The sequence below is a fragment of the Kitasatospora sp. NPDC059462 genome (assembly GCF_042749955.1).
Classification (GTDB): Bacteria; Actinomycetota; Actinomycetes; order Streptomycetales; family Streptomycetaceae; genus Kitasatospora.
Window position 1 is genome coordinate 1 of the sequence record NZ_JBHYUU010000052.1, and the last position, 44,249, is coordinate 44,249.

Annotated in this window: 41 protein-coding genes; 21 read left to right on the forward strand and 20 right to left on the reverse strand. The window is 76.5% G+C overall.

Annotated elements, in window-relative coordinates:
- Positions 1 to 363: 363 nt before the first annotated feature.
- From ACFXAM_RS16015 to ACFXAM_RS16030, 4 genes are all read right to left on the reverse strand, one after another.
- Positions 364 to 954 (reverse strand): TetR family transcriptional regulator, encoded by a 591-nt coding sequence (locus tag ACFXAM_RS16015; protein ID WP_380291522.1) that lies wholly within the window; start codon positions 952 to 954, stop codon positions 364 to 366.
- A gap of 104 nt (positions 955 to 1,058) precedes the next feature.
- Entirely contained in the window at positions 1,059 to 2,081 is a 1,023-nt protein-coding gene (locus ACFXAM_RS16020) for an aldo/keto reductase (RefSeq protein ID WP_380291524.1), read from the reverse strand.
- Between the two features lie 69 nt (positions 2,082 to 2,150).
- Complete coding sequence (locus ACFXAM_RS16025; RefSeq protein WP_380291526.1) at positions 2,151 to 2,453, reverse strand: GNAT family N-acetyltransferase; 303 nt, start codon at positions 2,451 to 2,453, stop codon at positions 2,151 to 2,153.
- Positions 2,454 to 2,521: 68 nt separating this feature from the next.
- Positions 2,522 to 3,397, reverse strand: a complete 876-nt coding sequence (locus ACFXAM_RS16030; protein WP_380291528.1) for a class I SAM-dependent methyltransferase — start codon at positions 3,395 to 3,397, stop codon at positions 2,522 to 2,524.
- Between the two features lie 317 nt (positions 3,398 to 3,714).
- Here ACFXAM_RS16030 and ACFXAM_RS16035 point away from each other — a divergent pair, with 317 nt between their 5' ends.
- From ACFXAM_RS16035 to ACFXAM_RS16045, 3 genes are all read left to right on the forward strand, one after another.
- On the forward strand, positions 3,715 to 5,166 hold the full coding sequence (locus tag ACFXAM_RS16035) for a sensor histidine kinase (protein ID WP_380291530.1): 1,452 nt from the start codon (positions 3,715 to 3,717) through the stop codon (positions 5,164 to 5,166).
- Entirely contained in the window at positions 5,163 to 5,822 is a 660-nt protein-coding gene (locus ACFXAM_RS16040; RefSeq protein ID WP_380291532.1) for a response regulator, read from the forward strand. The genes ACFXAM_RS16035 and ACFXAM_RS16040 overlap by 4 nt, the downstream gene beginning before the upstream one ends.
- Positions 5,823 to 6,462: 640 nt before the next feature.
- Positions 6,463 to 8,061, forward strand: coding sequence for a M20/M25/M40 family metallo-hydrolase (locus tag ACFXAM_RS16045; RefSeq protein ID WP_380291534.1), 1,599 nt, complete (start codon positions 6,463 to 6,465; stop codon positions 8,059 to 8,061).
- Positions 8,062 to 8,225: 164 nt separating this feature from the next.
- Here the strand turns inward: ACFXAM_RS16045 and ACFXAM_RS16050 are convergent, their stop codons facing one another.
- Positions 8,226 to 9,167, reverse strand: coding sequence for an aminoglycoside phosphotransferase family protein (locus ACFXAM_RS16050; RefSeq protein WP_380291536.1), 942 nt, complete (start codon positions 9,165 to 9,167; stop codon positions 8,226 to 8,228).
- Positions 9,168 to 9,398: 231 nt separating this feature from the next.
- Between ACFXAM_RS16050 and paaA the strand changes: the two genes are divergently transcribed.
- Genes paaA through paaE form a run of 5 tightly spaced genes read left to right on the forward strand, consistent with a single transcriptional unit; the run spans position 9,399 to position 13,340 of the window.
- A complete protein-coding gene (gene paaA / locus ACFXAM_RS16055) occupies positions 9,399 to 10,448 on the forward strand; it encodes a 1,2-phenylacetyl-CoA epoxidase subunit PaaA (protein ID WP_380291538.1) in 1,050 nt (349 codons plus the stop codon).
- Positions 10,445 to 10,738 carry a 1,2-phenylacetyl-CoA epoxidase subunit PaaB gene (paaB, locus tag ACFXAM_RS16060; protein ID WP_030391930.1) on the forward strand — a complete coding sequence of 98 codons (294 nt, stop codon included), beginning with the start codon at positions 10,445 to 10,447 and terminating at the stop codon, positions 10,736 to 10,738. The genes paaA and paaB overlap by 4 nt, the downstream gene beginning before the upstream one ends.
- A gap of 17 nt (positions 10,739 to 10,755) precedes the next feature.
- Positions 10,756 to 11,637 carry a 1,2-phenylacetyl-CoA epoxidase subunit PaaC gene (gene paaC / locus ACFXAM_RS16065; RefSeq protein ID WP_380291540.1) on the forward strand — a complete coding sequence of 294 codons (882 nt, stop codon included), beginning with the start codon at positions 10,756 to 10,758 and terminating at the stop codon, positions 11,635 to 11,637.
- Positions 11,631 to 12,200 (forward strand): 1,2-phenylacetyl-CoA epoxidase subunit PaaD, encoded by a 570-nt coding sequence (gene paaD, locus ACFXAM_RS16070; protein WP_380291542.1) that lies wholly within the window; start codon positions 11,631 to 11,633, stop codon positions 12,198 to 12,200. The genes paaC and paaD overlap by 7 nt, the downstream gene beginning before the upstream one ends.
- On the forward strand, positions 12,201 to 13,340 hold the full coding sequence (gene paaE / locus ACFXAM_RS16075) for a 1,2-phenylacetyl-CoA epoxidase subunit PaaE (protein ID WP_380291544.1): 1,140 nt from the start codon (positions 12,201 to 12,203) through the stop codon (positions 13,338 to 13,340).
- A 12-nt stretch (positions 13,341 to 13,352) separates the two neighbouring features.
- Here the strand turns inward: paaE and ACFXAM_RS16080 are convergent, their stop codons facing one another.
- Both ACFXAM_RS16080 and ACFXAM_RS16085 read right to left on the reverse strand, forming a co-directional pair.
- A complete protein-coding gene (locus tag ACFXAM_RS16080; protein WP_380291594.1) occupies positions 13,353 to 14,465 on the reverse strand; it encodes an NAD(P)-binding domain-containing protein in 1,113 nt (370 codons plus the stop codon).
- Positions 14,466 to 14,643: 178 nt separating this feature from the next.
- Positions 14,644 to 15,018, reverse strand: a complete 375-nt coding sequence (locus ACFXAM_RS16085; protein ID WP_380291546.1) for a YbjQ family protein — start codon at positions 15,016 to 15,018, stop codon at positions 14,644 to 14,646.
- A gap of 147 nt (positions 15,019 to 15,165) precedes the next feature.
- Here ACFXAM_RS16085 and ACFXAM_RS16090 point away from each other — a divergent pair, with 147 nt between their 5' ends.
- The gene (locus tag ACFXAM_RS16090) at positions 15,166 to 16,101 is read left to right on the forward strand and encodes a hypothetical protein (RefSeq protein ID WP_380291548.1); all 936 of its coding nucleotides are present in this window, start codon (positions 15,166 to 15,168) and stop codon (positions 16,099 to 16,101) included.
- Positions 16,102 to 16,132: 31 nt separating this feature from the next.
- Entirely contained in the window at positions 16,133 to 16,846 is a 714-nt protein-coding gene (locus tag ACFXAM_RS16095; protein WP_380291550.1) for an aminoacyl-tRNA hydrolase, read from the forward strand.
- A 47-nt stretch (positions 16,847 to 16,893) separates the two neighbouring features.
- On the opposite strand, the gene ACFXAM_RS16100 is transcribed toward ACFXAM_RS16095, so the two are convergent.
- The 4 genes from ACFXAM_RS16100 to modA all read right to left on the reverse strand — a co-directional run bounded on the left by ACFXAM_RS16100 (position 16,894) and on the right by modA (position 20,283).
- Positions 16,894 to 17,328, reverse strand: a complete 435-nt coding sequence (locus ACFXAM_RS16100; protein WP_380291552.1) for an SRPBCC domain-containing protein — start codon at positions 17,326 to 17,328, stop codon at positions 16,894 to 16,896.
- 111 nt (positions 17,329 to 17,439) lie between these two features.
- Complete coding sequence (locus ACFXAM_RS16105) at positions 17,440 to 18,543, reverse strand: ABC transporter ATP-binding protein (RefSeq protein ID WP_380291554.1); 1,104 nt, start codon at positions 18,541 to 18,543, stop codon at positions 17,440 to 17,442.
- A 58-nt stretch (positions 18,544 to 18,601) separates the two neighbouring features.
- Complete coding sequence (locus ACFXAM_RS16110; protein WP_380291596.1) at positions 18,602 to 19,468, reverse strand: ABC transporter permease; 867 nt, start codon at positions 19,466 to 19,468, stop codon at positions 18,602 to 18,604.
- Positions 19,468 to 20,283, reverse strand: coding sequence for a molybdate ABC transporter substrate-binding protein (gene modA / locus ACFXAM_RS16115; RefSeq protein ID WP_380291556.1), 816 nt, complete (start codon positions 20,281 to 20,283; stop codon positions 19,468 to 19,470). Before modA ends, ACFXAM_RS16110 begins: the two co-directional genes overlap by 1 nt.
- 310 nt (positions 20,284 to 20,593) lie before the next feature.
- On the opposite strand from modA, the gene ACFXAM_RS16120 reads away from it, so the two are divergent.
- From ACFXAM_RS16120 to ACFXAM_RS16135, 4 genes are all read left to right on the forward strand, one after another.
- Positions 20,594 to 21,661, forward strand: a complete 1,068-nt coding sequence (locus ACFXAM_RS16120; RefSeq protein WP_380291558.1) for an RNA ligase (ATP) — start codon at positions 20,594 to 20,596, stop codon at positions 21,659 to 21,661.
- Positions 21,662 to 21,800: 139 nt separating this feature from the next.
- A complete protein-coding gene (locus tag ACFXAM_RS16125) occupies positions 21,801 to 23,258 on the forward strand; it encodes a cytochrome P450 (protein WP_380291560.1) in 1,458 nt (485 codons plus the stop codon).
- A gap of 387 nt (positions 23,259 to 23,645) precedes the next feature.
- A complete protein-coding gene (locus tag ACFXAM_RS16130) occupies positions 23,646 to 24,176 on the forward strand; it encodes an RNA polymerase sigma factor (RefSeq protein ID WP_380291562.1) in 531 nt (176 codons plus the stop codon).
- A gap of 43 nt (positions 24,177 to 24,219) precedes the next feature.
- Positions 24,220 to 25,251 carry a hypothetical protein gene (locus ACFXAM_RS16135; RefSeq protein WP_380291564.1) on the forward strand — a complete coding sequence of 344 codons (1,032 nt, stop codon included), beginning with the start codon at positions 24,220 to 24,222 and terminating at the stop codon, positions 25,249 to 25,251.
- Between the two features lie 106 nt (positions 25,252 to 25,357).
- Here the strand turns inward: ACFXAM_RS16135 and ACFXAM_RS16140 are convergent, their stop codons facing one another.
- Positions 25,358 to 26,785, reverse strand: a complete 1,428-nt coding sequence (locus ACFXAM_RS16140; protein WP_380291566.1) for a cation:dicarboxylate symporter family transporter — start codon at positions 26,783 to 26,785, stop codon at positions 25,358 to 25,360.
- 224 nt (positions 26,786 to 27,009) lie between these two features.
- On the opposite strand from ACFXAM_RS16140, the gene ACFXAM_RS16145 reads away from it, so the two are divergent.
- From ACFXAM_RS16145 to ACFXAM_RS16155, 3 genes are read left to right on the forward strand one after another with little or no spacing between them, the layout of a single operon-like run.
- The gene (locus ACFXAM_RS16145) at positions 27,010 to 28,746 is read left to right on the forward strand and encodes an ATP-binding protein (protein WP_380291568.1); all 1,737 of its coding nucleotides are present in this window, start codon (positions 27,010 to 27,012) and stop codon (positions 28,744 to 28,746) included.
- The gene (locus tag ACFXAM_RS16150; RefSeq protein WP_380291570.1) at positions 28,743 to 29,519 is read left to right on the forward strand and encodes a response regulator; all 777 of its coding nucleotides are present in this window, start codon (positions 28,743 to 28,745) and stop codon (positions 29,517 to 29,519) included. Before ACFXAM_RS16145 ends, ACFXAM_RS16150 begins: the two co-directional genes overlap by 4 nt.
- A 53-nt stretch (positions 29,520 to 29,572) precedes the next feature.
- On the forward strand, positions 29,573 to 30,478 hold the full coding sequence (locus ACFXAM_RS16155; RefSeq protein ID WP_380291572.1) for an NADP-dependent oxidoreductase: 906 nt from the start codon (positions 29,573 to 29,575) through the stop codon (positions 30,476 to 30,478).
- A 41-nt stretch (positions 30,479 to 30,519) separates the two neighbouring features.
- Here ACFXAM_RS16155 and ACFXAM_RS16160 read toward each other — a convergent pair whose 3' ends face one another.
- Both ACFXAM_RS16160 and ACFXAM_RS16165 read right to left on the reverse strand, forming a co-directional pair.
- Positions 30,520 to 30,885, reverse strand: coding sequence for a PH domain-containing protein (locus tag ACFXAM_RS16160; RefSeq protein WP_380291574.1), 366 nt, complete (start codon positions 30,883 to 30,885; stop codon positions 30,520 to 30,522).
- A 64-nt stretch (positions 30,886 to 30,949) separates the two neighbouring features.
- On the reverse strand, positions 30,950 to 31,666 hold the full coding sequence (locus ACFXAM_RS16165; protein ID WP_380291576.1) for a class I SAM-dependent methyltransferase: 717 nt from the start codon (positions 31,664 to 31,666) through the stop codon (positions 30,950 to 30,952).
- A gap of 193 nt (positions 31,667 to 31,859) precedes the next feature.
- On the opposite strand from ACFXAM_RS16165, the gene ACFXAM_RS16170 reads away from it, so the two are divergent.
- From ACFXAM_RS16170 to ACFXAM_RS16185, 4 genes are read left to right on the forward strand one after another with little or no spacing between them, the layout of a single operon-like run.
- Entirely contained in the window at positions 31,860 to 33,266 is a 1,407-nt protein-coding gene (locus ACFXAM_RS16170; protein WP_380291578.1) for a diaminobutyrate--2-oxoglutarate transaminase family protein, read from the forward strand.
- A gap of 29 nt (positions 33,267 to 33,295) precedes the next feature.
- Entirely contained in the window at positions 33,296 to 34,792 is a 1,497-nt protein-coding gene (locus ACFXAM_RS16175; RefSeq protein WP_380291598.1) for a pyridoxal phosphate-dependent decarboxylase family protein, read from the forward strand.
- A 48-nt stretch (positions 34,793 to 34,840) separates the two neighbouring features.
- Complete coding sequence (locus ACFXAM_RS16180; protein WP_380291580.1) at positions 34,841 to 34,996, forward strand: hypothetical protein; 156 nt, start codon at positions 34,841 to 34,843, stop codon at positions 34,994 to 34,996.
- A gap of 54 nt (positions 34,997 to 35,050) precedes the next feature.
- A complete protein-coding gene (locus tag ACFXAM_RS16185; RefSeq protein ID WP_380291582.1) occupies positions 35,051 to 35,359 on the forward strand; it encodes a hypothetical protein in 309 nt (102 codons plus the stop codon).
- Between the two features lie 532 nt (positions 35,360 to 35,891).
- Here the strand turns inward: ACFXAM_RS16185 and ACFXAM_RS16190 are convergent.
- From ACFXAM_RS16190 to ACFXAM_RS16215, 6 genes are all read right to left on the reverse strand, one after another.
- On the reverse strand, positions 35,892 to 36,689 hold the full coding sequence (locus tag ACFXAM_RS16190; RefSeq protein WP_380291600.1) for an inositol monophosphatase family protein: 798 nt from the start codon (positions 36,687 to 36,689) through the stop codon (positions 35,892 to 35,894).
- A 143-nt stretch (positions 36,690 to 36,832) separates the two neighbouring features.
- Positions 36,833 to 38,137, reverse strand: a complete 1,305-nt coding sequence (locus tag ACFXAM_RS16195) for a type III PLP-dependent enzyme (RefSeq protein ID WP_380291584.1) — start codon at positions 38,135 to 38,137, stop codon at positions 36,833 to 36,835.
- On the reverse strand, positions 38,134 to 39,855 hold the full coding sequence (locus ACFXAM_RS16200) for an IucA/IucC family protein (RefSeq protein ID WP_380291586.1): 1,722 nt from the start codon (positions 39,853 to 39,855) through the stop codon (positions 38,134 to 38,136). The genes ACFXAM_RS16195 and ACFXAM_RS16200 overlap by 4 nt, the downstream gene beginning before the upstream one ends.
- Entirely contained in the window at positions 39,852 to 41,129 is a 1,278-nt protein-coding gene (locus ACFXAM_RS16205) for an MFS transporter (protein ID WP_380291588.1), read from the reverse strand. The genes ACFXAM_RS16200 and ACFXAM_RS16205 overlap by 4 nt, the downstream gene beginning before the upstream one ends.
- Entirely contained in the window at positions 41,126 to 42,925 is a 1,800-nt protein-coding gene (locus tag ACFXAM_RS16210; RefSeq protein WP_380291590.1) for an IucA/IucC family protein, read from the reverse strand. Before ACFXAM_RS16210 ends, ACFXAM_RS16205 begins: the two co-directional genes overlap by 4 nt.
- Positions 42,922 to 44,157: an acetyl-CoA carboxylase biotin carboxylase subunit family protein gene (locus ACFXAM_RS16215; protein WP_380291592.1), complete on the reverse strand. Its 1,236-nt coding sequence runs from the start codon at positions 44,155 to 44,157 to the stop codon at positions 42,922 to 42,924. Before ACFXAM_RS16215 ends, ACFXAM_RS16210 begins: the two co-directional genes overlap by 4 nt.
- Positions 44,158 to 44,249: the final 92 nt, after the last annotated feature.

Genomic DNA, 44,249 nt, shown 5'->3' on the forward strand with positions numbered 1-44,249 from the left:
GGCGGGCGGCGGCGGCGGGGGGGGGGGGGGCGGGGGGCCCGGCCCCCCCCCCCCCCCCCGGCTGCGTCCCCGGCGGTCGCGCCGCCCGCGGTGGTGGTGTCCAGGTCGTCCCAGCCCTCCCGGGTGTGCCGGAGGGCGTCCGGATGCCCGGCGGCGGACCACCGGGCGTCCGGCAGGGAGTCCGGCGCCCGTCCGGGTGGACGTGCGTGGTGCGGGCCTGGAGTTCGGCCTGACGGACGACGGCGTGGAGGTCGTCGGCGAACCAGCGGTCGCCGAACGCGTCGCCGAGGGCGAGGCCGTGCAGGCTGTCGAGGGCGGGCGCGGGTCGGCGGCTCCCGCCGCCCCGGGCGGGCCGGGTACCCGTCAGGCGTCGGCGGCCAGGCCGCGCAGGAGGAGTGCCCAGAGGGCCTCGAACCGGGAGCCGGCCGCCGGGTCGGACCAGCCGGACGCGTGGGCGGGGTCGTGGAAGTGCGCGGTGGCCTCGAACACCGCGAGGGCGGTCGGGTCGACGGGGGCGTGCCGGAACTCCCCCCGGTCGACGCCGTCGCGGAGGATCCGGGCGATCTGGCCGACCAGCGTTCCCAGGTGGGCGTCGACGACGTGGCTGGCCTCGCCGACCAGCGTCAGGTAGGTCGCGAAGAGCTGGGGGTCGTCCAGGGCCTTCCCGCGCTTGGCGGCGAACAGCGTGGTCAACCACCGGCGCAGGCGCTCGGGGGCCGGTCCGGACTCGGCGGCGACGGAGCGCAGCTCCTCGTGGGCCTGGGCGAGCCAGCGCTCGGTGACGGCCTCGCGCAGCGCCGCCTTGCTGGGGAAGAAGCGGTAGACGCTGCCGTGGCTGACGCCGAGGGCGCGCGCCACGTCGACGACGGTGGCCTTGGCCGGGCCGAACCGCCTGAGGGCGTCCTCCGTCGCGCTCAGGATCCGGTCGGCGGTGAGTGCGCTGTCCGTGGCCACGGGGAGGTTCGTCCTAACGGGTGAGGCGTGCGCCGGCCGGGTGCGGTGGCAGGCCGACGGCGGGTGGCCCCGCGGCGGGTGGGCGCCGCGGGCGGGGCCGCGGCTCAGCGCTCGCTGTCGAGATGGGCCATCTGGGCGGCAGCGTACCGTTCCCCGGCGGCGGACCCGGCCGGGACCGCCGCCTCGACGGCCGCGAGGTCGGCCCCGGTGAGGGTGACGTCCAGCGCGCCGAGCGCCTCGGCGAGCCGGTCGCGGCGGCGGGCGCCGACCAGCGGGACGACGTCCCGGCCGCGCGAGGCGACCCAGGCGACGGCGATCTGCGCGACGGTGGCGTTCCGCTCGGCGGCGACCGCGCGCAGGGCCTCGACGAGCCGGAGGTTGTGGGCGAGGTTGTCGCCCTGGAAGCGGGGGCTGTGGCCGCGGAAGTCCGTGCCGGACAGCTCGCGGTCGCCCCGCCAGTGGCCGCTGAGCAGGCCGCGCGAGAGCACGCCGTACGCGGTCACGCCGATCCCCAGCTCGCGGGCGGCGGGCAGGATCCCGGCCTCGGCGGAGCGGGAGAGCAGCGAGTACTCGATCTGGAGGTCGCTGATCGGGTGGACGGCGGCGGCGCGGCGCAGGGTGTCGGCGCCGACCTCGGAGAGGCCGATGTGGCGGACGTGGCCGGCCCGCACCAGCTCGGCGATCGCACCGACGGTCTCCTCGACCGGGACGGCCGGGTCCAGCCGGGCCGGGCGGTAGACGTCGACGTGATCGGTGCCCAGCCGGCGCAGGGTGTAGGCGAGCGCGGTCTTCACGGCGGCCGGGCGGGCGTCGTAGCCGAGCCACCGGCCGTCGGGGTCGCGCTGGGCGCCGAACTTCACGCTGAGCAGGACGTCCGCGCGGTCGCGGCCGCGCAGCGCCTCGCGGATCAGCAGTTCGTTGTGGCCCATGCCGTAGAAGTCGCCGGTGTCGAGCAGGGTGACGCCGGCGTCGAGGGCGGCGCGGACGGTGGCGATGCTCTCGGTGTCGTCGGCGGGGCCGTAGAGGTCCGACATGCCCATGCAGCCGAGGCCGAGGGCGGAGACGACCGGGCCGGTGGCGCCGAGGCTGCGCCTCGGGACGCGGGGGAGCGGGGTGGAGGTGGACATGGGGCCAGGGTGCACCCGTCGCTGACAGGTGACAAAAGCTGTCACCTGAAATCCGCCGGGCGTCGGCCGTCAGTCGCTCACCCGGCTCCGGTTCTCGTACGCCAGGTCGAGGTACTCGGGGTGCCGGGCCATCCACGCCTTGATGAACGGGCACGTCGCCAGCACCGCCAGCCCCCGGGCCCGCGCGTCGTCCAGCGCCGCCCGCGCGAGCGCCCCGCCGATGCCCTGCCCCTCGTAGGCCGGCTCGACCACCGTGTGCGGGTACACCACCAGCTCGCCGCTGCGCAGGTACTCCGCGAACCCGGCCAGGGTGTCGCCCACCCGCGCCTCGAAGCGGCCGGCCTCCTCGGCGTCACGGATCGTGACCGTCATCGTGGCTCCCTCACTGCTGCTCGCTCACTGCTGCTCGGCACGGAGCCGCGGCCGGCGGCCCCGGTCCATCATCGAGCGGCCGACGCCTCCCCGCCCGTCGGGTCGCCCCCGCCCGGCGTGGCGTTCCGGCGGCCGCCGGGTGCGCGCAGCAGGTGCGCCCGCGCCGGCGGAACGTTCCGCCACGCCGTCCGGCTCCCCAGCCCGTACTCCTGCTCGAACCGCCGCAGCAGCCGCACCACCGCCCGGTGCTGCGCCCCCCGGCGCGGCCCGGACGTCAGCAGCCGCGCCGCCGACGTCCCCAGGTAGGAGAAGTACGTCAGCTCGCCGCCGGGCACCAGCAGCCGCAGGTAGAGGTCGAGGACGCGCTGGACCTCCGCCGGTGCGAAGTTGGTGAACGGCAGGCCCGACACGATCACGTCGTACCGCTCGGCGGCCGGCCCGGACCCGCCCTCGCCCCCCGGCCCGCCCGACTCCGCCGCTCGGGCCTCCGGAAGGTCCTGCACCCGGCACTCCGAGACCCGCAGCCCCAGCTCCGGCCCGCGCCGCGCCAACTCCGGATCCGAACGCAGCCGTTGGGCGAACCGCGGGTTGGCCTCCACCGCGTGCAGCCGGTCGCCCGCCCGCAGCACCCGCACCAGCCGGCGCGTCACCGCCCCCGTGCCGGCGCCCACCTCCAGCACCGAGATCGGCCGGTCGGGACGGCTCGTCGCCGGGACCACCAGCGCGTTCACCAGATCCGCCCCGCTCGGCGCCACCGCGCCCGTCAGACGGAAGGTGCGCAGCGCCTCGGAGAGGAAGAACCAGCCCTCGCCGCCGCCGTCCGCCCGGGGCCCGCCGGGAACGACGGGCAGGGCGTCCGGGCGGACGGCATCGGAGGGCGCGGGGGAGCCGGGGCTCGGAGCGGAGCCGGGGACGGGGTCCGGGCGGAGCTGATCGGTCGTCATGACACCGAAGCTAGAGACGCCCCGGCCGCCCGGGATCGGCCGACCGACCGCCCGCACCCCCGACGAAAGTCGAGGGTGCCGCTGGTCGATCGTCAGGGGCCGCGGCCCGCCGCCGCGTCGTAGCATCAGGGCGCTGGAGCCGCCGAGGAGGGAGAGGAGGAGGGAGCCGGATGGCCGCCGATCACCTGCCCCGGCCCCGCACGCCCCGCACACCTCGCCCGGCCCGTTCGTCCCGCACGCCCCGCCCTTCCCGCCCCGGCCGTCCGCCCCGCCCGCCCCGCCCGTCGGAGGGGCCGCGGCCCGGGCGCACCGCGCTGTTGGGCTGGTACGCCCCCGGCCGCAACCGGCTGACCGAGACCCTGCTGCTGGTGACCGTCCTCGTGCTCGTCGCCGAGGAGATCGTCTTCCAGTGGCTCGACCACGACCTGCCGCTGCGCCCCCTGCGGATGGTCGGCGCCGCCCTCGCCGCACTCTCCCTGCTGCTCACCCGCCGTCACCCGGTCGCCGCCGCGGTGCTGCCCGTTCTCGTCAGCGGACTGCTCAACCGCGCCTTCCCCGGCCTGTTCAGCGTCTTCCACCTGGCCGCCACGGGTCGCACCGGACCGGCCTTCGCCGCCGGGGCCGCGATGGCGGCGCTCAGCGCGTTCCGGGCCGACTCCGTGCTCGACCGGGTCGGCATCACCGGCTCCCAACTCCTCGTGGACACCGCCGCCGTCTGCCTCGGCCTGTGGTTGCACGGCCGCCGCGTGCTGATCCGCACCCTGCACACCAAGGTCGACGCGCTGCGCCGCGAACGCGAGCTGCGCGCCGAGCAGGCCCGCGCCGCCGAACGGGCCCGGATCGCCCGTGAGATGCACGACGTCCTCGCCCACCGGCTGAGCCTCCTGGTGCTGCACACCGGCGTGCTGCGCGACCAGGCCCGGGCCGGCACCGTGGCGGACGACCCCGAGCGCCTGGCCCACCGCCTCGAACTGCTCCGGGCGACGGCCGCCCGGTCGCTCGACGACCTGCGGGACGTCCTCGGCGCGCTCCGGGCCGACCCGCCGGAGCAGCCGGACCCGGCCGACCCGGCCGATCCGTCCGACCTGCCCGGCCTGTCCGATCCGTCCGACCCGTCCGACCTGCCGGACCGGCCCGACCCCGCGAGCGCCGCCGACGGCGACGACGCACCGCCCGGCCGGCGCCCGGACCCCAGACCCGTCGCCGCGCCCGCGCTGCGCGACCTCGCCGAGCTGGTCGGCGAGGCCACCGGCGCGGGCCAGCGCGTCGAACTCGCCCTCACCGGGGACCCGGAGAGCATTCCGACCACCCACCGGCTGGCCGTGCACCGGGTCGTCCAGGAGGCGCTGACCAACGCCCGCAAGTACGCGCACACCGCGCAGGTCACGGTCCGCGTCCAGTACGGGGCGCCCGCGACGACCGTCGAGGTGCACAACGGCGCGGGCGACCCGGCACCCTCCGGTGCCTGCACGGGCGGCGGCTACGGTCTGGTCGGGCTCGGTGAACGGATCGGCGCGCTGGGCGGGCACTTCGACGCGGGCCCCGACGGCCGCGGCGGCTTCCGGCTGGCCGCCCGTCTCCCCGCCCCGCCCCGGCCCCCGGTCCGCCCGCCGGCCCGACCGCCCGAGCGGACTCCCCCCGGGCCCGTCCCGGCCGACCCGCCCCCGCCCCTGCCGCCGATACCGCCCCCGCCGCCGATACCGCCCCCGCCCGCGACGCCGGCTCCGGCTCCGCGTCCGGGCCCGAACCCACCGAGTGAGGCGACGTGATCCGCACGATGGTCGTGGACGACGACGCGCTGGTCCGGCTCGGGCTCGTCGACCTGCTCGCCCAGGACCCCGAGCTCACGGTCGTCGCCGAGGCCGCCGACGGTCTGGAGGCCGTCGAACTCGCCGGACGGCACCGCATCGACGTCGCGCTGATGGACATCCGGATGCCCCGGCTCGACGGCATCGCCGCGACCCGCCGCCTGCGCGAGCTCCCCGACGGCCCGCGGGTCATCGCGCTGACCACCTTCGACCTCGACGAGTACGTCTACCGGGCCCTGGCCGCGGGCGCCGACGGCTTCCTGCTGAAGGACACCCCGCCCGCCGAGATCGCCCGCGCCGTCCATGTCGTCGCCGGCGGACAGGGCATGCTCCACCCGGCCGCCGCCCGGCGGCTCATCGACCGCTACCACCGCACCGGCGCACCGCGTGCGGTCGCCGCCCGGGCCCGGTTGGCCGCGCTCACCCCGCGCGAGACCGATGTGCTGCGCGAACTCGCCGTCGGCCGTTCCAACGCGGAGATCGCGCTCGCCCTCGGCATGCGCGAGAGCACCGTCAAAGCCCATGTCAGCCGGATCCTCACCGGACTGGGCGTCGGCAACCGCGTCCAGGCGGCGCTGCTCGCCCGGGACGCGGGCGTGGTCGACGACCCGGCCTGACCGACCGTCGCCCGCCATGACCGTCCCCGGCCATCGTCGTTGCCCGTTCCACCCGGTCTCCTCCGGATTCGTTCCGGTTGAGGGGGAATCATCCCGTTCCGGCGATGTGCGATCCGCGCCACGCGGTACTCGCCACCGGCCCGCCATCACCCATCTGGCTTGGAAAAGGCGCGCCTTGGCGCCCCGCGCTGCCGAACCCCGGCGCCGGGTCCATGGTGGAAGTGGGCGCGATCCGGCGACCGCGCCCGCGCGCCGGGCAGGACCCGTACGCCGTGCGCCGACCGCGGCCCGCGGCCGCGCGCCGGGGCGGATCCCGGTCCCGGCACGCTGGGAGCAGGGCCACCTCGCAGGAAACCGAACGGTTCTTCTAGGCTCACATCTCGGCTTCCCTGCAGTGGTGCGCTGATCTGCGCCCGCCGCGAGGGAAGCCGCCGTCCACGGAGGCCCCGGGACGATCGGGGCCACCGGATCGAGCGAGGAGGACGTACATGCCACAGACGCCGCCCAGCCGTTCCAGCGCACTTGGACCGGAGGGCCACCTCCGCTGTCCCGCCGTCACGGCCGGGGCCGTCCGCCCGGCACCCTGGTCCGGCCGGCCCGCCCGGCCGCTCTATACCGGCGGCGGCCGCGGAGGCGAGCGTTGAGTCCTCAAGCCGTCCGCCCGTCCGCCGCACCGGCGGCCCCCGCGACCGCCGTCGCTCCCACCGCCGTTGCCGCCGCCACCACCCAGGGCGCCGCTCCGGGCGCCACCGTCGGCACGCTCACCGCAGCGTCGGCACCGTCCCCGGCCTCCGTGCCGTCCGCCGCCCCCTCCGCCGTCGCCCCCGCCGCCTCCACCGCGACGGCAGTCGCGGCAGCCGCGGCGGTCACCGCCATCACCACGACCGAACCGCCCGGGACCCCCGGCGCCGCGCCCGTCGCGGCCGTGCCCGGCACGACCAGGACCGCCGGCACCGTCCGGACCGCCCTCGCCCCGGCCGCCCCCACCGCCGCCGCACCACCCACCGCGGCGGCCCCCCACGCTCCGGCCGTCCCCGACAGCGAGGGCCAGTCCGGCCCCACCGCCGCGCTCCCCGGTCTGCCCCAGGCCCTCTCCACCCGGGCCCGCACCCTCGCCGGAGCCGTCCGCAGACGCTGCGCGGACCTCGCCAGGATCGAGTCCCCCAGCGGCGACGCACCCCGACTCGACGCGCTCGCCGAGGAGTTGTCGGCCGGCTTCCGCGCCACCGGGGCCACCGTCCAACGCGAGCCCGGTCCGGCCGGCGACCACCTGGTCCTCCAGTGGGACGGCCGGGACGAGAGCCTGCCGCACCTGCTCGTGGTCGGCCACCACGACACCGTCTGGCCGGCCGGCATCCTCGCCGACTGGCCGGTCACCGAGCGCGACGGCACCCTCAGCGGGCCCGGCGTGGTCGACATGAAGGGCGGACTCGCCATCCTCGAAGGCGCGTTCGCCCTGCTCGCGGACCTCGGCCAACGCCCGCACCGCACCGTCCGCCTGGTCGTGGTCTCCGACGAGGAGGTCGGCAGCCCGGACGGCCGGCGCCTCGTCGAACGCCAACTGCGCGGAGCCGCCGCCGTCCTGGGCCTGGAACCCCCGCACCCGGACGGCCGGCTCAAGACCGCCCGCCGCGGCTCCACCCGGGTACGGCTCACCGTCACCGGCCGTGAGGCGCACGCGGGCAACGACGCCGCCGAGGGGGTCTCGGCGGTCGACGAACTCGTCGACCAACTGGTGGCCGTCCGCGGACTGGTCAGTCTGCCCGGCACCGAACTCAACGCGGGCCGGATCAGCGGCGGCAGCCGGGCCAACGTGATCGCCGGCCGGGCCGAGGCCGAACTCGGCCTGCGCTTCGCCACCACCGAGGCGCAACGCCGCACCCTCGACAACCTCGCCCGGCTGACCGCGCTCCGGCCCGGCGCGCGGGTCCGTACCGAGGTGCTGTCCAGCAGGCCGGCCTGGCCCGAACGCTCCGCCAACCCGTTGCTGCGCCACGTCCGTTCCCTCGCGGCGGTGCTGGGGCAGCAACTGGACGGCGGTCCGGCGGGCGGCGCGGGCGACACCAACCTGCCGGGCTCGCGCGGACTGCCCACGCTCGACGGCTTCGGCGCCGTCGGCGGGGGCGCGCACGCCCGGCACGAGCATATTCGGATCGACCAGCTGGCACCGCGGATCGCCCTGCTGGCGGCGCTGCTGGCCGTCCCGCTCCCCCGGCTGCGCGACCGCTCGGAGGGCTGAGCGGCACAGCGCGGGCAGTCGTGACGGTGGGCGGTGGTTGCCGGGATCCACCGCCCACCACCCACCGCCCACCGTCCGTCGGCGCCGGCCCGGTTCCCCCGCCGGGTCCGTGAGCAGCGGGAAGAGGCCGGCCCCGCGGCGGGCCGGACCCTTCCCGGTGCCGCCTACCCGAGCCCGGCGGCGTCGGCGAGGATCGCCCGCAGGCGCGCCAGGCACTCCGCGACGAAGGCCGGAAAGGTGTGCCGGTAGTACGCGATCCCGCTGGCGCCGACCACGATCGCCCAGGCGCGGGCGCGGGTCCAGGTGGCCTCGTCGAGGTCCAGCGCGTCCCGGTAGGCCCGGCGCGCCTCGGGCGGCAGGTCCCAGACGGTCGAGTGCTCGGCGTCCGGGCGGCCGACCGAGAGGCAGCCGAAGTCGATGACCGCCCGCAGCCCGCCGTCCCGGACCAGCAGGTTGGTGGGCTTGAGGTCGCCGTGGAGCCAGACGTGCGGCCCGGCCGAATCCGGCAGCGCGAGCCCGGCGCGCCACAGCCGCTCCAGCGTGTCGACGTCGAGCCCGCCGCCCCCGTCGGGCAGCTCCGCGTCGGGACCGGTCAGCGCCCGGCACTCCGCCAGGCACCGGGTGCCCCACTCGACGCAGTCCCGCAGGGAGCCGCCGCGGTACCAGCTGAGGTCGCCCGCGCGGACCGCGCCCATCGGATCGAGGCCGTGCAGCTCCCGGACGAACGCCGCGAGGTCACGGCCGAGCCCGGCCCAGTCCCGGACGCTCGCCGGCCCGGCCTCCGCGCCGTCGATCCAGCGGTAGACCGACCAGGCGAGCGGGAAGGCCGTGGTGGGCGCCCCGGCGTGGACGGGGGCGGGGACGGCGGTCCGGCTGAGCAGCGGGGCCAGCCGGGGGAGCCACTCCTGCTCCTTCCGTACCGACCGTGCGGCGTCCGGGGTGCGCGGCAGCCGGACGAGCAGCTCCTCGCCCAGCCGGTACATCGTGTTGTCCGTGCCCGCGCCCGCCGGTGCCAGGGCGAGGCCGGCCCAGTCCGGCCGCTGCGCCCGCAGCAGGGAGCGGACCAGCTCCTCGTCGGCCGCGATCTCGTCCGCGTGCAGTGTCATGCCGGGAAGTCTCGCGCCACGGGCGGGCCCGGGCCACCGGTTTTCCGCCCGGACGGCCGGAACCGCGGGGCCCGAACCGCACGGCCGGAACCGCGGGGCCCGCCACCGGCGGTGCTCCCTTGTCAGCCGCCCCCTCGCCGCGCACAATAGTACCGACCGAACGGTTGGTCGGTTGCCCCCGTCGGGCGCCCGACGGGGCGGCGGGGACAGAGCCAGCGAAAGGGGACCGTGGTGACAGCAGAGGTGGCCGAGCGGCCCGGGGCGTCGCCCGAGGAGACGTTCGAGGCCGTCATCGCCGCGGAGCAGCGGATCGAGCCCCGCGACTGGATGCCCGACGCCTACCGGGCCACCCTCGTCCGCCAGATCGCCCAGCACGCGCATTCCGAGATCATCGGCATGCAGCCCGAGGGCAACTGGCTCACCCGCGCCCCGTCCCTGCGCCGCAAGGCGATCCTGCTCGCCAAGGCCCAGGACGAGGCCGGTCACGGCCTGTACCTGTACGCCGCCGCCGAGACCCTCGGCGTGGACCGCGCCGAGCTCACCGAGAAGCTGATCGCCGGCCGCCAGAAGTACTCGTCGATCTTCAACTACCCGACCCTCACCTTCGCCGACGTCGGGGTGATCGGCTGGCTGGTCGACGGCGCCGCGATCTGCAACCAGGTCCCGCTCTGCCGCTGCAGCTACGGCCCGTACGCCCGCGCCATGGTCCGGATCTGCAAGGAGGAGTCCTTCCACCAGCGCCAGGGCTACGAGCTGCTGATGACGATGATGCGCGGCACCGACGCCCAGCGCCGGATGGTCCAGGACGCGGTGGACCGCTGGTGGTGGCCGTCGCTGATGATGTTCGGCCCCTCGGACGCCGCCTCGCCCAACACCGCCCGCTCGATGGCCTGGCGGATCAAGCGGCACACCAACGACGAGCTGCGGCAGCGCTTCGTCGACATGACCGTCCCGCAGGCCGAGCACCTCGGCGTCACCCTCCCCGACCCCGAGCTGCGCCGGAACGAGGAGCGCGGCGGCTGGGACTTCGGCGAGCCGGACTGGTCGGAGCTGAACCGGGTCATCCACGGCCAGGGCCCGTGCAACGCGCAGCGGACGGAACGCCGCCGGGCGGCCCACGAGGACGGCGCGTGGGTGCGCGAGGCGGCCACGGCGTACGCGGCGAAGCGCCGCGCCGAGGCCGAGGCCGGGGCCGGGGCGGGGACGGGAGCGGCACGGCACGCGGCGCCGAACACGGCACAGCACGCGGCACAGCACGCGGAACAGGAGAACGGAAAGTGACCGAGTCCAAGGCCGGCTGGCCGCTCTACGAGGTGTTCGTGCGCCCCCGGCGCGGCCTGAACCACGTGCACGTCGGCTCGCTGCACGCCGCCGACGACCGGATGGCCCTGCTCGCCGCCCGCGACCTCTACACCCGCCGCAACGAGGGCGTCAGCCTCTGGGTGGTCCGTTCCGACGCGATCACCGCCTCCACCCCGGACGAGCGCGACCCCTTCTTCGCGCCCAGCGGCGACAAGGTCTACCGCCACCCGACCTTCTACGACATCCCCGAGGATGTCCCGCACATCTGACCGGGAGCAGCCGAACCATGACCGACGACCACGTGTACCTGAGCCTCGCCGAGGCGTCCCCCGAGCCCGAGGGCGAGGGCCGCTGGGCGTACGGGACGGGCTTCGCCGACCCGCTGCTCGGCGTGGACACCGCCGTCCCGCCCGGCCTGGACGGCGCCGACCTCGCGGCCTACTGCCTGATGCTGGGCGACGACGCGCTCGTCCTCGCCCAGCGGCTGATCGAGTGGTGTACCCGCGCGCCGGAGCTGGAGGAGGAGGTCGCGCTCGCCAACCTCGGCCTCGACCTGCTCGGCCAGGCCCGCCAGCTGCTCACCCGGGCCGGGCAGGCGGACGGCTCCGGGCGCACCGAGGACGACCTCGCGTACTGGCGCGAGGAGCACGAGTACCGCAACGTCCGCCTGGTCGAGGCGCCGAACGGGGACTTCGCGTACTCGATCGCCCGGCTGCTGCTGTTCGCCACCGCCCGCGGGGCGCTCTACGAGGCGCTGGCCGGGCACGCCGACCCGGTGCTGGCGGCGGTCGCGGCGCGCGGGGCGAAGGAGCTGGCGTACCACCGCGAGTACGCCACCGCGTGGACGCTGCGGCTCGGCGACGGCACGCCGTACTCGGCCGCGCGGATGCAGGCCGGGCTGGAGGCCGTGTGGCCGCTGCTGGAGGAGCTGTTCACCGCGCACCCGGTGGAGCTGCGGGCCGGGGTGGACCCCGGGACGCTGCGCGAGCCGGTGCTGCGCGCGGTGGCGGCGGTGTGCGCGGAGGCCGGGCTGACGGTGCCGGAGGTGCCGGGCCTGGCGGCCGTCGGCGGCCGGGCCGGCCGGGACGGCGTGCACACCGAGGCGCTCGGCCCGCTGCTGGCCGAGCTGCAGGTGCTGGCCCGCGCGCACCCGGGCGCGACGTGGTGACGGCCGTGGCCGGGGCGCGCGCGCCGGGCGGGACGACGGCCTGGGAGGTGGCGGCGGCCGTGCCGGACCCGGAGCTGCCGATGCTGACCCTGGCGGACCTGGGCGTGCTGGCCGAGGTCGCGCAGGACGGCGGCACCGTGACCGCGTGGCTCACCCCGACGTACTCGGGCTGCCCCGCGGTCGCCGAGATGGCCGCCGACGTGGACCGGCGGCTGCGCGCGGCCGGGTTCGCGGACGTCCGGGTCCGGCTGCGGCTCGACCCGCCCTGGTCGACCGACCTGATCACCCCCGAGGGCCGGCGCAAGCTCGCCGAGGCCGGCATCGCCCCGCCCCGGCCCGGCGCCGCCGCCGGCCGGGGCACCGGCGGCGGCAGCACACCGCTGAGCCTAGGCCCGACCCGGCTCGCGGCCGCCGGCGCTCCCGTCGCGGCCGCGCCCGTCGGCTGCCCGCTGTGCGGCGGCACCGACACCGAGGAGCTGTCCCGCTTCGGCTCCACCGCCTGCAAGGCGCTGTGGCGCTGCCGGGACTGCCGCGAGCCCTTCGAACGCGTCAAGGAGATCTGAATGGCCGCCGTCCCCTCCGCGGACCTGCCCGCCGCCCCGGCCGCCGAGCCGCCCGCCGTGCGCCCCGCCCGCCGCCCGTCCTTCCACGCGCTGCGGATCGCCGGGCTGGAGCGGCTCTGCGAGGACGCCGTCGCGGTGACCTTCGCCGTACCGGAGGGGCTCGCGGAGGCGTTCGCGTTCCGGCCGGGGCAGACGCTGACGCTGCGCAGGGTGGTGGACGGCGTCGACGAGCGCCGCTCGTACTCGATCTGCGCCCCCGTCGGCGGCCCGCTGCGCATCGCCGTGCGCGAGGTGCCGGGCGGGCTGTTCTCCCGCTGGCTGGTGCGCGACGCCCGGCCGGGGGAGGAGGTGGAGGTGCTGACGCCGTCCGGCCTGTTCACCCCGGACCTCGCCGAACCCGCCGACCACGTGCTGCTGGCGGCCGGCTCCGGCATCACCCCGATGGTGTCGATCGCGGCCTCCGTGCTGGCGGCCGACCGCACCTCCACGGTCACCCTGCTCTACGGCAACCGGCGCAGCGACACCGTGATGTTCGCCGACGAGCTGGCCGACCTGAAGGACCGCTACCTGGGCCGCTTCCAGCTGGTCCACGTGCTCTCCCGGGAGACCAGGGACGCCGAACTGCTCAGCGGCCGGCTGGACCCGGAGCGGGTCGCGGCGCTGCTGGCTGCGCTGGTGGACACGGCGGCGGTCGGCCACTGGTGGCTCTGCGGGCCGTTCGGCATGGTCGCCGGGGCGAAGGAGCTGCTCGCCGGGCTGGGCGTCCCGGCGGAGCGGGTGCACCAGGAGCTGTTCCACGCCGAGGACGAGCCGGTCGCCGGGCGTACGGCCGACACCCCGGCCGCCGACGCCGACGGCGCCGCGCACAGCGAGGTCACCGTCGTCCTGGACGGGCGCGGCAGCACCCTCACCCTCCCGTGCGACCGCTCCATCCTGGACGGCGCCCAGCGCTCCCGCCCCGACCTGCCGTTCGCCTGCAAGGGCGGGGTCTGCGGCACCTGCCGCGCCCTGGTGACGCAGGGCGAGGTGGAGATGCGGCGCAACTTCGCCCTGGAGGAGAAGGAGCTGGCGGCCGGCTACGTCCTCACCTGCCAGGCCCGCCCGGTGACGGACCGGGTGACGGTCGACTACGACCGCTGACCAGCGGCCGGGCTACGCGGGCACGACCGCCGGCACCGGGGCCCCGGTCCCGCCCTCGGAGCCGCCCTCGGCCCCGGCCGGGGCGCCGAGCAGCGCGACGATCTCGTTGACCGCCGCGCGGCCGGCCCGGTTGGCGCCGACGGTGCTGGCGGACGGCCCGTAGCCGACCAGGTGGATCCGGGGGTCGGCGGTGGCCCGGGTGCCGGTGAGGGCGATCCCGCCGCCGGGGGAGCGCAGGCCGAGCGGGGCGAGGTGGCCGACCTCGGGGCGGAACCCGGTGGCCCAGACGATCGCGTCGACGGCCAGCTCCCGGTCGCCCCAGGCGACACCGTGCTCGGTGAGCCGGTCGAACATCGGGCGGCGGTGCAGCGCGCCCAGCTCCTCGGCCCGGCGGTAGGCGACCGACGGGCCGAGCCCGGTCACGCTCACCACGCTGCGCACCGGCAGCCCCTGGCGGACCCGCTCCTCGACCTTGGCGACCACGGCGCGCCCGTACTCGGGGGTGAACGGTCCGTCGTGGAGCACGGGCGGGGTGCGGGTGACCCAGACGGTCTCGCCGACCGCCGCGACCTCGGAGAGCACCTGGATCGCCGAGGCCCCGCCGCCGACCACCAGCACCCGCCGGCCGGCGAACTCCTCCGGGCCGCGGTAGGCGGCGTAGTGCAGCTGGCGCCCGGCGAAGTGGCCGGGGTAGTGGGGCAGGAAGGGGCGGGTCCAGGTGCCGGTGGCGTTGATCAGCGCCCGGGCGGACCAGGTGCCGGAGTCGGTGGTGACCAGCAGCCGGGCGTCCGGCCGGGCGGACGCCGAGCGCACCGCCAGCACCTTGACGGGGCGTACGACGGGGAGCGCGTGCTTCGCCTCGTACGCCGCGAAGTACCCCGGGACGACCTCGCGTGCGGGGGCCTGCGGGTCGGGTTCGGGGAGTTCGAAGTCCGGCAGGTCGTGGAAGCCGTGCACGGTGGCCATCCGCAGGGAGGGCGCGCGGTGCGCCCAGGCGCCGCCGGGGGCGCGGTCGGCGTCGAGGACGACGAACCCGCCGTCGGTGTCCGCGCGGTACGGCGCGAAGCCGCGGCGGCGCAGGTGGTAGGCGGCGGACAGGCCCGCCTGGCCCGCGCCGATCACCAGGACGTCGACCCGGCGGCCCGCGTCCGACGCGGTCCCGGGCTCCGACGCGGCACCGAGGGTGGTTGCACCGTAAACAGTCACGCCGGTGAAACATGTGGCGGGCGGGCGGTGTTCCCGCTCGCCCGCCCGTCGTGGGAGCCGTGCCCGCCGCCCGTCGTGGGGCCGCGCCGGCCGGGGGTCAGACCGTGGCCGGGGAGATCACCACCGCGGTGCCGTAGGCGCAGACCTCGGTACCGACGTCCGCCGCCTCCGTGACGTCGAACCGGAACATCAGCACCGCGTTCCCGCCGCGCGCCCTGGTCTGCTCGACCAGCCGCTCCATCGCCTCGTTCCGGCTCTCCACCAGGGTCTTCGTCAGTCCGCGCAGCTCCCCGCCGACCAGCGACTTCAGCGAGGCGCCGATCTGGCTGCCGATGTGCCGGCTGCGCACGGTCAGACCGAAGACCTCGCCGATCACGTGGTCGACCCGGTAACCGGGGATGTCGTTGGTGGTCACCACCAGGACCTGGGCGTCCGGGCGCTGCCCGCCGCCGTACTCGTCGATGTTTGCCATGGGGCCCATCCTGCCGGGAATTCGGACGTCGTCGAACAGAGGCGCGCGGGGCGCGCACGGGAACGCACGGGGCGGTAACGGCGAGAACGCGTAGGGTAGCCGGAACAGACCGGTGATCGGAGGGCCGAAAGGCCGTACCGTAGCCCCATGGGCGAGCGAAGCGATCATCCACAGGGGCCGGGCGCGGCGGAGGACTCCGGTGCGCAGGAGATCGAGGCGACGGTGGTCCTGGGCCTGCGGATCACGAACTGGCCGGCGTTGCGCGCCGCGGCCGTCGCGGCCGTGGAGGAGCTGGACTTCGAGGGCATCGATCCGGCCGGGCAGCGCCGTGAGCTGCTGCGCGAGGTGGCCGAGGACGCCAACGCGGCGCTCGGCGCGCTGCTGCACCCGGACCGGCTGGTGGCGGCGATCCCGGGCGTGGAGGCGATCGGCGGCACGCTGGAGATCAGCCTGACCGAGGACTTCGCGCCCGACTTCGCCGAGCTGTTCCCGCTGGACGGCGGCGACGAGGAGGACGGTGGCGGCGCGGCCGGCGACTGGACGCTCACCCCGCGCACCGCGTGTCTGCTGCACGCCCAGCTGCTCGGGCTGGCCGACGCCGCCTACGACGACCTCGACGAGCACGAGGACGAGCCGGTCGCCGACGGCGAGGAGGCCGACTGGACGGTGTTCGGGCGGCTGCCGCAGCGCACCTGGCGCCTCCACCGGGGCTGGCGCCGCGCCATGGCCCGCACCTTCGACGACCTCGCCGACGACCTCGCGCTCGGCGAGTGGCCGCTGCCGCGCTGCCTGGCGGAGGAGATCGCGCTGCGGATGGCGCTGGTCGACGCCCGGGCGCTGCTCGGCGCGCAGCCCGAGTCGGTCGCCGACATGATGGGCGACCTTCCGGCGGACCTCTACGACTACGACTGGGACGGCTGCCACGACGAACTGTTCGGCGTCTACGGGCCGGACGACGGTGATCCGGAGCTGACCGCGGAGCAGCGCGCCGAACTGCTGCTGACCGCCACCCACCCGGAGGGCTGGTTCCTGCCCTACGACGACGCGGAGGAGCGGGACCCGCACCGCGGCTACCGCCGCTGAGCGCGGCCGCGGGGGCTGGCATGCTGGTCGGGTGACTTCTCCGTTCGACACCCCCGTTCCCGACCCGACGCCCGAGGACCGCGACGCCCGGCCGCAGTACGTGCTGCCGCTGGTGGTCCGGCTGGAGCGCGCGACGCCCCCCGGGCGGACCGACGCGCTGGAGACCTCGGCGCGCGCGGTGCTGACCCTGCTCGCCGACCCCCGCGTCGTCGGGGCCGAGGGGGAGTGGGCGGAGCGGGTCGCGGCCTGGGAGGACGCCCGGATCCGCAAGGTGGTCCGGCGGGCGCGCGGCGGCGAGTGGCGCCGGGCCGGGGAGCTGCCCGGGATCACGGTGACGGGCCGGGAGGCGGAGGTGCGGGTCTTCCCGCCGGTGCCGCTGGACGGCTGGCCGAAGGAACTCGCCAAGCTCCAGGTGTCGGGCACCGACCTGGAGGAGAGCGGTCCGGTGGACGCCCCGGCGCCGGGCGTGCCGGTGCTGTGGCTGAACCCGGAGCTGGAGATGAGCGCCGGCAAGACCATGGCGCAGACCGGTCACGCCGCCCAGCTCGCCTGGTGGCGCCTGGACGAGGCGCACCGCAAGGAGTGGGCGGACAGCGGCTTCGCGCTCGCCGTGCGCACCGCGACCCCGGAGGCCTGGGCGGAGCTGGTGGCCGGGGGTCTGCCCCTGGTCCAGGACGCGGGCTTCACCGAGATCGCCCCGGGCAGCTGCACCGTGGTCGCCGACCACCCGGCGTTGCGCGGCTGACGGCGCGCCGCGCGGGCCGGGAGCCGTCGGCCGGCGGTCGACGGTCGTCAGCGGCGGAGGGTGAGGCGCTCCGTGTGGCAGGCGAGGTCGGTGAGCCTGCGGGTCCAGCCGGTGCCGCTGCGGTCGGTGCCGGCCCGGGCCGCCTCCCCGGGAAAGCCGGGGGCCGCGAAGCCACTCTCCGTCATGCGCAGCCGGGTGTGGTCGCCGGGTTCGGTGGTCAGGGTGAGGGTGACCAGCGTGGCGGCGGCGGAGGTGGCGGCGGCGGTGACGGCGGCCGGGGCGGGGGCCCCGTCGGCCGGGCTCCGGCCGCCGTCGCCCCACGGCCGGCGGAACGCGAGGACGGCGGGCGGCTCCACCCGCTCGACGGGTCCGTGGGCGCCGCCGAGCCAGGCGCCCAGGAACTCCGGCCGGGTGAGCTCCTCCCAGACCCGCTCGCGCGGCGCCGCGATGGTGATCTCACGCTGGATGCTGTCGGCGACCATGCCGTGACCCTCCTCGATCCGTTGCCCGAGGGTCCCACGTCCCGGCCGCCATGTGCAACCTGAGGGTTGCGCGTGGTGGTCCGGCGCCACCGTCCCGCGCGCCGCGCCCCCTCAGGCCGGGTACGCGTGCGTCTGGGCGGCCTTGACGGCGGCCCAGACCGGCGAGCCGGGCGCGAGGCCGAGTTCCGCGGCCGCCGCCGGGGTCAGGTCGGCGGCCATCGGGACGGCCCCCGCCAGGTCGGCCCGCACCTGGTCGCCGTGCAGCTCCAGGCCGGCGACCGTCAGCTCCCACACGTTGCGCGCGCTGCCCTCCGGCCGGGCGGGGTGCAGGGTCACGGCGGAGGGCGGGAACGCCACGAACGCGGGCCCGGACAGCTCCTCGTCCGTCGTCAGCACGGCGCCCTGCGGCAGCGTCACCCGGTGCCCGTCCGCCGTGCCCCGGTAGAGGTTGAGGCCGACCAGCCGGGCGATGTAGTCGGTGCGCGGCCGGCGCGCGATCTCCGCCGGGAGGCCGGACTGCACCTGGCGGCCCTCCTCGATCACCACCAGCCGATCGGCCAGCACCATCGCGTCCAGCGGATCGTGCGTCACCAGCACCGCGACCGCCTCGAACTCCGCCAGGTGGCGGCGCAGCCGGGCCCGGACGTCGAGCCGGGTGCGGGCGTCCAGGGCGGCCAGCGGCTCGTCCAGCAGCAGCAGCCGCGGCCGGACGGCCAGCGCCCGGGCCAGCGCCACCCGCTGCGCCTGGCCGCCGGAGAGCCGGCCCGGCCGGGCGTCCGCGTGCTCGGCCAGGCCCATCCGCTCCAGCCAGACCGCCGCCTCGGCGCGCGCCTCGCGCCGGGAACGGCCCCGGCAGCGCGGGCCGAACGCCACGTTGTCCAGCGCGCTCAGGTGCGGGAACAGCAGGTAGTCCTGGAAGACCACGCCGACCGGGCGCTCCTCGGCGGGGGTGTGCAGCCGCCGCGCAGGGTCCTCCAGGACGCGCCCGTCCAGCCGCAGGTGGCCGTCGCCGAGCGGCAGCAGACCGGCCAGCGCGCGCAGGGCGGTGGACTTGCCGGCGCCGTTCGGGCCGAGCAGCGCGACCACCTCGCCGGGGGCGGCGGTCAGCGCGAGGTCCAGGGTGAAGGCGGCGCGCTCGACCCGCAGCCGGGCGTCCAGGCCGGTGGCGGGGCCGGGGCCGGGGCCGGTGGCGGTGCGGTCGGTCGGGGCGGTCATCGGCGGAAGCCTCCGGGGACGGGGCCCGGGCGGGCCGGCGGCAGGGGCGCGGAAGGTGTCACGGCGTGGTCAGCCAGCGCTCGCGCAGCCCGGCCAGGACCGCGATCGAGACCACCAGCAGCACCAGCGACAGCGCGATCGCCGCCTCCGGGTCCGACTCCATCGCCAGGTAGACGGCGAGCGGCATGGTCTGGGTGCGGCCGGGGAAGTTGCCCGCGAAGGTGATCGTCGCGCCGAACTCGCCGAGCGCCCGCGCCCACGCCAGCACCGCGCCCGCCCCGATCCCCGGGGCGATCAGCGGCAGCGTCACCCGGCGGAACGTCGTCAGCCGGGAGGCGCCCAGCGTCGCGGCGGCCTCCTCGTAGCGCGGATCGGCGGCGCGCAGCGCACCCTCGACGCTGATCACCAGGAACGGCATCGCGACGAACGCCTCGGCGATCACCACACCGGTGGTGGTGAACGGCAGGGTCAGGCCGAACGCGGAGTCCAGCCAGGAGCCGACGATGCCGCGCCGGCCGAGCACCAGCAGCAGCGCCACGCCGCCGACCACCGGCGGCAGCACCAGCGGCAGCGTCACCAGGGCCCGGATCAGCCGCCGGCCCGGCAGTTCGGTGCGGGCCAGCAGCCAGGCCAGCGGCACCCCCAGCACCAGCGACACGCCCGTGGCCGCCGTCGCGCAGACCAGCGACAGGCGCAGCGCCTCCCACACCTGCGGGCTGGTGAGCTGGTCGGACAGCGTGCTCCACGGTGCCCGGACCAGCAGCCCGACCAGCGGCAGGACGAGGAACGCCAGGCCGAGCAGCGCCGGGAGCAGCAGGGCGGCCGGCACCCGGTGCGCCCGCCGGCGCCGTCGGCGCGGCGGGCCGTCGGCGGGGTGGGTGCGGTCGGCGTCGTCGGCGTCGTCGGCGTCGTCGGTGCGGCGGATCACGGCGCCTGGAAGCCCGCCGCGGTCAGCACCTGCTGCGCCTCGGGCGACCGGACGTAGGCGACGAAGGCGGCGGCGCCGCCCTTGTTCGGGGCCTTGGCCAGCGCGGCGATCGGGTAGTCGTTCACGGCCTTGGCGGCCTCGGGGAAGTCCACGCCGTCGATCTTCCCGGAATCGGCCCGCACATCGGTGCGGTACACCAGCGACGCGTCGACCTCGCCCAGTTCGACCTTGGTCAGCGCGCCCTTGACGTCCTGCTCCAGGGTGACCGGGGTGAGGTCGACGTTCGCGGCCTTGAGGGCGGTCAGCGCGGCGGCGCCGCAGGGCACCTCCTTGGCGCAGAGTGCGACCTTCACGCCGGGGGCGGCCAGGTCGGCCAGGGCGGCGAGGTGCTTGGGGTTGCCCTTGGGGACGGCGATGGTGAGGGTGTTGCGCACGAAGGTCGCCGGGTCGCCGGCGGCGCCGCCGGCGTCGGTGACGGTCTTCATGGTGGCCGCGCTGGCGGCGGCGAAGACGTCGGCGGGGGCGCCGGAGTTGATGCTGGCGGCGAGGGCCGAGCTGCCGCCGAAGTTGAAGCCGACCTTGGTGCCGGGGTGGGCGGCCTCGAACTTCCTGCCGAGGTCGGTGAAGGTCTCCTTGAGCGAGGCGGCCGCGAACACGGTGACCGTCCCGGAGACCTGGGGGGCACCGGCGGTGGCCGAGTCCGTGGCCGCGTTCCCGGTGGTGCCCGAACCGCCGTCGCTGCCGCAGGCGGTGGCGCCGAGCACGAGGGTGAGGGCTGCGGCGCCGGCGGCGGTGAGTCTGCGGATGGTCATGGCCTTGCTTCCCCTCCTGGGCGCGCCGCGGGGGCGCGGAGCAACGGCCGCATCTGCGGCCTTTATGCCGATCATAGTGCCGCAGTTGCGGGCCCTGGATCCCCTGTTCCCTCGCAGGCGCCAGGGCCCGGCCGATCGGCGCGTACGCGCCGTCCCGCTGCCGTCCCGCTGCCGTCCCGCCGCGGGCGCGCCGTCCGGCCGCCGGAAAACCCTTCGCGCGGGGTCGCGCCGCAGCGGGAGAGTGGCCCCGTCCGTCCACCAGTCCGTCCGCGCACCGGCCGACCGGCCGAGCCCGGGGAGGAGTACGCCCATGTCCACGCTGCGGGTCACCGCCGAGCGGCTGACCGTTCTGGAGCACCCGAACGCCGATGCCCTCGAACTGGCCCAGGTCGGCCTCTACCGCGCGGTGGTCGCCAAGGGGGCGTTCCGCACCGGCGACTGGGCCGTGTACATCCCGGAGCAGGCCGTGCTGCCGGCCCCGCTGATCGCCGATCTCGGCCTGACCGGGCGGCTCGCCGGGAGCGGGGCGGACCGGGTCAAGGCGGTGCGGCTGCGCGGCGAGCTGTCGCAGGGCATCGTCTGCCGGCCCGCCGCCCTGGCCGGCACCGACCTGCGGGCGGCCGCCGCGCGCGGCGAGGACTTCGCCGCGCTGCTGGGCGTCACCAAGTGGCAGCCGCCGGTGCCGACCACGATGAGCGGCGACGTCGTGCCCGCCCCGGACCTGCTGCCCTGGGTGGAGGTCGAGAACCTCAAGCGGTTCCCGGACGTCTTCGAGCCCGGCGAGCCCGTCGTGGTGACCGAGAAGCTGCACGGCAGCTGCTGCCTGGTCACCTACGACGCCGCCACCGGCGAGGTGTGGGTCTCCTCCAAGGGCGTCGGCGCGCGCGGGCTGGCGCTCGTCGAGGACGAGCGCAACCTCTACTGGCGGGCGGTGCGGGCGCACGGGGTCGCGCGGGTCGCGGCGCGGCTGGCCGAACGCCTGGGCGCGCAGCGGGTCGGGATCTTCGGCGAGGTCTACGGCGCGGGCGTGCAGGACCTCACCTACGGCGGGTCCGGGCGCGGCGCGGAGCCGGGCTACGCCGCCTTCGACGTCTCGGCGGTGTCCGGCGGGCGGCTGCGCTGGCTGCCCGCCGCCGAACTGCTGGACGGCGAACTGCCGTTGGTGCCAGAGCTGTGGCGCGGGCCGTTCGCGGCCGACACCGTGCCGGCGCTCGCCGAGGGGCGCGAGACGGTCTCCGGGCGCGGGCTGCACCTGCGCGAGGGCGTGGTGGTCCGGCCGCTGGCCGAGCGGTACAGCCCGGTGCTGGGCGGCCGCGCCATCGCCAAGGCGGTCGGTGACGCCTACCTGACCCGCAAGGGCGGCACCGAGTACGAGTAGGGCCCCGGGGCGTGAACGGTTCGGCGCGCGCCGTGAGGCGTCCGCCGAGCCGCTCCATACGCTCCTTCTGCTGTGATTACCACTCAGTTACGTTGGAAGTGGATGGAAGTGGGACGAGGGGAACGACCGAGGAGGGGACATGGCGCAGACCTTCGCCGCCGTCACCGTGGCTGCGGCCGCCGGAGCCGCCGGTTCGCAGCGGATACCGGGCCCGCCCGGACTGCCGCTGGTGGGTTCGCTGTTCGACCTGACCCGCCGCCCCCTGCGGACGTACCTCGACGCCCGCCGCGACTACGGTGACGTCGTGCGCTTCGTGGCCGGACCGCCCGGGCTGCGCGTGGAGTTCCACGCCGTCTTCTCCCCGGAGGGCGCCCACCAGGTGCTCGCCGGCCAGGCCGCCAACTTCCGCAAGGACAACAGCTTCTACGACGAACTGCGGACGAGCCTCGGCAACGGCCTGCTGACCAGCCAGGACGGCGACTACCAGCGCCAGCGCCGGCTGATCCAGCCGCTGTTCACCCGCCGCCGGGTGGACGGCTACGCGCGGGCCGTCGGGCTGGAGTGCCGGGCGCTCGCCGACCGGTGGCGGGCGGCGCCCGACGGGGTGGTGGACGTCGCCGGGGAGATGTCGCGCTTCGCGCTGCGCACGGTCTCCCGGATCCTGTTCGGATCGGACGTGGAGGCGGCGGTCGACGTGGTGCACCGCAGCTTCCCGGTGCTGGGGGAGTTCGTCCTCGAACGCGGGTTCGCGCCGGTCAGGTTGCCGCTCTCCTGGCCGACGCCGGCCAACCGGCGCGGCGGTGCGGCGCGCCGTGACCTGTACGCGGTCTGCGACCGGATCATCGCGGATCGGGCCCGGCGGGCGGAACGGTTCGGCGGGGCCCACCACGGCCCGGACGGCACCGGTGGAGCGGGCGGTCCGGGTGGAACGGAGGACCTGCTGGAGCTGCTGACACGGGCCCGGGGCGAGGGCGGCGAGCGGCTGGACCCGGACGAGCTGCGCGACCAGGTGCTGATCTTCCTGCTCGCCGGGCACGAGACCACCGCGACCTCGCTCGCCTTCGCGCTGTTCCTGCTGGCCAAGCACCCCGAACAGCGCCGGCTGGCCCAGCAGGAGGCGGACGCGGTGCTCGGCGGCCGCGAGCCGGTGGCCGCCGACCTGGAGGCGCTGCCGTATCTGACCCGGGTGCTGAAGGAGGCCATGCGGCTCTACCCGCCCGCCTCGCAGATGGGGCGCCGCTCGGTGGCGGAGTCGGTGGTCGACGGGCACGTCATCCCGGCCGGAGCCCAGGTGATCCTGGCGCCCTGGGTGACCCACCGGCACCCCGCCCACTGGGAGGAGCCCGATCGCTTCGACCCGGACCGCTTCCTGCCCGAGCGGGAGAGGGCCCGGCACCGCTACGCCTGGTACCCGTTCGGCGGCGGGCCGCGGGCGTGCATCGGGCAGCATTTCTCGATGCTGGAGTCGGTGCTGGCGCTGGGCGCGCTGCTGCGGGACTTCGACCTGGAGGCGATCGACCACGGGGTGCGGCTCGGCCAGGGCATCACGCTCCAGGTGAAGAGCCCGATGCGGGTCCGGCTGACGCCGCGCGGCTGAGCCACCGCGAAAGCGCGCACGGAAGCGTGCAGCGAAGCGCGGGCGGGCGTGCAGCGAATCGCGGGCAGGGAAGCGCGGGCGGGGAAGCGCGCACGCACGGAATTCGCAAGAACGTGCGCACCGGAATGTGCACGCGCGGATGAACACGCGAATGCGTGAGCGAATTCGCGAACGAACCACCGCGCGATGCATTGCCGGGATTCACAGCGGGCAGGAGGACGGAGCAGCCATCGCGCGCGGGTGCGTCATGGCTGCTCCGGCCGGTGGTCGCCGGCCGGGCTTCGGAATGCCGATGTCCGAGGGGGCGGCATGGCGGGCGCGCCGGATTGTCGGGGGGATCAGCGGCCGAACGGCTTTTCCGGGGCCGAATCGGCAGAATTCGACCGGGTGTTCACGGAACTGCTGCCGAGGCTCCACCGGGCGGCCGCGCGGCTGCTCGGAAATCCGTTCGGCGCGGGGGACGTCGTGCACGAGACGTATCTGCGCATCGCCCGGCGCCCCGCCCGCTTCCTCGGCCATCCGCGGCCCTACGCCTACGCGTTCACCGCCATGGTCAACGTGGTCCGCGACGAGTGGCGCCGCGACCGCCGCCGGCTGGTCCCGTTCGAGGCGCTGGAGGACGTCGAGGCGCTCGGCGGCGAGGCCGGCGGGCAGGCCGAGCTGCAGGCGCACTGGGAGGTCGTGCGGCTGCTGGGCTGCCTGACGGCCAAGCAGGCCCGGGCCGTCCTGCTGGTCGACCTCGACGGGTACGGTCTGGAGGAGGCCGCCGCCCTGCTCGGGGTCCACCGCTCCACCCTGGCCCTCACCCGGCGGCGGGCGCTGGAGCGGCTGCGGACCGTCCTCGAACGGGAGCGCGAGACGGCCGACGGGTCCGGCTCAGGCTCAGGCTCCGGGCGGGGCCCCGACGCGCCGGACTGACGGTCTGTCAGCTGGCGCCCCGCTCCCGCCCGTACGCTGAACCGTGATCACCTACGAGGAGCACCGGCTCCGCTCCCTGGCGGACCAGGGCCGGTGGATCGAACTGCTGGGCGCCTACCGGCAGGCCCGGGCCGCCGCCGTCGCGCTCGACCCGGTGGCCGGCGGTGCCGGCGGTCTGTTCCGTGCCCCGGGCGGTCCCGCGCAGGGCCGGGCCGCCGCCGCGACCGCCCCGCTCGGCCACCTGATCGCGTACGCCGCGCCGCCCGAGGTGGCGGCCCGGCTGTTCGACCCGGACGGCGGGCCCGGCACCGCCGCCGACGTCACCGACCACGACGCCGGACCGCTCTGGGAGGTGCTGGCGACCCGGCACTCCTGGCGACGGCTCGCCCCGCTGCTCGGCCCGCCCCCGGTGCGGCGGCTGGTCGCGCAGACCCGGGTGCTGCTCGGCGAGGACCTCTCCCGGGACGCCGAGCCGGACCGGGAGGGCGTCCCGCTGCGGCTGGAGCCGTGGGAGGCGGCGGGCCGCACCGAGGGCGCGCCGGTGCGCGAGTACCTGCGCGACGGCGGTGCGCGCAGTGCGCTGCTGACGCTGCCGGCCAGCCGCGAGGGGCTGGCCCCGGTGGAACTGCCCGCGCCCGGCACCCGGCTGCCCGGGCAGCCGGCCACCCGGGCGCTCGCCGAGCTGGCGGGGTGGGCGCGGGCGGTCTGCGTCCGGGGGTCGGCGCCGTGCGCCGCCGCGCAGCTCGCGCCCGGGCGGCTGGTCACCGGCGGGTACCTGCCGTTCGTGCTCGCCTGGCCGGCGCTGGTGCAGGCGGGCGTCACGGGCCGGGCGCACGGCGCGGCGCACGGGCGGCTGGCGCTGTGGCGGGTGCTGGCGGCGATGACCGGGGCCCGGCGGCCGGGGTGGGCGGACCGGGCGGACCTGGTGGACCGGGCGGAGGTGGGCGCCCTGGTGGCCCGGATGCGCTGCTTCACCTGGGAGGACCCGGCGGACCGGCTGCGCCACCTGCACCTCGCGCTGGAGGACCCGGCGAGCGGCCTGAGCTGGGCGCTCAGCGGGTCCGAGGAGGTCTGAGGGCGGTGCGGGCACGGCGAACCCCCGGTCCGGCGCCTTTCCGGGGGGTTGGGCGGGGCGCCGGACCGGGGGAGTCAGGGGGTGGGGCGGCCGGGACGGCCGGGGCTCAGGCGGCGGCCGCCGGTACCACCGCCGGCGCCGCGGGCGCCGCGGCAGGCCCGGCGGCGCCGTGGCCGTGGCCGTCGGCGTCGTGACCGTCGGCGTCGGCGTCGGCGTCGGCGTCGAGCAGCGTCCGCTCGTCGAACGGCACCGCGCCCGTCAGCACCCGCCGGGCCCGCTCGCGGTCGAACTCCCCGGTCCACTGGCCGATCAGCACGGTGGCGACGGCGTTCCCCGCGAAGTTGGTCAGCGCCCGGGCCTCGGACATGAAGCGGTCGATGCCGACGATCAGCCCGACCCCGTCCACGAGGGCCGGCTTGTGCGACTGCAGCCCGCCGGCCAGGGTGGCCAGCCCGGCGCCGGTGACCCCGGCCGCACCCTTGCTGGCGATCACCATGAAGACCAGCAGCGACAACTGCTCGCCGACCGACATCGGCTTGTCCAGCGCCTCCGAGATGAAGATCGAGGCCATGGTGAGGTAGATCGCCGTGCCGTCCAGGTTGAAGCTGTAGCCGGTCGGGACGGTGATGCCGACCACCGGGCGGCTGACGCCCAGGTGCTCCATCTTGGCGATCAGCCGGGGCAGCGCGCTCTCCGAGGACGAGGTGGAGAGGATCAGCAGGAACTCCCGGCCCAGGTAGCGCAGCAGGGCGAGGACGTTGACGCCCGCGACCAGCCGCAGCAGCGTGCCGAGCACCACGACCACGAACAGCGCGCAGGTCAGGTAGAAGCCGATCATGATGACGGCGAGGCTCTTCAGCGCGGCCGTGCCGGTGGCGCCGACCACCGCCGCCATCGCCCCGAAGGCGCCGACCGGCGCCACCCACATGATCATCGCCATCACCCGGAAGACCAGCCGCTGCACGTGCTCGACGCCGCGCAGCACCGGCGCGCCGGCCGGGCCCATCGCCTGCAGGGCGAAGCCGGTCAGCAGGGCCACCAGCAGGGTCTGCAGCACCTTGCCCTCGGTGAGGGCGGAGAGCAGGGAGGTCGGGATCATGCCGAGCAGGAAGTCGGTGGTGGACTGCGCGCCGCCCGCGGCCGCCTGGGCGTGGCCGGACTTGGCGAGCGCGGCGGTCAGGTGGAGGCCGTCGCCGGGCTCCAGCAGGTTGCCGACCAGCAGGCCGATGCCGAGCGCCACGGTGGACATCGCGAGGAAGTAGCCGAGCGCCAGGCCGCCGACCCGGCCCACCTTGGCGGCCTTGGTCACCGACCCGATGCCGAGCACGATGGTGCAGAAGATGACCGGGCTGATCATCATCTTGATGAGGTTGACGAAGCCCGTGCCGACCGGCTTGAGCTCCACCGCGAAGCCCGGTGCGGCCAGGCCCACCACGACGCCCGCGATCACCGCCGCGATCACGGCGAGATAGAGGTAGTGGGTGCGGTCCTTCGCTCTGGCGCCCGTCCCCGCTGCTGTTCCGGTGATCGACATCCGCGGCTCCTTCGCCGTGCTGTGCCCGCCCGGCGCGCCTGCACGGGGGTGCGCGGCCGGACGGCTTCCTGGCGGCCCCGGGTGGTGGGCCGCTCCGACTATGCGGCCGGGCGTGACGCCGGTCACGCTTGCGTTCATAGAGTTCACGCGGGCACCGGGCGGCCGGCACCGGCGGCCGCCGTGGGCGCCCGGGGACGCCGCGGCCGTGGTGCACACTGACAGGCATGTCCGCGCGTCCCCTCCCTCCGCCGCGCCGGCTGGTGCGCAGCCTGGCCGGACAGCTCTTCGTCGTCCAGGTGGTCATCGTCGCCGCCGTGGTGGCCGGCGGGGCGGTGCTGGCGTACCTGTTCACCGCCGACCGCGCGGAGGACGCCGCCCGCCGCCAGGTCACCGCCGTCGCCCGCGCCGTCGCCGACTCCCCGGACGTGCTCGCCGCCGTCACCGCGCCCGACCCCACGGCCGTGCTCCAGCCGTACGCCGAGCGGGTGCGGGCCGACACCGGGGTCTCCTTCGTCACCGTGATGGACACCGGCGGCGTCCGCTGGACGCACCCGCTGCCCGAGCAGATCGGGCGCACCTTCCTCGGCCACATCGACTGGGCGCTCGCCGGGCAGACCCGCAGCGAGACCTACACCGGCACGCTCGGCCCCTCGGTGCGGGTGGTCACCCCGGTGGCGGACGGGCGGGGCCGGGTGGTCGCCCTGGTCAGCGCGGGCATCACGGTGCAGTCCATCTCGGCGCGGCTGCGCGGGCCGCTGCTCGCCCTGGCCGGTGTCGCGGCGGGCGCGCTGGCGATCGGCGGGATCGGCACCTACCTCGCCAACGCCCGGCTGCGGCGGCACACCCACGGCATGGGCCCGGTCGAGCTCAGCCACCTCTACGAGTACCACCAGGCCACCCTGCACGCCGTGCGGGAGGGGCTGGTGCTGCTCGACCGTGACCGCCGGGTGGTGCTCTGCAACGACGCCGCGCGTGAACTCCTCGGCCTGGCCGGGGTGGTGGAGGGCCGGCCGGTCGCGGAGCTGGGCCTGCCGGGAGCGCTGGTGGCCGCCGTCTCGGGGGCCGGGCCGGTCCGTGACGAGGTGCACCTGACGGCCGAGCGGGTGGTGGTGCTCAACACCTCCACCATCGGCACCGGCCTCGGCCGCGTCCTCACCCTGCGCGACCACACCGAACTCCAGTCGCTCAGCGGCGAACTGGACTCGGTGCGCGGGTTCACCGAGGCGCTGGGCGCACAGGCGCACGAGGCCGCCAACCGGCTGCACGCCGTCGTCTCGCTGATCGAACTCGGCCGCCACCGCGAGGCGGTGGAGTTCGCGACCGCCGAACTCGCCCTCGCCCAGCGGCTCACCGACCGGGTGGTGGCCGCCGTCGGCGAGCCCGTCCTGGCCGCCCTGCTGCTCGGCAAGGCCGCCCAGGCGGCCGAACGGGGCGTGGAGCTGACGCTCACCCCGGACAGTTCCATCGACGACGGGGTGCTCCCCGCGCACCTGAGCGCGCGCGACCTCATCACCGTCCTCGGCAACCTGATCGACAACGCCGTGGACGCCGCCATCGCGGGCGCGGGCGCGAGCCCCGAGCCGCCGGAGGTCACCGTCACCGCCCGGATCGACGGCGAGCACCTGCTGCTGAGGGTCGCCGACACCGGCGCCGGCATCGCCCCGGACGCGGTCGACGACGCGTTCCGGCGCGGCTGGAGCACCAAGGCGGACCGGACCGGGGGCGGCCACGGGCGCGGACTCGGGCTCGCCCTCGTCGCGCAGGCCGCCCGGCGCAACGGCGGCACCGTCGAGGTCGGCCGGGAGCGCGGCGCCGTCCTCACCGTCCGGCTGCCGCTCGACCGTCCGGCGCGCGCCGGGGGCACGGAGGGGGCGATGGGCACGGAGGGCACGGAGGGCACGGAGGGTGCGGACGGCGCGGGGGAGCACGGGCCCGGCGGGCGTGTGGCGGTGGCCCCGTGAGCGCCGCGCGCCCCGCGATCTCCGTCCTGGTCGTCGAGGACGACCCGGTGGCCGCCGCCGCCCACGCCCTCTACGTCGACCGCGAACCGGGCTTCCGCACCGCCGGGACCGTGCACGGCTGCGCCCAGGCGCTGCGCTTCCTGGAACGCGAGCGCGCCGCCGGGCGGCCCGTCGACCTCCTGCTGCTCGACCTCTACCTGCCCGACGGCCACGGCCTCCAGCTCTGCGGCACGCTGCGCGCCGCCGGGCACACCACCGACGTCATCGCCGTCACCTCCGCCCGCGACCTGACGATGGTCCGCCAGGCCGTCTCCGCGGGCGTCGTCCAGTACCTGCTGAAGCCGTTCGCCGCCGCCGCGCTGCACGACCGCCTGGAACGCTACGCCCGCTACCGCGACACCCTCGCCCGGACCGGCCCGGCCACCGGGCAGGACGAGGTCGACCAGGCGCTCGCGCTGCTCCGCGCACCCGAACGCACCGCCCTGCCCAAGGGCCTGTGCGCACCGACCCTGGACACCGTCGCCGGGGTGCTGCGCACGGCCCGCACCGGCCTGTCCGCCGCCGCCGCGGGCACGGCGGCCGGGGTCTCGCGGATCACCGCGCGCCGTTACCTGGAGCACCTGGTGGACACCGGTCTCGCCGCCCGCGAGCCCCGGTACGGCACCGTCGGCCGCCCGGAGCTGTGCTACCGCTGGACCGGCGCCGGCCGCCACGGCGGTGCCGACGGCGGTACCGGCATCCAAGGCGGCGGAGGTCGGCGGGAATTCCCGTGATCATGACGGTTGTTGACGCCGTGACAGCAGCCGTCGTGTGAGAAGGGCCTCCCGTGCGCGCCATCCGGATCGACCGCTTCGGCACCCCCGACGTCCTGCGGGTCGTCGACGTCCCCGAGCCCGAGCCGGCTCCCGGCGAGGTGCTGATCCGGGTCGCCGCGACCGCCGTCAACCCGGTCGACGAGAAGACCCGGGAGGGCGCCATCGGCGAGGGGACGCCGCCGCTGCCGATGACGCTCGGCTGGGAGCTGGCGGGCACCGTGGTCGACGGCGGCGACAGCGGACTGCGTGCCGGGGAGCCCGTCGTGGCGATGTCCCACCAACTCGCCTCCGGCCGCGGGACGTGGGCGGAGCTGGTCGCGCTGCCGGCCGCGGCGGTGGCCCGCGCGCCCAGGACGGCCGGCCCGGCCGCGGCGGCCACCCTGCCGCTGCCCGGGCTGACGGCCTGGCAGACCCTCGACTGGCTGGCGGTGGAGGCCGGTGAGCGGCTGCTGGTCGCCGGCGCGGGCGGAGCCGTCGGCGGGCTGGCGCTGCAGATGGCCCGGGCGCGCGGCGTCGAGGTGGACGCCCTGGTCTCCCGGGACGAGCAGGCCGCCTTCGCCCGGGCGCACGGCGCCGGACTGGCCACCACCGACCGCCGCGCCCTGCGCGAGGGCGGCTACGACGCCGTGTTCGACACCTTCGGGGCCTTCGTCACCGGGGCGGTGGCCGACGGCGGCCGCTACGCCTCGATCGCCACCCAGGCGGGCCCGGTCCCCGACCTGTCCGGCCGGGGCGTGCGCACCACCGTCCACCAGGTGCGCGAGGACGGCGCGGCGCTCGGCGAGCTCGCCCGGCTGGTCGACGCCGGGGCGCTGCGACCACGGGTGCACGCCGTGTTCGCCCTGGAGGAGGTCCGCCGGGCGCACGAGCGGTTCCGGCGCGGCGGGCTGAACGGGAAGCTCGCCCTGGTGTTCTGAGCGGCGGGTGCGGTGCCCGATGGGTGCGGTGCCCGTCGGGGTCAGCGGGTGACGAACTGGGTGAGCAGGGCCTGCACCTCGTAGATGTCCACGCCCTTGGTGAAGTTCTTGGAGATCGGCAGTGCCGCGCCCGACACCCAGATCTTCAGCTCGGCGTCCAGGTCGAAGTTCCCGGCGGTCTCCACGGCGAAGTGGGTGATCGAGCGGTAGGGGATCGAGTGGTACTCGGTCTTCTTGCCGGTGATGCCCTGCTTGTCGACCAGGATCAGCCGGCGGTCGGTGAACAGGAAGGAGTCGCGCAGCAGTTGGTACGCGGCGTGCACCTGCTCGCCCTCGCCGAACAGCCGGGCGAACTCCTTCTGGGCCTCGTCGTTGTCGACCCGGTGGGCGTTGCCGAAGAGCGCCACATCGGCTCCTTCCGTCGGGCACCCGGGGCGGGTGCGGAGGGTCCCGAGTCTGGCACGCCCCCGATCATGCCGGGGTGGCGGGCTCGTCCGCGGTCCGTTCGGCGAGCGCGAGGTAGCGGTCGTCGGCGTCCGTGTAGGAGACGAGGCGCCAGCCGGCGGCGGCGAGCAGGGGGCGCAGCCGGGGCTCGGCGCGCAGGTCGTCCGGGGTGACGGCGCGGCCGTGGCGGGCGGCGAGGGCGGCCCGGCCGACGGGGTGGAACAGCGCGAGCCGGCCGCCGGGGCGCACCACCCGGGCCAGTTCGCCGAGGGCGCGGAGCGGGTCGGGCAGGTGGGAGAACAGCCCGGCGGCGAAGACGGCGTCCAGCGCGGCGTCGGGCAGCGGGAGCCGGGCACAGTCGGCGAGCAGCAGGCGGGCGGCGCCGGGGTGGCGGGCGGCGGCCTCGTGCAGCATCTCCGGGGTGACGTCGACGCCGAACACCCGGCCCGCCGGCCCGACCGCGGCGCGCAGCGGCGGCAGGGCGCGTCCGGTGCCGCAGCCCGCGTCGAGCACCGAGTCGCCCGGGCGCAGGGCGAGTTCGGCGACGGCGGCGGCGTAGCGCGGGCCGTCGTCGGGGAACTTGGCGTCCCAGCCGGCCGCGCGCACGGCGAAGAACGCGCGCGTGCGGGCCAGTTCGGCGGCGTAGGCGTCGGGGGCGGCGTCAGGGTCGAGGCCGGCGTCGGTGTCGAGGTCGGCGTCGGTGTCGAGGCCGGGCGAGGGCCGGGCGGGCGTGGAGGGCGGCATGCGGCGAGGGTAGCGCGGGGCGGGGCGGGGCAGGGCCGGGCGCGTGCGGAGGCCGGGCGTGACCTCCGGACGGCTCGCTCGTTGGGGAAACGGGCCCGATGTCACCCGCACGGGTGGTTCCGGCGACCCGGGGGCGGATCCGGACGGACCGGAGAAGTAAGGTTAGCCTCACCTAATTTCTTGGGAGTCCGTCTTGACGCTCGCCGCTGAGCCCGCCACCGGTCCGACCGTCCCCGCCCCCGCCGCCCAGGACCCCGCCGCCCCGGCCGCCGCCGTCCTGCGGCGCCAGCGCGTGCGCGAATCCGCCGCCCGCACCTACGCGCGCTCGTTCCCGATCGTCCCCGTGCGTGCCAACGGCATGACCGTCGAGGGCGCCGACGGCCGCCGCTACCTCGACTGCCTCTCCGGCGCCGGCACCCTCGCGCTCGGCCACAACCACCCCGTCGTCCTGGAGGCGATCCGCCGCACCCTCGACAGCGGCGCCCCGCTCCACCTGCTCGACCTCGCCACCGCGGAGAAGGACGACTTCACCACCGCCCTGTTCGAGAGCCTGCCGCCCGCCTTCGCCGACGGCGCGCGGGTGCACTTCTGCGGCCCGGCGGGAACGGACGCGGTCGAGGCCGCGCTCAAGCTGATGCAGACCGCCACCGGCCGCTCCGGCGCCCTCGCCTTCACCGGCGCCTACCACGGGATGACCGCCGGCGCCCTCGCGCTCACCGGCAACGTCGCCGTCAAGGAACCGCTGCCCGGCGGCGGCGAGGTGGTCCGGCTGCCCTACCCCTACGGCTACCGCTGCCCGTTCGGGGTCGGCGGGCGGGCCGGCGCCGACCTGTCCGCCACCTACGTCGAGCGGCTGCTCGACGACCCGTCCGGCGGCGTCGTCCCGCCCGCCGCGATGATCCTGGAAGCCGTCCAGGGCGAGGGCGGCGTCGTCCCCGCCCCCGACGACTGGCTGCGCGCGATGCGCCGGATCACCGCCGAACGCCGCATCCCGCTGATCGTCGACGAGGTGCAGACCGGGGTGGGCCGCACCGGCGCGATGTGGGCGGTCGAACACAGTGGGATCGTGCCGGACGCGATGGTGCTCTCCAAGGCGATCGGCGGCAGCCTGCCGCTCGCCGTCGTCGTCTACCGCGAGGAGTACGACGGCTGGCGGCCGGGCGCGCACACCGGCACCTTCCGCGGCAACACGCTCGCCATGGCGGCCGGCGCCGCCACCCTGCGTCACGTCGCCGCCCACGGGCTCGCCGAACGGGCGGCGGTGGTCGGCGAGCGGATGACCGGACGGCTGCGGGCGCTCGCCGGCGAACTGCCCGTGATCGGCGAGGTCCGCGGGCGCGGGCTGATGATCGGCGTCGAGCTCGTCGACCCGGCGGCGGAACCGGACGCCTGCGGGGCGCGGCCGGCCGCCCCCGCACTCGCCGTCCGGGTGCGCGAGGCGTGCCTGGCGCGCGGGCTGATCGTCGAACTCGGCGGCCGGCACGACGCCGTCCTGCGGCTGCTGCCGCCGCTCACCATCACGGACGAGCAGGCGGCCGCGGTGCTGGACCGGCTCGCCGACGCCGTCGCGGCGGCCTCGGACCCGGCGGCCTCCGCGTGAGCGCGGACGATCCGGACGGCGCGGACCGCGTGGACGGCCCGGGCGGCGGGCGGCGGCCGGACGCGCTGGCCGGCGGCGTCGGAGGGCCCGCCGCACTCGGCCCGCTGCTCGCCACCGTCCTCGACGCACTGGAGACCGGCGCCACCCGGCGCGGCGGCCCGCTGCCCGAGGGCCGTCCCGAGGACCTCGCCGCCCGGACCGTCGAGGCGCTCGCCGCCGCCCACGGCCCCGGCTCCCTCGCCCGGCTCACCGAACTCCTCGCCCACGGCGCCGCCGACCCCGCCGACCCCTACTGCGCCGCCCACCTGCACTGCCCGCCGCTCGCCGTCGCCACCGCCGCCGACCTCGCCGTCAGCGCCCTCAACCCCTCCCAGGACTCCTGGGACCAGGCCCCCGCCGCGACCGCGCTGGAGACCGCGCTGCTCGCCGAACTCGCCGCCCTCGTCGGCTACGACCCGGCCCACGCCGCCGGCGTGCTCACCTCCGGCGGCACCGAGTCCAACCTCATGGGCCTGATGCTGGCCCGCGACCAGAAGCTCGACGGCATCGTCGAACTCGACGGCCTCCTCGGCCGGCCCGCCGGCACCCGGCCCCGGATCTTCGCCTCCCGGGCCGCCCACTTCTCCGTCCAGCGGGCAGCCGCCCTGCTCGGCCTCGGCGAACGGGCCGTCGTGCCCGTCGACGTCGACCGTGAACTGCGGATGGACCCCGCCGCCCTCGAACGCGCCCTGGCCGAGGCCGATTGGGCCGGCGCCACCCCGCTCGCCGTCGTCGCCACCGCCGGCACCACCGACACCGGGGCCGTCGACCCGCTGCCCGCCGCCGCCGACCTCGCCGCCCGCTACGGCGCCTGGCTGCACGTCGACGCCGCGTACGGCGGCGGCGCACTGCTCTCCGACCGCCTCGCCCCGCTGCTGGCGGGCATCGAACGGGCCGACTCCGTCTCGCTCGACTGGCACAAGCTGGGCTGGCAGCCCGCCGCCGCCGGGGTCTTTCTCGTCCGCCGCGCCGAGACCTACCTGTCGCTCGCCCGCCGCGCCGCCTACCTCAACCCGGCCGACGACGAAAAGGCCGGCTACCCCAGCCTGCTGGGCCTCTCGCTGCGCACCACCCGGCGCCCCGACGCCTTCAAGCTCGCCGTCACCCTGCGCACCCTCGGCCGCGCCGGACTCGGCCGCCTCGTCGACGCCTGCCACGACCTCGCGCTCGCCGCCGCCGACACCGTCCGCGCGGACCCGGAACTCGAACTGCACGCCGAACCCGTGCTGACCGCGCTGCTGTTCCGCTACCGCCCGGCGGACGCCCGGGACGAGGCCGCCGTCGACCGGGTCAACGCCGCACTGCGCCGCGAACTGCTGCGCACCGGCCGCGCCGTGGTCGGCCGCACCGAACTGCCCGGCGCGGGCCCGGGACGGGTGCGGCTGAAGCTCACCCTGCTCAACCCGCACACCACGCCCGTGGACGTCGCCGGCCTGCTCGGCGAGGTCACCCGGGTCGGCCGGGAAGCTTGGCACACCTTGCGGTAGATCGGCCGGCTCCGCCCGGGGCGCCGGGTTTCGTCACGGGCGGGAGCGGTGGTTGCTGGCCGTTGGTTCGTGGTCGGCGCGGGCCCGGGGCGGGTGCGGCTGAAGCTCATCCTGTTCAACCCGCACACCACGCCCGAGGACGTCGTCGGCCTGCTCGGCGGGGTCACCCGGGTCGGCCGGGAAGCCTGGCACACCTTGCGGTAGGCCGGCCGGCTCCGCCTGGACCGCCGACGCGTGGTCGGCGCGGGCTCGGGATGGGTGCGGCTGAAGCTCATCCTGTTCAACCCGCACACCACCCCGGAGGACGTCGTTGGCCTGCTCGGCGAGGTCGCCCGGGTCGGCCGGGAAGCTTGGCTAGACCGGCCGGCTCCGCCCCGGACTGTCGACGCGTGGTCGGCGCGGGCGGGAGCGGTGGCTGCTGGCCGTTGGTTCGTGGTCGGCGCGGGCCCGGGACGGGTGCGGCTGAAGCTCATCCTGTTCAACCCGCACACCACGCCCGAGGACGTCGTCGGCCTGCTCGGCGAGGTCACCCGGGTCGGCCGGGAAGCCTGGCACACCTTGCGGTAGCCCGGCCGGCTCCGCCCCGGGCGTCGACGCGTGGTCGGCGCGGGCGGCCCGGAGCGCCGGGCTTCGTCACGGGCGGGAGGGGGTGTTGTGGATCGTCGGTTTGTGATCGGCAGTCCCGAAGGGCGTCGTCGCCGGCGGGAGCGGGTGTTGTGGGTCGTCGGTTCGTGGTCGGCGGTGGGGTGGGTGTCGCCTCGGGTTCCCGGTGGCCTCGTCGGTGGGGGCGTCCTCGGAGGCCTCGTGGTCGGGGGTCCCGCCGGGCGTCGTCGTCGGCGCGAGCGGTGGCTGCGGGCCGTCGCTTCGTGGTCGGCGCGGGCGGCCAGGGGCCTCGCGACGGGAGGTCTTGCCGAAGATCGTCATCACGGGCGGCAAGGATGGACCGCCCGCTCGTGGCCGGCCGCGCGGGCGGGGGTTGCCTCGCGGTGGGTGGCCCTGCCGGCGGTGGACCGGCCGGGTCGCGTCGGGTTCAGGGCTGCCGGCCGGTGCCTCCGGCGAGGGCGTCCCAGGGCCCCCAGGGCCCCCGGGGCCCCGGGGCCTACGGGGCGAGCAGGATCTCGCGGCAGCGCTCCCAGGTGGCCGGGTCGGCGGCGGCGAGCAGGCCGTCCTCGCCGCCGGGGGCCTCGGGGCGGTACGGGGTGCCGTCTAGGCGGGCGGAGCGGCCGCCGGCCTCGGTGAGGAGGAGGGAACCGGGGGCGTGGTCCCAGGGCAGGGTGCGCCAGTAGAGGATGAAGTCCATGGCGCCCTCGGCGAGGTCCGGGTACTCGATGCCGGCGGCGTGGCGGCCCGGGGTCATCTCGCCGAAGGCGGTCGTGTTGGCCTCGACCAGGCGGCGGCGGGACGGGTCGAGGAAGCGGCTCTTCACCGAGCCGCGCCACTCGGCCGGGTCGGCGACGGCCGGGGTGCGGGTGAGGCGGTGGCCGTCGCGCCAGGCGCCGGAGCCGAGTTCGGCGGTGTAGGTGGTGGCGGTGACGGGGTGCCGGATCCAGGCGGCGACCGTCCGGCCGTCGCGCACCAGCGAGACCATCACGGCGTACTCGGGACGGCCCGCGATGAAGTTGGAGGTGCCGTCGACGGGGTCGACGAGCCAGGCGGCGGGTTCGGCGTGCAGCGCCCGGGCGAGGTCCGGATCGGCGGCGACGGCCTCCTCGCCCACCACCGGGACCGGCAGCAGCTCGCGCAGCCGCCGGGCGATGATCACCTCGGCCTCCCGGTCGGCGACGGTGACCACCTCGCCCGGGGCCTTCTCCATCACCTCGCCGGCCGCCAGCGCGCGGAACCGGGGCTCCACCACTTCGGCCGAGGCCTCCGCGATGATCTCCGCCACCTTCTCCATCAGCACGTGCCCGCTCCCTTCGCCGGCTACCACTTTCGCACGTCAGTGCGGAGTCGGCGTGCGGCAGGGCGGGCGCAGCCGGCGGCGCTGACAGCTGACAGATTCCGGAGTCTGTCAGCGCCCGCCGGCCCGGCCGCCGGCCGTCAGCCGCCGAGGTGGTGGAACCCCGGGCGGGGGTGCATGAGGAAGTCGTGGTGCGAGATGTTCCAGCCGTACGCCCCGGCCATGCCGAACAGCACCCGGTCGCCCGCGCGCAGGCCGGACGCCGCCGGGGCGCCGTGGGCGAGGACGTCCTTCGGGGTGCAGAGCTGGCCCGTCAGCGTGGCCCGGCCGGTGGTCACGGCCGGGCGCGTCCAGGGGTGCGGCCAGTCGACGACCCGCAGGGTGGTGAACGGCTGGCTGTGGCCCCGGGTGGCCGGGGTGCGCAGGTGGTGGGTGCCGCCGCGGACGACCGCGAAGTCCTCGCCGTGGCTGCGCTTCACGTCCAGTACCTCGGTGGCGTACCAGCCGCAGTACGCGGTGAGCGCCCGGCCCGGCTCGATCCGCAGGAGCGTTCCCGGGTGGCGCTCCAGCAGCCCGCCGAGGCCCTCGCCGAACGCCGCCCAGTCGAAGCGGGCGGCCGGGTCGCCGTAGTCGACGGCCATGCCGCCGCCGACGTTGACCTCCTCCAGCCGGAACGCGTGCCGCTCCGCCAGCCGGGCGGACCAGGCGACGATCTGCCCGGCGAGTGCCAGCTGCTCGGCGGCCGCGAGCCCGCTCGCCAGGTGGGCGTGCACACCGCGCAGCCGCAGGCGCCGCCGGACCGCGCCGAGCGGGCCGAGCGGGCCGACCGGCTCGGTGAGCATCCGCACGGCGGCCTCGGCACGGTCCGGGTCCAGCCCGAACGGCGTCGGCCGCCCGCCCATCGCCAGGGCCACCGAGTCCAACGCGCCCGCGCCGACCGGCAGGTTCACCCGCAGCAGGACGTCCACCACCGCGTCCGGCCGCTCGGCCAGCACGGCGGCGAGCCGGTGCAGCTCCTGCTCGCTCTCCACGTGCCAGCGGTGCACGCCCGCGTCGACCGCGGCGGCGATCTCGGCGGGCGTCTTGCCGGGCCCGCCGAACGCCAGCGGAGCGCCCGGAACTTCGGCCGCGACATGGGCCAACTCGCCTCCGCTGGAGACCTCGTAGCCGTCCACGACGCCGCGCAGTGCGGCCAGCACCGGCGCGTCCGGGTTGGCCTTGGCGGCGTAGTACAGCTCGACGCGCTCCGGCAGGGCGGCCCGGACGGCCGCGGCGTGCGCCCGCAGCGCGGACAGGTCGTAGACGAAGGCGGGCAGTTGCTCCGGCGCCAGACCCGCGACGTGGCGGCGGACGGCCTCGGTCACAGGAGCGGGGGGCGAGGCGGGAGCGACGGGCGAGGCGGGGGCGACGGGCGAGGCGGCAACGGGGCGGGCGGGGGGAGTCATCGGGTCCTTCCGGCGGGAACGGGCGGGGCCTGCACGGGTCGTGGGGCGTGCGCCGCCTCGGCCAGCACCGAGCGGGCCAGCGGCGAGGCGAGCCGGACGTAGTCGGCCGAGCGGTCGGCCTTGCGCCCCCAGCGGGTGAGCAGATTGGCCTTTCCCGGCAGCGGCACGCCCGCCAGCAGTGCGCGCAGCCGCGGCGGGCACCCCTGCGCGGCGGCGCACTCGGCCAGGACGCGGCGCACCGCCTCCCAGAGCGCGCCCTCCGCCGACGGGTGCAGGTCGGCGAGGGCGGCGAGCAGTTCGGCGACGTGGTTGACCAGCAGGCAGTACACCACCCGGTCCCAGCCGCGCTCGGCGTCGTACGCCATCGGCCCGGCCACCTCGGGCGGCAGCGCCGCGAGCAGGGCCGCGTGCCGGTCGGGGACGAGCTTGGTCCCCTCCAGGTCGCGGAAGAGCACCTGGACCGGCCGCCCGGCGGCGTCCACGCCGATCAGCACGTTCTGCAGGTGCGGCTCCAGCACCACGCCGTGGTCGAAGTAGGCGGCCAGCACCGGCGGGAGCAGCAGCCGCAGGTAGGCCGTCCACCAGTCGAGCGCCCGCGCCGGGTCCGCGGTGCCGGGCAGCAGCCGGGAGATGTGCGCGGAGCTGGTCGGGTACTCGTCGGCGACGGCGGCGGCCAGCAGCGGGGTGACGCCGGGGCGCAGCGCGCCGTCGAGGCCCTCGCGGACGATCAGCCCGAACCCCTCGAAGAGCGCCAGGTCGGGCCGGCCGTCGGGGCCGGGCACGGCGAGGGTGCGGTACGCCGGTTCCCGCAGCACGGCCGCGTCCGGGAACCGTCCGGCGAGGTCGGCCAGGACCGGGGCGAGCAGCCGGGTGAGGGCGACGGCGCCGGTCAGCTCGTACGCCGCGTTCTTGCGCAGGCAGTTGGTGATCCGCACGTTGAGGCTGAACTTGAGGAACGCGCCCGCGCCGTACAGGGTCCGCACCGAGGCGGTGGCGGCGAACGGGGCGCCGGCGGGGCCGAGGTCGAGGACGTCCCCGCGTTCCAGGGCGCCCCGCAGCAGCGGGTGGTCGCCGACGAGCCGGTACTGCCAGGGGTGGGCGGGCAGCAGCCGGTAGCCGTCCGGGACGCCGCCCAGGCCGTCCAGCAGCGCGGTCGCGGCGGGGTCGACGGAGAACTCGGCGATCAGCTCCCGCCGCACGGCGAGGTGGCGCAGCGGGAAGGCGGCGCGGGCCTCGGGCGCGTAGTCGCGCCAGTCGCCGTGTTCGGCGGCGCGGGACTTCGGCGCGGGGTGGAAGCGGTGGCCGAACAGCAGGGCCTGCTCGGACTCCAGATAGCGGTCGGGGCCGGGTGCCGGGCGTCCGGCCAGGGCGGTGGCGACGGCGGCGTGGCTGGAGGCGAGTTGGCCGAGGAACTCCTCGTTGACGGTGCCGGTGCGCAGTTCCAGTTCGCCCTGGACGTGCCGGGCGAGCTCGTCCCAGTCCAACGCGCGCCAGCCGTCGGGGTGTTCCTCCTCGACGGGGCCGGTGAAGCGGTGCGCGCCGAGCAGCGAGGTGCGGCGCAGGGCGATCCGGAGCAGGACGCCGCGCCGGGGCAGCCGGAGCAGCAGCCGTCCGTCGGTGACGGCGGTCTGGTGCTCGGGCGCGGACACCTCCCGCAGCAGGCAGTTGACCAGGGTGTGGGCCACCGCGTGCTCGGCGGTGGGAAGTCGGTGCGTCATGAGTGACTCCAACGCTGGCGGACGGGGGCGGTGAACGCGGTGGCCGCGAGGGCGGCCAGGAGTGCGGCGGCGGTGCCGGCCAGCACGGGGGCGGTGGCGCCGAACCGGCCGTTGACCAGCGCGGCGACGGCGCCGGCGGCCACGGCGCCGCCCTTGGAGACGAATTCGAGTGTGCCGAACATCCGCCCGGGTGGCCGGCCGCGGGCGGCCTCGGCGGCCAGCACCGCGAGGCTGACCAGGCCGAGGGTGAGTCCGGCGCCGAGCAGCAGCCGTACGGCGGCGAAGGCGGCCAGCGAGCCGGCCACGGCGTGTCCGGCGAGGCCGAGTGCGACGAGGAGGAGGCCGAGGGCGAGGCCGGTGTGCGGGCGGTGCAGGAAGGCGGTGTGGGTGCGGGCGGCGAACACGAGGTAGCACAGGTGGGGCAGGGCGAACAGCACGCCGGTGGTGGTGCCGGAGACACCGGGGAGGCGCTGCTCGGCCAGCGCGATCAGGTAGGGGAAGGAGATGATGGTGGCGAAGACGAAGGCGAACTCGAAGGCGTAGAGCACCCGCAGGGGCGCCCGTGGCGGCTCATCGGCGACACCGGAGGCCTCGGCGGTCTCGGCGGTCCGGGCGGTCCGGGCGGCCTCGGCGCTCTCGGCGGCGACCGAGGCGTCGCGGGCCGGTGGCCGGCCCGGCTCCGGCAGCAGCAGCAGGAATCCGGCGGCGGTCAGCGGCAGGACGGCCATCAGCAGGTACTGCCGGTGCGGGTCGATCCACGGCGAGAGCGCGCCGACCAGGATCGGCGCCGCCACCAGCGCGGCCCGGGCGCTGCCCTGCATCAGGGTGAGCGCCCGGGAGAGCCGCGGGCCGTCGAGGGCGGCGGCGAGGTAGCCGTTGGTGGCGGCGAAGGTGCCGCCGAGGAAGCCCTGGAGGACCAGGGCGAGGGTGAACGCGGTCAGCGAGCCGGCCGCTCCGGCCAGCAGGAAGGAGACGGCGAGCCCGAGTTGGGCGCGCAGCAGCAGCCGCTTCCGGCCGAACCGGTCGGCGAGCCGCCCCCAGAGCGGCGCGCCGAGGGCGCTGAACACCGTCGGCACGATGTACAGGACGCCCGCCCAGGTGCCGTCCGGGTCGCCGAGGCCGGGCAGGATCGCGGTCAGGTACGGCGGCAGGCCGAGGGCGGCGAAGGAGGCGACGAAGTAGCAGGCGGCGACGGCGTTCACCTGGCGGCGGCCGAGTCCGCCGGGGGGAGCGGCGTCGGATCCGGAGGCCAGGGACGGCGCGTCGACCGTCACCTCCCGCTGCCCTTCGGAAAGGAACCGCTCTGCACCAGCAGGTAGTTGGGTCCGTCGGTGTAGTGCTTGTTGATGTCGGTGGCGCCCGAGCGCCGCTTGCTGAGCAGGGTGCCGGCGGTGACCATCGCCTTGACCGGCAGCCGTTCGGCGTCGAGCAGGGCGGCGCGCAGCGGCCGGGCGGCCGGTCCGGTCCGCTCGACGGCCTCGGTGAGCCGCTTGCGCAACAGCGTCAGCAACTCGTCGAGTCCGGCCCGCCCGTGGGCGGCGAGGCCGAACGCCAGGGCGCCGGTGCACAGGTGGCCGGTGATCGTGGCGAACAGGTCGGTGAGCGGCCGGTCGTCGTCGGCGAAGGTCCGGGCGTCGTCGAACGCCTCGCGGACGGAGGTCAGTTCACCGAGGGACTCGGCGAGGCGGCCGGTGTGGACGCGCGGGCCGTCGTCGTCCTTGAAGAGCAGGCGGGGGCCGCCGTGTTCGTCGAGGACGAGGGAGGTGTTCTGCTGGTGGGACTCCAGGGCGACGCCGTACCCGAAGAGGGTGGTCTGCCAGTCGAGCAGCAGCTCCAGCAGCGCGTCGTAGAGGGCGACCACGTCGCCGCCGTAGAAGCGGGCGGCGAGGTGGTCGACCACCAGGCGCCCGCCCGCGCCGGGCGCCGGGGCGAGCAGGGCGGCGAGCGGGACGGTCACGGACCCCGGCGGCCCGGCCGGCTGGCGGCGCAGCAGCACGGCGAGCAGCTCGTGCCCGGCGTGCGCCCAGGTCTGCTCGTCGGCGTGCAGGATCCGTCCGGCGAAGCGCGGTTCGCGCGCCAGCACGGCCTCGACCAGCCGCTGTCCCGCGGCGCCGTCGCGCAGGGTGCCGGGCTTGATGGTGCGGCGGTTGAGCCGGCCGAGGGTGGCGGTGACGAGCGGGAGCTTGAGGTGGTGGACGGGGTCCTCGGCGACGGCGACGGTGCGCATCGACAGGGTGGGGACGACGGGGAGGTACGGGCGTTCGGCGAGCACGGCGCGTTCGTCGAGGCCGGTGGCGCGCAGCGCCTCGTCCAGGGCCGGACCGACGGTGAGCGGGTGGACCGGCAGGGTCTCCCAGGCAGGGTCGCCGCCGGGCAGGTCGAGGCCCAGCCGGCCGGGGGTGGGCCACCAGTGCGGCAGGGGCCGCTCGCCGTGCCGGGTGAGCGTCCCGGCCGGCAGGGCGAGCCAGCGCAGCTCGAAGACCGGGTGGAACTCCGGTGCGTAGGAGCGCAGTTCTGGTTCTCCGAGGCCGGCTCGGCCGCGTGCGGTGGGGTAGACGGGATGGTCGAGAAAGGCGGCCAGCGCATCGTGGCCGAGCGTGGCGGAGGGGCCGCTCCAGTGGGCCGGGTCGGCGCCGTACAGGCCGGCGAGCGCGCTGTGGACCTCGTCGCGGACCCGGTCGTGCAGTTCCATGGTGGCGAGCGTCTGGCGGCACTCCTCGGCGAACGCGGCCCAGCCGGGCCGGTCCTCGGCGTCGGCGCGTTCGGCGAGGGCGGCGAGGACGGTGTCCAGGTCGCCGGTGGGGCGGCCGTCGAGGTCGACGAGCGGGAGCCGGGCGGCGTACTCGCTCTGGAAGCCGTCGGCGGCGACGGGGACGGCGATGCCGAGCCCGGCGGCCACCAGCCAGGCCCCGTCGGCCCGTTGCTCCACGGCGGCGCGGGTTCGCAGTCCGAGCACGTCCTCGCGCAGCAGCGCGGACAGCACCCGCAGCGCGAGGGCGTCGGCGGCGGAGCGGGCGGGGCGGCCCGCGGCCGTGACGGGGGAGCCGGTCGGGGCGGCGGGGGCGCTCACGGGGTGATCTCCCAGCGGTTGGCGGCCTGGAAGCCGGCCACGGCGGCGTCGACGGAGGCCTGATCGGGGCCGATGGCCCAGATCAGGCCCAGGTAGTCCCGGTTGGTGCGGTAGTGCTCGTGCCGTTCGCCGACGGCGCGCAGCGGCCGGTAGGCGAGCCGTACCCCGTCGGCCCGCTCCTCGGCCCGTGCGTCGTACGGTCCGGGCGCGGCGGTGAGGGTTCCGGCCCGGTCGGCGCAGACGGCCTCGTTGCTGGCCCGCACGGTGGTCGCGGCGCAGTGCTCGCCGAGGCCGGCGGGCAGTTCGCGGCCGAGGTGGACGGCCAGGATGTACTCGAACAGCGGGATGTCCAGGACCTCGGCGAGCATGAGGTCGCACTGGTCGCCGATGGCGCGGTAGTTGACCTCGATGATCCGGGCCCGGCCGTCCGGCTGGACCACGAACTCGGTGTGGCAGGCGCCGAGTCCGACGCCGATCGCGTCCAGCTGGGCGAGCACCTGCGTGACCACGGCCGGCGGGTGCGCGGGGACGAACTCCAGGACCACCTCGATGAAGTCCGGGGGCGGGGAGAGCCTGGTGCGGAACCCGCCGAGGACGTGCCTGCGGCGGCCGTCGCCGAGCGTCTCCAGTGTGCACAGCGCGCCGTCCAGGAACTCCTCGACGACCAGCGCTCCGGCGCGCCTGGCCTGGATCTCCTTGGCGAGGCGCACCAGTTCCCCGGCGTCGGCGGCCAGCGTGACGTCCTCGCTGGCGACGCCCTCGCGCGGCTTGACCACGACCGGGAAGGGGAGGTCCGCCTCCCGCAGTGCGGACGGGTCCTGGTCCGGGGCGAGTTCGGCGGAGCGGACGGTGTCGAGCCCGGTGGCGGCCAGGTGGCGGCGCAGCAGGCCCTTGTTCTTGGCCCGCAGGGTGGCCCTCCAGTCCTTGCCCGGCAGCCCGAAGTACTCGGCGGCGAGGGCGGTCTGGGTCTGCAGGTGGTCGCTGTTGCTGAAGACGGCGAACGGCCGGCGGTCGTCCGGGGCGAGCCGGGAGACCAGCCCGACGACCTCGCGGAAGTCGTGCACCGCGCACTCCACCACCTCGGGCCGGTGGGGCAGTCGGGCGTAGGCGGCGCGGTGTGCGTCGGGCTGGTCGGTGAGCACGGTGACGTCGAGTCCGAGGCGGGCGGCGGCGGGCAGGAATCCGTCGGTCACCGAGTCGGTCGGATTGAGCGCGAGCAGGTAGAGACGCATGGCAGAGCGATCCTCTCCGCTGGGGCGGTGTGGGGGTGAGGATGGGGGTGGGCTCGGCTCCACCCCCCTGGCATCCCCGGGGGGTGGAGCCG

Bases quoted from the DNA above. Each gene is read 5' to 3' on its own strand.
- ACFXAM_RS16050 (WP_380291536.1), bottom strand. From the start codon at position 9,167: ATGACACTGCACGCGGACGAGATCGCGGCCGACGAGGAGCTGGTCCGC.
- ACFXAM_RS16165 (WP_380291576.1), bottom strand. From the start codon at position 31,666: ATGCCGCCCTCCACGCCCGCCCGGCCCTCGCCCGGCCTCGACACCGAC.
- ACFXAM_RS16140 (WP_380291566.1), bottom strand. From the start codon at position 26,785: ATGTCGATCACCGGAACAGCAGCGGGGACGGGCGCCAGAGCGAAGGAC.
- paaC (WP_380291540.1), top strand. From the start codon at position 10,756: ATGACCGACGACCACGTGTACCTGAGCCTCGCCGAGGCGTCCCCCGAG.
- ACFXAM_RS16190 (WP_380291600.1), bottom strand. From the start codon at position 36,689: ATGGAGAAGGTGGCGGAGATCATCGCGGAGGCCTCGGCCGAAGTGGTG.
- ACFXAM_RS16105 (WP_380291554.1), bottom strand. From the start codon at position 18,543: ATGACCGCCCCGACCGACCGCACCGCCACCGGCCCCGGCCCCGGCCCC.
- ACFXAM_RS16200 (WP_380291586.1), bottom strand. From the start codon at position 39,855: ATGACGCACCGACTTCCCACCGCCGAGCACGCGGTGGCCCACACCCTG.
- ACFXAM_RS16145 (WP_380291568.1), top strand. From the start codon at position 27,010: ATGTCCGCGCGTCCCCTCCCTCCGCCGCGCCGGCTGGTGCGCAGCCTG.
- ACFXAM_RS16100 (WP_380291552.1), bottom strand. From the start codon at position 17,328: ATGGTCGCCGACAGCATCCAGCGTGAGATCACCATCGCGGCGCCGCGC.
- ACFXAM_RS16125 (WP_380291560.1), top strand. From the start codon at position 21,801: ATGGCGCAGACCTTCGCCGCCGTCACCGTGGCTGCGGCCGCCGGAGCC.
- ACFXAM_RS16090 (WP_380291548.1), top strand. From the start codon at position 15,166: ATGGGCGAGCGAAGCGATCATCCACAGGGGCCGGGCGCGGCGGAGGAC.
- modA (WP_380291556.1), bottom strand. From the start codon at position 20,283: ATGACCATCCGCAGACTCACCGCCGCCGGCGCCGCAGCCCTCACCCTC.
- ACFXAM_RS16030 (WP_380291528.1), bottom strand. From the start codon at position 3,397: ATGACGACCGATCAGCTCCGCCCGGACCCCGTCCCCGGCTCCGCTCCG.
- ACFXAM_RS16085 (WP_380291546.1), bottom strand. From the start codon at position 15,018: ATGGCAAACATCGACGAGTACGGCGGCGGGCAGCGCCCGGACGCCCAG.
- ACFXAM_RS16020 (WP_380291524.1), bottom strand. From the start codon at position 2,081: ATGTCCACCTCCACCCCGCTCCCCCGCGTCCCGAGGCGCAGCCTCGGC.
- ACFXAM_RS16195 (WP_380291584.1), bottom strand. From the start codon at position 38,137: ATGACTCCCCCCGCCCGCCCCGTTGCCGCCTCGCCCGTCGCCCCCGCC.
- ACFXAM_RS16120 (WP_380291558.1), top strand. From the start codon at position 20,594: ATGTCCACGCTGCGGGTCACCGCCGAGCGGCTGACCGTTCTGGAGCAC.
- ACFXAM_RS16215 (WP_380291592.1), bottom strand. From the start codon at position 44,157: ATGCGTCTCTACCTGCTCGCGCTCAATCCGACCGACTCGGTGACCGAC.
- paaE (WP_380291544.1), top strand. From the start codon at position 12,201: ATGGCCGCCGTCCCCTCCGCGGACCTGCCCGCCGCCCCGGCCGCCGAG.
- ACFXAM_RS16025 (WP_380291526.1), bottom strand. From the start codon at position 2,453: ATGACGGTCACGATCCGTGACGCCGAGGAGGCCGGCCGCTTCGAGGCG.